Source organism: Streptomyces spiroverticillatus (genome assembly GCA_014650415.1).
Classification (GTDB): domain Bacteria; phylum Actinomycetota; class Actinomycetes; order Streptomycetales; family Streptomycetaceae; genus Streptomyces; species Streptomyces spiroverticillatus.
The window spans coordinates 444491-499641 of sequence record BMUX01000005.1; the positions used below are offsets into that span (position 1 = coordinate 444491).

Sequence of the window (55151 nt, forward strand, 5' to 3'; positions counted from 1 at the left end):
GTGGCGATCTTCGGCGGCCGCAACTGGACCGTCATCACCGCCCTCGCCCTCCTCCTCCCCACCCTCCTCACCGCGTACGTCCTGGAACCCGGCGTTTCCTATACGACCCTGCTGTGCGTGGCGGCCGTCGCGGGCATCGGCGGCGGCAACTTCGCCTCCTCGATGGCCAACATCAACGCCTTCTACCCCCAGCACCTCAAGGGCCGGGCGCTCGGCATCAACGCGGGCGGCGGAAACCTCGGCGTCCCCGCCGTGCAGCTCCTCGGCCTGCTGGTGCTCGCCACGGCGGGCGCCGCGCACCCCCGGCTCGTACCGCTCGTCTACGTACCGCTGATCGTGCTCGCGGCGGTGGCCGCCGCCCTGCGCATGGACAACCTGCCCGCGCTGCGCAACGACCGGGGCGCGCTGCGCGAGGCCGCCCGGCAGCCGCACACCTGGGTGATGTCGCTCCTCTACATCGGCACCTTCGGCTCCTTCATCGGCTTCGGCTTCGCCTTCGGGCAGGTGCTGCTCGTGCAGTTCAAGGCCGACTTCCCGACGGCGGTCAGCGCCGCCTGCCTGACCTTCCTCGGACCGCTGCTCGGCTCGCTGATCCGGCCGGTCGGCGGGGCGCTGGCCGACCGCTGGGGCGGGGCGCGGGTCACCTTCTGGAACTTCGTGGCGATGGCGGCGGGCGCGCTGCTGGTGTTCGTGGCCTCGCAGGCCGGCTCGCTGCCGCTGTTCCTCACCGGGTTCGTCGCGCTGTTCGTCTTCTCGGGGCTCGGCAACGGGTCGACGTACAAGATGATCCCCGGCATCTTCCACGACAAGGCGGAACGCGAAAAGGCGGCGGGAGCGGATCCGGCCGAGGCCGGGAACCGCTCCCGCCGCCGGGCGAGTGCCGTGATCGGCATCGCGGGCGCGGTGGGCGCGCTGGGCGGGGTGCTGGTGAACATCGCGTTCCGGCAGGCCTTCCTCACGGAAGGCACCGGGGACGCGGCGTACCTGGCGTTCCTCGCGTACTACGTGCTGTGCCTGGTGATCACCTGGGGGGTGTACCTGCGGCGTCGTTCCTGACCCGGGTCAGCCCTGGTGGCTGCGGCGGCGGCGGCGCAGGACGGCGAAGCCCAGGCCGGCCGCACCGGCTGCGGCCAGACCGCCGCCCGCCGCGAGGAGGGCGGTGTCGGTCGCGGCGGAGGTGCCCGCGACATTGTCGGCACCGGCCTTCACGCCGCCCTTGGGGTAGACCTGCGGGGCAGGCTTGGTGGTGGGCTTGGCGTGGGGCTTCTGGTGGCCGCTGTGGTTCTGGTGGCCGTGGTGGTTGTGCTTGGCCGGCTTCGGCTTGTCCAGCGGGTCGTACCAGGAGACGACGTTGCCGTCGGAGGCGGCGAGGCTGATGTACATGCCGTCCTTCAGCCGGATCTGCGCGTCCTTGGAGCCGTCCGTGGTGAGGACCCGGGTGCTGCCGTCGCGCAGGGTGACCACGGCCTTGAAGGACTTGTCGCCGGTCCTGTAGATCTTGGCGACCGAGCCGTCCTCCAGCTTCTCGGAGCGTATGAAGGACGGCTGCGCGGGCTTGACGTCGGGCTTCTTCGTCTCGTCCGGCTTCTTGGTCTCGTCCTTGCCGGTGTCGGGCGTGGTGACCTTGTCCTTGTCGCCCGCCTCTTCCTTGGCGCGCTCGTTGTCACCGGCCGTGTGGTCGGCGTCGGGGCCCTCGCCCTTCTGGTTCTGGCCCGGGGTGGTGACCGTGTCGGTCGCGGCGGGGGCCGGGTTCTCGTACGTGCCCGTGTCGTCGGCGAACGCGGCGGCGGTCGGAAGGGCCAGGGCCGCAGCCACACCGGTGGCGACGGCGGCGGTACGGAAGGTGCTGCGGCTGATCTTCATGGGATGCGTACTCCACGTTCTTCGTGAGCCTCGTCGAGCGGTTGTCGCTCCGACACCCATGAAGTTACGGACCTCACATGTGGGTCATACGTAGGAAACGTAACGAAAATTACCAAATCGCCCATCGTGCATGTAACCGGGCTCACAGCCGCAGCGTGGCCCGCGCTACAGCTCTGCCTGGGCGGCCTGCTTCCGCTTCCGGTTCCGGCGCAGCCGGGCAGGCCACTTGCGGGTGTCGCGCGGTTCGACGTACGGCTCCTCCTCGGCCGGGAGCCCGCCGCTGATGGCGCGCTGCCGGGCCAGTTCCGCGTCGAACTCCAGCCCCAGCAGTACCGCCAGGTTCGACAGCCACAGCCACATCAGGAAGACGATCACGCCCGCGAGGGTTCCGTACGTCTTGTTGTACGAGCCGAAGTTCGCGACGTACAGCGCGAAGCCCCCGGAGGCCGCCAGCCACAGCACCACGGCCAGCACGCTCCCCGGGCTGATCCAGCGGAACCCGCGCCCGCGCACGTTGGGCGCCGACCAGAACAGCAGGGCAATCATCAGCACCACGAGCACCAGCAGTACCGGCCACTTCGCGACCGACCAGACCGTGACCGCCTCGCTGCCCAGCCCGATCGCCTCCCCGGCCCACTTCGCCAGGGACCCGGTGAAGACCACGATCACCGCGCTGGCCGCCAGCAGCACCATGAGCACCACCGTCAGCCCCACCCGCAACGGGGTCACCTTCCACACCGGCCGCCCCTCCGGCATGTCGTAGATCGCGTTCGAGGTCCGTATGAACGCGCCGACGTACCCCGACGCCGACCACAGCGCGGCGAGCAGACCCACGATCGCGATGACCCCGCTGGTGCCGCCACTGCCCTGGAGCTGCTGCACCGCCTGCGTGAGGATGTCCTTCACGGCGCCGGGCGCGAGGCTGCGGACGTTGTCCAGCACGGTCTTCGTGGCGGACTCGCCGACCACCCCGAGCAGCGAGACCAGCACCAGCATGGCCGGGAAGACCGAGAGCACGCCGTAGTACGTCAGCGAGGCGGCCCGGTCCGGCAGCTCGTCCTCCAGGAACTCCTTGCCGGTGCGCTTGAGCACGGCCCACCAGGAACGGCGGGGCAGATCGGTGGGACCCTTCGGCTCCGCCACGGGCTCTTCATCTGCGCCGGCGGGATTCTCATGGCTGCCTGTCATGCCGTGCCGGGTACCCCTGAAGCGCCCCCTGACCCGCAGGATCAAGGCTCCGCCGGACCGGACCGGCCCGCCCACCCGCTCCACGCACGCCTACTTGCCCAGCCGCTCCGCATGCGCCGCCCGCCGTGCGAACGTCCGCTCCCGGGCCTCCTCCATCTCCCGGAGCGCGGACTTCCGATCCCGCTGCGCCAGCCGGTCCAGGCAGAGCCGCCCGTTCAGATGATCCGTCTCGTGCTGGAGGCACCGCGCGAAGTACCCCCGCCCCTCCACCACGAGCGGCTTCCCCTCCTGGTCCCGCCCCCGTACGACGGCCCGGTCCAGCCGCGGCACCGTCCGGTACGGCCCGGGCACCGACAGGCACCCCTCCGACTCCTCGATCAGCACCCGTTCCTCCGCCGGAACCTCGTCCAGCACGGGATTGACGATGTGCCCGACATGCCGCACACCCCAGTCGTCCGTGATGTCCCAGACAAAGACCCGCAGGTCAACCCCTACCTGATTGGCTGCGAGGCCCGCCCCCTCCGCCACCAGATTCGTCGCGAACATGTCGTCGACCAGTCGCGCCAGCTCCGGCGTCCCGAACTCCACGACCTCCCGGCACCGCTGCCGCAGGACCTCCTCCCCGACGACGGTGATCCGTCGCACCGCGCCCCGCTCGGCCTCGGGCCCGATCCGCGGATACGACGCGACGGGCTCGCCCTGCACCCGCACCCGATGGTCCTGCACGCTCTCCCCGAACCCCATGCCTGGCACCCCTCCTCCTGTGCGCCGACCCGCGCGGCCGGCTTGCCGAATGCTTTGCAAAGTAGCACCCTTTGCAAAGTGCCCGACGAAATCCAGCAATCCGACGAAAGCCCACGCTCCGGCGCGGGCCGACCTCCCACCGCCCACGACCGCCTCCGCCACGCGACCCCCCTCCCACGCGCCCCCAAGACCCTCCCCGACCACCCCCTGCGCATCGCACTCCTCGACCTGCTCGCCGAGGTCGGCACGCTCACCTCCACCCAGGCGGCCGTCCGCCTCGGCGAGAGCTCCGGCCTCTGCTCCTTCCACCTGCGCCAGCTCGCCCGCCACGGGCTGATCGAGGAGGCCCCGCACAAGGGCGGCCGCGCCAGGCCGTGGCGCCTGCGCTGGGAGTCCGACGAGGTCCCCGCGCTGGCCCAGGACACCCCTCTCCAGGCGGTGGTCCACCTGACCCCCCAGGAATCCGCCGAACTGACGGCCGCCGTACGAGCCCTCCTCACCCCCTTCCAGAACCGCACCCCGTCCCCGGCCACCACCCCGACGACGGTGAGCATCGACCCGCACGCCCTGCCCCAGGAAAGTCAGGTCCGCCCCGGCTGACCGAGATCCGCAAACAGGTCCGCACTCACGGACTCCTCCTCCACCCGGAGCCCGACCTCCTCAAGTGCCCGGCGCAGCTCCGGGTCCCACGGGGCGTCGGCCGACGTGCCCGTCAGTGCGGTGGAGCCCGGGTGACGGGCGGCGGCCGCGCGGTAGTCGGAGGCGGTGAACCGCCACGGCTGCCACGGGACGTGCCGCAGCAGGTGGGTGGCGATGCGCAGGCCGCCCCAGTCGAAGTCGCCGTGGTAGTGGAGCACTGCGCAAACGCCTGGGCGGCGGCCCGCAGGACCGCGCAAGGTGGACCGGATTCGTACTGGCCCACCCCGCATGCGAACCGGAGACGGTACGGGCACTGCCGGCTTGGACGGCACTGGGTACGAGCGCCCCCTATGCGGAGGGTGAGAGCCGGCCCAGACGGGTGCATCCGCTCGTGATGGCCGAGGTGCGTGCCTCGCTCCTCACGGACGAGGCATGGGAGCGGCTCACGCACGCGCCCATCGGGAACTCCGGACCCGCCGCATGGCAGAGGCTGGGTGACGTCCTCGACGCGGCAGCACAAGGAGCCGCCTGGCCCAAGCCACCTGCCGCGCGCTGACGGCATCACGGGTGGCCGATCACGCCACCCGCAGATCCTCGATCGCGTCCTCGTCCCACTCGATGCCCAGCCCCGGGGCCTCGGGCGGGACGACGCACCCGTCCTCGATCCGCAGCTCGCTCCGGGTGATCGCCCCCAGCTGGGGGATGTGCTCGACATACATCCCGGCGGGGACCGCGCAGGCGAGGCTCGCGTGCAGTTCCATCAGGAAGTGCGGGGCGACCTTGACGTTGAAGGCCTCCGCCGCGTGGGCGATCTTCAGCCAGGGGGTGATGCCGCCGACCCGCGCGACGTCGGCCTGTACGATCCCGGCCGCACCCGCCGACAGGTACGCGGCGAAGTGGCCCGCGCTGTACATGGACTCGCCGACCGCGACGGGGATCGTCGTGGACCGGGCGAGCCGCAGATGCCCGTCGACGTCCTCCGCAGGCAGGGGCTCCTCGAACCAGGCGAGGTCGTACGGCTCGAAGAGCCGGGCCCGGCGGATCGCCTCCGCCCCGGTCAGCGACTGATTCGCGTCCACCATCAGCTCGAACCCGGGCCCGACGGCCTCCCGTACGGCAGCCAGCCGCGCGGCGTCCTCGGCCCCCGACGGCTTGCCCACCTTCAGCTTCGCCCCCCGAAGTCCCTTGCGCTGAGCGGCGGTTACGTTCTCGACGAGCTCGGCCCCGCTGAGGTGCAGCCAGCCGCCCTCCGTGTCGTACACCGGGAGCCGCTCGTGCGCCCCGCCCGCCAGCCGCCACAACGGCTCGCCCGCGCGCAGACACCGCAGGTCCCACAGCGCGGTGTCGACGGCGGCCAGCGCGAGCGAGGTGAGCACCCCGAAGGCGGTGGCCCGGGTGGCGTACAGCATCCGCGTCCAGAGCGCCTCCACATTTCGCGCATCCTGCCCGACGACGACCTCGGCGAGGTGGTCCCGGAGCAGTGCGACAACGGAGGAGCCACCGGTGCCGATCGTGTAGGAATAGCCGACCCCGGTGAGCCCGTCATCCGTGGACACGGTCACCAGCACGGTCTCCTGCCGCACAAAGGTCTGCACGGCATCGGTCCGCAGGACCTCGGGCTCGATGTGCACCATCCGGACATCCACGCCGACGATCTTGGACACGCTGCCTCCCGGGCGAACTCGTTCAACTCACCTGCACATGAGGGGAATCAGCCAAGACTCTCTCCTCGTCACGGGATTTCCTATAGCTTTCGCGCAGGAGGTGATCCCATGCAGCGGATCGCGCAGGTCATCCGGGTCAGGCCCGAAAAGCTCGCGGAGTACGTGGAGTTGCACGCGGCCGTGCCCGAGCCCGTGCTCGCCCGGCTGCGCGCCAGCCACATCGCCAACTACTCGATCCATCTGCTGGGCGACCGGCTCTTCAGCTACTTCGAGTACCACGGCGACGACCTCGCCGCCGATCTCGCGGTGATGGCCGACGACCCGGCCACCCAGGAGTGGTGGAAGCTGACCGACCCCTGCCAGGAACGGGTGCCGGAAGCGCGTGACGGAGAGTGGTGGGCGGCCGCGGAGCAGGTATTTCTCATGGAATGAGCGGATTCGGGGCCGTCGACTGCCCCTAGAATCGCGCCCATGAGCGAGCGTCAAGTACTGGCCGACAGCGTCTACGAAGCCGCCAAGGCCATGGTCATGGACCACGAAATAGAGCCTGGCGCCCGCGTCGGCATCGACTCCCTCGCCCGCACGCTCCGGGTCTCGCCCACCCCGGTGCGCGAGGCCCTGGCCCGCCTGGAGTCGGACGGCCTGGTCACCAAACGCTCCCTGGCCGGCTACCGGGCCACCGAACTCCTCACCCCGCAGGGCCTGGAGGAGCTCTTCGAGATGCGCCTCCTGCTGGAGCCGCGGGCCGCCGCCCTCGCGGCCGAGAACGCCACGGACGCCCAGCTCGACACCATGGAGAGCCTGGCCGAGCAGATGCGGGGCGTGCCCGAGTCGGGTGAACGCTTCGCGGTCTTCCGCGAGTTCGTCGCCCTCGACCAGCGCTTCCACGACACGGTCGCGGCGGCGGCCCACCGCCCGCTGCTCGCGGACGCCGTCGAACGTCTCCACTCCCACCTGCACCTCTTCCGCCTCGCGAGCATCCCGGGCGCGGGCCCGCAGACCCTGGCGGAACACGACAGGATCCTGCGGGCCGTACTGCGCCGCAGCCCGGAGCGGGCGGCCGAAGCCATGACCGAGCACCTCACCAGAAGCCTGGAACGCCAGCGCGGGAGGCAACACCCTCGCGCCAGTTGAGCCCCCCTCGCTTCACGCCGGACGTGCGCCCACCCTCACGACCGCTTCCGCACCCGAGCGGCAGGCCGCCGCAGCCGCCTCCGTGTCGGACGCCCCGGCGAGGCGTGCGGCGAGGAATCCGCCGGTGAAGGCGTCGCCCGCGCCCGTCGAGTCGACCGGGGCGCGGACCGGGACGGCGGCAACCCGGGAGATCACTGTTCCGGAGGCGGCCAGGAGCGCGCCGCGCTCGCCGAGAGTGACCGCGACCGTGGGGATGCGACGGCTCAACTCGGCTGCCGCTTCGGCAGGTTCCGGAAGGCCGGTCAGCAGGCGGGCCTCGTCGGCGTTGGGCAGAAGGAGGTCCACGTTCTCGACGGCGGCCAGGAAGCGGTCGACGCCCAGTTCGGCGAGGAAGCCGGCGGAGGCGGGGTCCACGCTCGTCGGGATGCCCCGGCGGCGGGCCTCCCGCAGGGCGAGGAGGGCGGTGGCCCGGCTGGCGGGGGCGAAGAGGAGGTAGCCGGAGACGTGCAGGTGGCCGATGCCGTCGAGGAGGGAGGGCGTCCAGTCGGCGGGGGAGAGGCGCAGGGCCGCGCCGCTGTCGGTGAGGAAGGTGCGCTCGGCGTCGGCGTCGACGAGCGCGACCACGGTGGCGGTCGGCGCATCCTCGTCGACGGCGAGCTCCGCCCGTACCCCGGCGCGGTGCAGGACGTCCCGGTGCCAGGCGGCGGAGTCGGCGCCGACGCGGGCGAGCAGGCGCACGTCGCGGCAGCCCCGACGCGCCGCCCAGCAGGCGACGTTCGCCCCGGCCCCGCCGGGCAGCGTGCGGATGCGGGCCGCCGTGTCCGTACCCCGGGCGGGCGCCGTGGTGTGCCGTACGACCACGTCCGTGACGACGTCCCCGACGACGAGCAGGCCGCCACCACTCACCGCACCACCACTGCCACTCACCGCGCCGCCGCCACCGCTGTCGCGATCCGGGCGGCCAGTGCCACGTTTCCGCGCACCGCCGCCAGGTTGGCCTCCAGCGATGCCCCCGCCGTGTGCCGCATCAGGTGGTCGAGCAGGAACGGTGTGACGGCCTGGCCCGCGATGCCCTTCTCCCGGCACGCTTCGAGCGCTTCGGCCAGTACCCGGTCGTGGAGCTCCGGGTCCAACTGGGCCGCCTCCGGTACGGGGTTGGCGACGATCAGCGCCGACTCCGGGCCGCCGAGCGCCTCCCGGGCCCGCATCACCTCCGCGACGTCCTCGGGGGTGCGCACCGTCCAGTCGACGGGCTCGCCCGAGGACGTGAGGTAGAAGCCGGGGAAGTGCGCGGTGCCGTAGCCGAGCACGCCGACGCCGAGTGTCTCCAGGCGCTGGAGCGTGGCCGGAACGTCCAGGATCGACTTCACCCCGGCGCAGACCACGGTGATGCCGGTACGTGCGAGCAGCCGCAGGTCCGCCGACTCGTCCTGGGTCTCGGTCCACTCGCGGTGTACGCCGCCGAGGCCCCCGGTCGCGAACACCCGCAGCCCCGCCCGGGCGGCCAGGAACGCCGTGGCGGACACCGTCGTCGCGCCGCTCGCTCCCGCCGCCAGTGCGGGCGCGAGGTCCCGGTGGCCCAGCTTCCGTATCTCCGGGTCGTCGGCGACCCTCGTCAACTCCCCTTCGCGCAGGCCGACATGGGCGCGTCCGTCCAGTACGGCGATGGTGGCCGGGACGGCCCCCGCGGAACGTACGAGTTCCTCCAGCTCCAGGGCGACCCGGAGATTGCGGGGGCGCGGCAGACCGTGCGCGATGATCGTCGATTCGAGGGCGACGACGGGCCGGCGGGCGGCGAGAGCGTCCCGCACCTCGGCGGAGAGCGAAGCTTCGTACCGTCGGTTGCCGTCCGTGGGTGTGTTGGATGCCATGCCCCATCCCTGGCGCGCGTGGGGCGGGCGCAAACCACCGGTGCGCCCGCCGTCAGCCCCCGACCCCCTCCGGGCGGACGGTCTGGCGTTCCGGGGTGTCCTGTTGTTGGAGTTCGCGGGAGGCCTCCTTGTGGAGGTCGGCCATGCGGGAGAGGGTCGCGTCGCGGGTGGCCGTGTCGTTGGCCGCGGCGGCGTCCTTCAGTTGGGCGGCGAGGTCGAGGACGCGGCGGGCCAGGGCCGAGGAGAGGCGGCCCTGGGAGGCGGAGGCGATGGCGGAGAGGGCGCGGTAGAGGTCGTAGCCGAGGCGGTCCTTGAGGGCGATGACCTCTTCGGCCACGGCGTACGCGCCCGGGAGGTCGCCGTCCTTGCGGAGGGAGCGGATCTCGGCGTTGTTGCGGCGCATGGACTCGAGGTCGTCGGTGGACATCAGGTGGGGGACGTAGCGGGGGTAGAGCGCGGAGAGGGCGGAGGCCCAGCGGACCGTGTCCTGCTGCTCGCGGCGGCGGCGGGCGTCGTCCAGGAGGTGGTCGAGGGTGCCGCTGGTGCTGCCGCCGGCGAGGAGGGCGCGCAGGCGGTTCTCTGTTTCTTCGAGCTGGGCGACCTCGGCGGGTTCGAGTTCGTGCTGCCAGTTGGCGAGGTAGGTGACGTAGTCGCGGTGGACGTTCAGGACGCGGCCGCGGAACTTGCTGGTCAGGGGGTTGCGGTTGAGTTTGACCGCATGCCATTCGGCGTTGTCGATGCGGAATTCCAGGTCGATGATGCGGTCGCTGTTCAGACGGGCCCGGATGACGAGGGAGCGGGTGCCCGTGATGTCCTCTTCGATTTCGTAGGTGTGGCTGGCGCACAGGTCGTTGAGGTGGGCGGGCTGCTGGTCGCCCTCGCGGAGGAGGATTTCCAGCATGTCGCCCTTGCGGCCGGTCAGCTGGAAGTCCTTGACGTGCCAGTCGGTGGGGTAGGACTCGCCGGCCTCGACGAGGACGCGGAGGGTTCCGTCTTTTTGCTGGATCCCGAAGGGGAGGGCTGTCACTTCGAGCGGGGTGGAGACGGCGAATTCCTTGTCGCAGTGCGAGCAGGCGCTCAGACCTGCGGAGTTGACCATTCCGCAGCTCGGGCACTTGAGGCCCGCGAAACCGGGGAGCGGCTCTTCGCAGAGGGAGCAGAGCATCGCGGCGGCCGGGTTCTCCTCGCCGCACTGTGAGCATTCGACGACGGTGGCCTTGACGGGGGGCGGAGTGAGGGCGGACAGGTCCGTCGTGCAGACCGGGCAGGTGGTGCTTCCGGCGGGGGCCGGGACGTGGCAGACCGGGCAGTCGACGGTCGCCGCGCCGACGAGCGGGGCCGCGCAGCCGGTGCAGGTGTCGGCCTCGATCGGGTTGACCGCGTGGCAGCCCGGGCAGGTCAGCTCCTCCAGGATCGCCGACTGCACCGCCGCGCCCAGGGCCACGCAGTGCATGGGGTCGATGTCCGTACGCAGGCGCTCCTCGCCGAAGATCGCGGCCAGGTTCTCCCGTACGAGAGGAATCGAGCTGGAACCACCCACCAGCAGCACCTGCTCGACGTCCTCCGGGAGGTGGTCGATACGGGTGAGGGCCTGGGTGGTGTGGTCGACGGTCGCGGCGATCGGCGTCGCGATCAGGGCTTCCAGGACGGGACGGTCCACCCGCTGTTCGAGGGTCGCGCCCTGTGTGCCGAGGGGGGAGACGGTGACGTCCGTGGCGTCTGCCTGGGAGAGGCGGATCTTGGCCTGCTCGGCGGCCCGGCGCAGGCGGTGGCCGTCGGTGGGGGCGGGGACGTAGTTCTGCGGGTTCTTGTCCTTCTGCCAGCGTTCCTTGAGGCGGGCGGCGAGCAGGTCGTCGAAGTCCGTGCCGCCCAGCAGGTTGTCGCCGCCCAGCGACATGACGTCGAGATAGCCGGGCGCGGTGTTGAGGACGGAGACGTCGAAGGTGCCGCCGCCCAGGTCGTACACGACGAAGGTGGCGGGGGCCGCGTCCTGAGGGCGGGTCAGGCCGTGGGCCAGGGCCGCCGAGGTCGGCTCGACCAGGACGCGTACGACATGCAGGCCCGCCAGCTCGCCCGCCGCCCGGGTCGCCGCGAGCTGCCGTTCGCCGAAGTAGGCGGGCGCGGTGATCACAGCCCGGTCGAAGACGACCCCGAGCCGGGACTCCACGTCCGTCTTGAGGCGGCGCAGGATGATCGCGGAGATCTGTACGGGCGTGTACTGGTGCGGGCCGAGGCGGATCAGGATGCCGCCGTCGCCGCCCTCGCCGAAGTGCGCGGCCGCGTCGCCCATGCGGGCCAGCGCCTCCTGCACGGCGGGCTCGCCGAACTTCCGGCCCATGAAGCGCTTCACCGAGGTGACGACCCTGCCGGGGTCCCGGTCCAGCCAGCGCAGTGCCTCCTGGCCCACGAGCAGGCCGCCGTCCTCGGTGACGCCGACCGCGGACGCCATGCTGAGCCGGTCGTTCGCGACGGGGAGCACCTCGGGGGCGCCGTTCTTCATCCAGGCGACCACGGAGTTGGTGGTGCCGAGGTCGATGCCGAGGGTTCTGTGCACGGTACGTACCTTCGCTTCCGCGGAGCCGGAGGGACCAGGGGCCGTAGGTAGGGGAAGACGGCGATTCAGGCGCGACGGTTGCGGCGCCTGCTTCGGGTGAGGCGCCGGAGCTGACGCCGGGGCGGCACGGGAGCCTTCGTCGGCGGTTCGGGAGCGGGGTCGGGCTCCGGGTCGGGGCCCGGCACGGCGACCACGACCAGGGCCTCGCGCAGCACCTCGTGGTCCGCGTAGAAGCCGGTCACCCGCTCCTCCAGGACCGTGTCGGCCGGCACGGAGGAGCGGGGCTCCCTGGCCACCACGTGCGAAATGCTCGGCACCGCCTTGCCGCCGACCAGGTCCATCGGCTCGACCCCCGCGGCGAGCAGGTGCTGGCGCAGGACGCGGTGCGCGGCCCCGATCTGCTCCTCCAGGAGTTCCGGCACGGGCTGCGTGGGGTTCGGGCCGTCCGCCTCGGTGCGCCGTACGGCGTCGGCCAGGATGTCGTCCACCTCCAGGAGGCCTTCGAGGAGGCTGCGCAGGGTGCGTTCCGCCGCGAGTCTCTTCTTCTCGAGGGCCTGGGCGCGGAACGTCAACTGCTTGATGCGGCGGTCCTGTTCGGGAGACGACGCGGCGGGGGTTTCCTCCGGTTCCGGCGAGGAGTGTTCGGAGGAGTGGTCCGAGGGGGACACGGGCACGGTCACGAATCACTCCTGGGGAACGGGCCGAAACGGTCGGGTTCGAGCATGACGAGGGGCAGGTCGTTCACCAGGTGGTACGCCACCGAATCGACGTGGGCGGTCAGTTCCTCCTCCGACAGCGCACCCAGCAACGGGGTGAGGAGGGCGGCCTTCAGCCTGCCGCTGGGCCGGGCGAGCGCGTTCGCCGCCCGCGAGACGTCGGCGCGGCGCTCCGGGTCGGCCATCCCCTTCAGCCGCGCCGCCCTGACCGCCTTGGCGTCGGCCCCGGGGGCGAGGCCGAGGAGGTCGTACGCGGTGGGGCCGAAAGGGGAGGCGGGGGCGGCCGGCGGGTCCGGGGGATTCGGGGGTGTCGTCATCGCGGGATCACGTGCCTTCGGGAGGGTCGACTTCGGGGATCTCTTCCTGAGCGGGCTTCACCGGTGATTCCCGTTCCTTCTGGATGGCCTTCTTCAGCCTCCGGGCGGTCTGGAAGTCCTTGGCCGCCGCCCGCTGGTCCCCGGCCCGGTGGTGCCGCGCGCCGCGCAGGTTGTGGGCGACCGCCAGGAAGTCGTGGAACTCCGCGAGGTCTCCCCGTACGCCCGTGCAGCGCTCCCCGAGCGCGATGATCTCGTCCAGCGCCCGCCGTTGCAGCAGCTTGCCCGCCAACAGAACCAGAACGTCGGGGAGTTCGGAGTTCTCCTCGAGCGGGTGGTACGAGAGCGACAACAGCAGGGTGTCCACGTACGTGCCAAGGCTCGCCTCGTCCAGGGCCGAGTACCGGCCCCGCTGGTCCCACAGCCCGCGGGCCACGTCCACCTCCGCGGACTCCCCGGAGAAACGCCGGTCCGGGACCCCGTCCAGGTGGGCGGCGGCCACCCGCATCTCGGTGAGCGCCTTGGCGCGGTCGCCCGTACGGGCGTTGTGCAGGGAGGACTGGTACGCGATGTTGGCGAGCAGCCAGGCCGCGGGCCGGACGCCGGGCGGGACCCCGCGGAGCAGCGACGGGTCCGGCTTCGGCGGCAGGGGAGGGATCGACGGTGCCTGGCTGCTGGGTGCGGCCGGTCCCCGCACCCGGGCCAGACCGTCCTTCGCCTGCCGGTCCCCGGGGGACAGTTCGAGCGCACGCCGGAAGCGCCGTTCGGCCTCCTCCCGGCGGCCCTTCTTCTCGGCCTGCTCGGCGAGGCGCAGGGAGACCGCGGTCAGGTTGCGCACCAACTCCGTGTGGCCGGGTGCCAGTTGCAGACCCCGCTCCAGGAAGCCCGCCTGCGCGTACTCGCCCTTGATCTGTCCCCGTACGGTCGCCCCCGCCCCCACGGCTGCCCGGCAGACGTCAGCGGCGTACCGGGACGTGTCCTGCCCCGCCTGCCGGGCCTGCTCGAAGTCCAGCAGCGCCTCCGACCAGCGCTTTCCCTTGGCGTACTCCTGGGCGCGCCGGACGAAGGCGGTGGCGAGGATCTTCTTGGCGGCGTCTCCCGTGTCACCGGACTCCCCGACGGCGCCGATCACCTCCTGGAAGCGCCCCTCCCGCAGCAGGGTCGCCAACACCGCCTCCGGGCCGAAGAATTCGGCCAGCTCCGGCGCCCCCGGGCCGGCGGACGGTCCCGCGAGAGAGATGCTCTCCCGGACCGACCCCATGCGCTGTTCCCAACTGGTGCTGATGGCCCCGACCTCGTCCAGATAGAGGGGCCCGCAGAAGAAGTCCGGGGCGGCAGGCGCGGGCGGGCCCGCCGGGGGAAGCCCCGCCCAGCAGCGCGCGGCCTCGCACTCCATCCGCCACCTCAGCTCCAGGGACGTGGCGGGGGAGTTCCCCCGCTCCCGGTCCCAGCCCTGGTACAGCTGAGTGAGTTGCGTACGCAGAGAATCGACGGCACTCGCCCAGACGTCGTCCGTGAACTCCTCACCGCACGCCTCCTGCACGGCGCTCCGGTAGCGGGGCGAGTGCAGTACGGCGGCCCAGCAGGCCATGCTGTGGCGGGTGGCCTCGGCGTGGGCGTCCTCGGTGAGCAGGGCGTCCGAGGTCAGCAGGCGCAGGGTGGCGACGCCGAGCCCATGGGCTGATTCGAGGTGGAACGGCCTGGCCTGCCAGATGCGGAGCCACAGGCGCCAGGCGCTCCGGTGGTCTGCGGACGCGGCGAGATGGCGTGCTGTGCGCGCGGCGTTCTGGCCGTACAGCTCGGACGCGTGGCCGTCGATGTCCCGGGCGGTGGGCCTGCCGACGCGTTCCCACTCGGTGAATCCGCCGCGTTTGAGCGCGTGATGGAGCGCGAGGGTGCACACGTGCTGCCGCGAGACGCGGTGCGAGGGAGGCAGTGGTGCGGCGCGAGTGCCGTAGGCGGGGAAGGCGCCGACGATCTCCGCGGTCTCCGAGGGATCGCCGGGCGCGAGGCTCCGCAGCAGGTCGCGCGCCGCCGAAGGGTCGTCGTCGTGCGACCAGGACCGCAGTACCTGTACGGCTTCGTCGGTCCGGCCGGTGAGGACGGCGGCCTGGGCGAGGTGGGTCAGGGCGACGTTGAGGCAGGGGAGGCAGCGGTGCGCCCCGTCGTCGCTGCGTACGCCGTGGGCGGTGCAGCAGCCCTGGTCGCACTGGCCGCAGCGGGACGCGGCGTCGGCCTGGCAGTCCGCCACCGAGCACAACCCCGTGACGGGGTGCGGCGATCGCGGGCCGTGCGGGGCGAGGGAGCGGCGGTACCAGTCGGCGCAGCGCTCCCAGCTCCGTACGCGGGCGGCGAGCGTTCCGTGGAGGGCCGCGTGTGCTGCCGCGAGGTGGGCGGGCACCGGTCCGCCCCGGTCGAGCAGCCGTAAGTAGCCCACGGCTGCGGCGAAGTCCTCGCGCGCGTACGCCTGGACGGCCATCCCGAAGGTCCTGGCGAAGGCTGCCTCGCCCTGCCCGTCCGCGCCGTCGTCGTTGTGCCGTGACGTCACTGTGCTCCCCCAACACAGGCAACAGATCAGCGCAGTTCAAGCCCGGGAGGCCTTGCTGAAGCAGACGGCACCCAGGGCTCTGCTCACGCACCGGCAGCATACGTGCTGACGTCGCGCGGAGTAAGAGCGATCTTCCTTGTGTGCGGCATGTCGAACGACGGTCGGGATTCCGGCGAATCTCTGCGCAACTCATTGACGCCCTCGGGCCGGGAACCTACGGTCCCGTTCGACGTGACGATCGCCATTCGACATACCGAACATGCATACCGAACATGAGGAGTGGGGCATGGGACGACCCACGCGCAGGAAGGCGCTCGCCGGGATCGGCGGGATCGCCGCCTCCGGAGCGCTCGTCGGCGGCGCCGCCGGGTGCGCGGCACCGCAGGCCGTAGGTGCGGGAAAGACCAGGCTCCGTTTCTGGCACCTCTTCGGCGGCGGCGACGGCATCAACATGCAGGGCATGCTCGACGCCTTCCGCGCCGCGCACCCGGAGATCGGCCTCCAGGCCGACACCCTCCAGTGGGGAGCGCCGTACTACACCAAGCTGGGCCTGGCCGGAGCGGGCGGCCGGGCCCCCGAGGTGGCGGCACTGCACCTCGCCAGGCTGGCCGGGTTCGCCCCCGGACGGCTGCTGGACCCCTTCGACCTCGGGCTGCTGCGCGAGTTCGGGGTGCGCCGGGAGGACTTCCCGGAAGGGATCTTCCGGCGCGGGGCGGTGGACGGCAAGCAGTACGCCGTACCCCTGGACACCCACCCCATGGTCCTCTTCTACAACACCGAGGTGTGCAGGAAGGCCGGGCTGCTCGACAGCGCGGGCAAGCTCCGACCCGTCGAAGGGGCCGGAGAGTTCACGGCTGCACTGCATGCCGTCAAGAAGGTCACCGGCCGGCCGCCCCTGGTCACCGAGACGCTCGGGGCCGGGGTGATCGGACCCTGGCGGCTGTTCTCCACGCTGTACTCGCAGACCGGCGGCAGCGTCCTGTCCCCGGACGGCAGGACCCTCGCGCTCGACGACGCCAAGGCTCTCGTCGCCCTGGAGTACATGCACATGCTCGTCGCCGAGGGCCTGGCGGTCCGCCGGGTCGACTACCCGGGCGCCGTGGGGGTGTTCAACAACGGGAAGACCGGTTTCTTCCTCAACGGCGAGTGGGAGATCAGCTCCTTCCTGGCCACCGGGCTGCCGTTCTCGGTGACCCGCGTGCCCAACCTCTTCGGCCGCGCCACCGCCCAGGCCGACTGCCACGCGTTCGTCCTGCCGCACCAGGCGGACCGCGGCGGGGACAGCAACCGGGCCGCGCACGCCTTCGTCGCGTGGATGCTCAGGAACAGCGTCGAGTGGGCGAAGGGCGGCCACGTCCCGGCCTATCTGCCCACCCTGAAGGACCCGGCCTACCTCAAGCTCACCCCGCAGTCGGAGTACCGGACGGTGATCGACGACGTCGTCCTCGACGAGCCGGCCTGGTTCGCCGGTTCCGCCTCCCCGCTGTGGATCGAACTGGGCGCGGTCTTCTCCGGGGTGCTCACCGGCTCCCGCACGCCCCGCAACGCGCTCGCCGAGGCCAAGACCCGGCTGCGGACCCTGCTCGACACCCGCAACCCGTTCGGAGGGAAGGCCTGATGACGGTCACTCAGGAAGTCCCGGTCCTGGCCGCCGGCCCTGCCCCGCTTGCCGCCCCGGCCGTCCGCGTCCGGCGCCACTGGTCCGAACACGGCCTCGTCTTCGTCGCGCCCTTCCTCCTCGTGTACGCGCTCTTCCTCCTCTGGCCGCTTCTCTCCGGCCTCGGCATGAGCGTGCGCAGCGAGAACATCGCCGGTACGGGGGCCGAGTTCGTCGGCCTCGACAACTACGCGGAGGCCATGGCCGACCCCGACGTATGGGCGTCGCTGGGGAACACCGTCTGGTTCACCGTCCTGTCGACCCTGCCGCTCGTGCTGGTCGGCCTGGTGCTGGCGCTGCTCGCGCACCATCTGCGGTTCGTGCAGTGGCTGTGGCGGCTGAGCTGGTTCGCACCGTTCCTGCTGCCGTCCGGGGTGGTGGGGCTCCTCTTCCTCTGGGTGATCTTCCCCTCGGACTTCGGCTTCGCCGACCAGGCGCTGGCCGCCGTCGGCCTCCACCCGGGCATCGGCTGGCTGACCGACGAGCGGTACGCGATGCTCTCCATCGTCCTCACCACCGTCTGGTGGACGGTCGGCTTCAACTTCCTGCTCTACCTGGCCGCGTTGCAGGCCATCCCCCAGCACCTGTACGAAGCGGCCGAACTGGACGGCGCGGGCCCCTGGCAGCGGCTGCGGCACATCACGCTCCCGATGCTCTCCCGTACCACCGGAGTGGTCGTCGTCCTCCAGGTGCTCGCCTCGCTGAAGGTCTTCGACCAGATCTACATCATGACCGGCGGCGGCCCCGACGAGTCCACCCGGCCGATCCTCCAGTACGTGTACGACGCCGGATTCACCGGATACCGCATCGGCTACGCCTCCGCCGTCTCCTACCTCTTCTTCGCCCTGATCCTGATCGTCTCCCTGGTGCAGCTGCGGCTGTCCCGGCGCAACCGCGAGGAGAACGCCCGATGAGCGCCACCGCACTGGAGGCCACGGCCGGCCGCAGACCCCGCTGGACCCCCGGGCGGGCCGCCCTGCTGGTCGTGGCCCTGGGACTCGTCGTGGTCTGGGTGCTGCCGATCGCCTGGGCCGTCGCCACCTCCCTCAAGCCCGAGGGCGAGACGACGAAGACCCCGCTGGAATGGGTCGCGTCCAGGCTCACCTTCGACGCGTACCGCCAGGTCTTCCGGTCCGGCGACCTTGCCCAGTGGATGTTCAACTCCGCCTATATATCGGTCGTGACGACCCTGCTGACCGTCGTGCTGTGCGCGATGGCCGCCTACGGATTCGCCCGCACCGACTTCCAGGGCAGGAAGGTCCTGTACGGGCTCGTGCTCGCCGGGATCATGGTGCCGCCGCAGGTGCTGATCGCGCCGCTGTTCGCGGAGATGGTCTCGCTGGGTCTCGTCGACACGTACTGGGGGGTGATCCTGCCCCAAGTCGCCGTGCCCGCGATGGTGTTCATCCTGGTCAAGTTCTTTGAGGGCGTGCCGCGCGAGCTCGAAGAGGCCGCGTTCGTCGACGGCGCGGGACGCTGGCGGGTCTTCTGGACCGTCGTGATGCCGCTGTCGCGGCCCATCCTCGCCGCCGTCGCGATCTTCACCTTCATCTCGACGTGGAACAACTTCCTCTGGCCGTTCCTTGTGACCACCGACCCCGGCGGCATGATGCTGCCCGTCGGCCTGGTCAACGTCCAGTCCAGCTACGGCGTCCGGTACGCCCAGATGATGGCCTCCGTCGTCATCGCGGGTCTGCCCCTGCTGGTCGTGTTCGCCCTCTTCCAGCGGCAGATCGTGCGCGGAATCGCGCACACCGGTCTCGCCGGACAGTGACTGAACCACCGCTTCCACTGGCCGAGTTGTTGTCCGCGGACAACAGATCTGTTGTCCGCGGACAACAACTCCGTGGCCTCTGAACCTTGCCCATCAGCCCATCTCGTGCTCCTGAGTCACACCCGACTCACCCGTCACCCCGAAAGGCCCCTCCATGTCCCGCCCCGCCCGCTTCACCCTCGACCCTGCCTTCACTGTCGGCACCGTCGACCCCCGCCTCTTCGGCTCCTTCGTCGAACACCTCGGCCGCTGCGTCTACACCGGCATCTACGAGCCCGGCCACCCCACCGCCGACGCGGCCGGGCTGCGCGAGGACGTCCTCGACCTCGTCCGCGAACTCGGTGCGACCACCATCCGCTACCCCGGCGGCAACTTCGTCTCCGGCTGCAAGTGGGAGGACAGCGTCGGCCCCGTCGACGAACGGCCCCGCCGCCTCGACCTCGCCTGGCGCTCCACCGAGACCAACCGCTTCGGCCTCAGCGAGTACATCGCCTTCCTGCGCAGGCTGGGCCCCCAGGCAGAGCCCATGATGGCCGTCAACCTCGGCACCCGCGGCGTCGCAGAGGCCCTCGAACTCCAGGAGTACGCCAACCACCCCGCCGGCACCGAACTCTCCGACCGCCGCATCGCCCACGGCGACAAGGAGCCCTTCGGGATACGCCTGTGGTGCCTGGGCAACGAGATGGACGGCCCCTGGCAGACCGGCCACAAGACCGCCGAGGAGTACGGCCGCCTCGCCGCCGAGACCGCCCGCGCCATGCGGCAGATCGACCCGGACCTCGAACTCGTGGCCTGCGGCAGCTCCGGCCGCGCCATGGAGACCTTCGCCGCGTGGGAGGCCACCGTCCTCACCGAGACGTACGACCTGGTCGACCACATCTCCCTGCACGCCTACTACGAGGAGATCGACGGCGACCGGGACTCCTTCCTCGCCTCCGCCGTCGACATGGAGACCTTCATCGAGGCCGTCGTCGCCACCTGCGACCACATCGGCGCCCGCCTCAAGTCGCCGAAGAGGATCAACCTCTCCTTCGACGAGTGGAACGTCTGGTACCAGCGCCGGACCGCCGAGGAGGCGACCGCCGCCCCGCTCGACTGGCCCGAGGCCCCCCGCCTGCTGGAGGACAGCTACTCCGTCACCGACGCCGTCGTCTTCGGCTCCCTGATGATCGCCCTGCTGAGGCACGCCGACCGGGTCACCGTCGCCTGCCTCGCCCAACTGGTCAACGTCATCGCGCCGATCATGACCGAGCCCGGCGGCCCCGCCTGGCGGCAGACCACCTTCTTCCCGTTCGCGCAGGCGGCCCGGTACGGCAGGGGCCAGGTCCTGGACGTACGGGTCGACTCGCCGACGTACGGGACGAAGACGTACGGCGAAGTCCCCCTCCTGCACGCCACAGCAGTGCGCGGCGAGGACGGGACCGTCACCGTCTTCGCCGTCAACCGCAGCCAGACCGAGCCGCTGCCGCTCGATGTCGCCCTGCACGGGCTGGACCTCTCCGAGGTCGTCGAGCACAGCGCGCTCTCCGACGAGGACCCCGAGGCGCGCAACACCCTGACCGACCCGGAACGCGTCGCCCCGCACCCCGTGACGGCCACCCGCCTTGAGGACGGCGTCCTGAACACCGTCCTGGAGCCGCTCTCCTGGAACGTCATCCGCCTGGCCTGAGCCCGTCCGGCCTGTCCCCCGGGGCGTCGGGCGTCGCCCCGGGGGACGTTCAGCGTGCCGTCCAGGAAATTGCCCGAGTGGAACTGCACGCCCGGTTCCGTGGTGGCCAGTCGTATCGTGCGGCCGGACGGCCCGTCGCGGAGCACGGCGAATGGTTCGGGCCGGGAGGTGAGGCCCTTGTCCAGCACCCAGTTGTGGTCGAAGCCCTTCGCGGTGACGATCTGGGGGTGGGCGGCCCGGATGTGCCGAAGGGCTCGTGGGTGGGGTTCATGGTCCGTTCCCTGGAGGGCAGGTGACGTGAGGTCAGCGGCCGGCCTTGCGCTTGTTCCAGATGTCGAAGCCGACCGCCGCCAGGAGGACCAGCCCCTTGATGACCTGCTGGTAGTCGGTGCCGATGCCGACCAGGGACATGCCGTTGTTGAGGACGCCCAGGACCAGACCGCCGATGACGGCGCCCATGACCGTGCCGACGCCGCCGCTCATCGACGCGCCGCCGATGAAGGAGGCGGCGATCGCTTCGAGTTCGAAGTTGAGGCCCGCCTGCGGGGTGCCCGCGTTGAGCCGGGCCGCGTAGACGCAGCCCGCGAGGGCGGCCAGGACGCCCATGTTCACGAAGACCAGGAAGACGACCCGCTTGTCCTTGACGCCGGACAGCTTCGCCGCGGCCTTGTTCCCGCCGAGGGCGTAGACGTGGCGGCCGATCACCGCGTTGCGCATCACGTAACCCAGCCCGATCAGCAGCGCGCACATGATCAGCATGACGACGGGGACGCCGTGGAAGCTGGCGAGCGTGAGGGTGAAGGCGATCACCGCGGCGGCGATGGCGACGCACTTGGTGAGCCACAGGCTCCTCGGGACGACGTCCAGCTCGTACGCCGCCTGGCGCTTGCGGTCGCGCACCTCGCGCAGGAGCAGCACGGCGAGAGCCAGCGCGCCGAGGACCAGAGTCGGGTTGTGGTACTGGGTGTACGGGCCCATCTCCGGGATGAAGCCCTTGGCGATGTTCTGGAAGCCCTCGGGGAACGGGGCCAGGGACTGCCCCTCCAGGACGATCTGGGTCAGGCCCCGGAACAGCAGCATTCCGGCCAGCGTGACGATGAACGACGGGATCCCGACGTACGCGATGAAGAAGCCCTGCCAGGCGCCCGCGACCGCACCGATCAGGAGGGAGAGCGCCAGGGCGAGCACCCAGGGCATGTCCTGTTTGACCATCATCACGGCGGACATCGCGCCGACGAAGGCCACCAGCGAGCCGACCGAGAGGTCGATGTGCCCGGCGATGATGACGATCATCATGCCGATCGCCAGGATGAGGATGTAGCCGTTCTGCTGGATCAGGTTGGAGACGTTGTTGGGCAGGAGCAGCGTGCCGTCGGTCCAGATCTGGAAGAGGACGACGATGAAGAGCAGGGCGACGAGCATGCCGTACTGGCGCATGTTCGTGCGCATGCTGTCGAGGAGCGCGGTCAGAGCGGCCGGGCGTGCGGGCGGCGGCCCGGTGGGGGAGTCCTTGTGCAGGGGGGTTGCGGTGGTCATGGGGGCCTCAGCTTCGGTTCGTGGTCGTCGTCATGTGCGGCTCGCTGCCGTACGAGGCGGCCTGTGTCATGCCGTACGTGGCGGCCTGTGTCATGAGCGCGTCGCCGTCATGTGGCGCATCAGCGATTCCTGTGTGGCGTCCGCGCGGGCGACCTCGCCGGTCAGCCGGCCCTCGGCCATCGTGTAGATCCGGTCGCACATACCGAGGAGTTCGGGCAGTTCGGAGGAGATGAACAGGACCGCCTTGCCCGCGGCCGCGAGCCCGTCGATCACCGTGTAGATCTCGAACTTCGCGCCGACGTCGATCCCGCGCGTCGGCTCGTCCAGGATCAGGACCTCCGGGTCGGCGTGGATCCAGCGGCTCAGCACGACCTTCTGCTGGTTGCCGCCGGACAGCCGGCCGACCTGCTCGAAGACCGTGGGGGTCTTGATGTTCATCGAGGTGCGGTAGCCCTCGGCGACCTGGCGTTCGTGGTGCTCGTCGACGACGCCGCGCCGCCGCATCCCGGGCAGGGAGGCGAGGGAGATGTTGCGGTTGATGTTGTCGATGAGGTTGAGGCCGTACTGCTTGCGGTCCTCGGTGACGTACGCCAGACCCGCCTCGATCGCCGCCGGCACGGTGCGTACGTCGGCCTCGCGGCCCGCGACCTCGACGCGCCCGGCGACGTAACGGCCGTAGGAGCGCCCGAAGACGGACATGGCCAGCTCGGTGCGGCCCGCGCCCATCAGGCCCGCGATGCCGACGATCTCGCCCCGGCGCACGGTCAGGGAGACGTCGTCGACCACGAGGCGCTGGTGGTCCACGGGATGCCGGACGGTCCAGCCGGAGACGGTGAGCGCGGTACTGCCCGCGTCCTCGCCCGCATACGTGCTGCGCTCCGGGAAGCGGTGGTCCAGGTCGCGGCCGACCATGGAGCGGATGATCTGCTCCTCGGACAGCTCCGGCGCGGAGTCGGGGGAGTGCCGTACGGTCAGGGACTCGATGGTGCGTCCGTCGCGGAGCACCGTCACCGTGTCGGCGATCTGGCGGATCTCGCCCAGCTTGTGGGAAATGATGATGCAGGCGATGCCCTGCTCCCGCAGCTCCACGATCAGGTCCAGGAGCTTCGCGCTGTCCTCGTCGTTGAGGGCGGCCGTCGGCTCGTCGAGGATGAGCAGCTTCACCTCCTTGGCCAGCGCCTTCGCGATCTCCACCAGTTGCTGCTTGCCCACGCCGATGTCGGCGACCGGCGTCTGCGGCTTGTCGGGCAGGCCGACCCGCTTGAGCAGGGCGCTCGCCCGGCGCAGGGTGTCGTTCCAGTCGATGAACCCCTTGGTGGATCCGGTCTGTTCGTTGCCGAGGAAGATGTTCTCGGCGATGGAGAGGTAGGGGACGAGCGCCAGCTCCTGGTGGATGATCACGATGCCGTGCTGCTCGCTGGCGCGGATGTCCTTGAAGGCCACCGGCTCGCCCTCGAAGAGGATCTCGCCGTCGTAGGAGCCGTGCGGGTGCACCCCGCTCAGCACCTTCATCAGGGTCGACTTGCCGGCCCCGTTCTCGCCGCAGATCGCGTGGATCTCGGCGGGGCCGACGGTCAGGTTGACGTCGGAGAGGGCCTTGACGCCGGGGAAGGTCTTGGTGATGCCGCGCATCTCCAGCACGGGGCGCCCCGCGGGCCGGGCGCTCACTTCAGCTGTCCCGCAGTGAAGTACCCCTCGTCGACGAGGAGCTGGGTGTTCGACTTGTCGATGCTGACTGGCTTCAGCAGGTACGACGGCACGGTCTTCTTGCCGTTGTTGTAGTCGGTGGTGTTGTTGACCTGCGGCTTCTTGCCGTTCAGTACGGCGTCGCCCATGGCCACCGCCTGTGCGGCCAGCTTGCGGGTGTCCTTGAAGACGGTCTGCGTCTGCTCGCCGCCGATGACGGACTTCACGGAGGCCAGCTCCGCGTCCTGCCCGGTGATGACCGGCAGCGGCTGCGCCTTGGAACCGTAACCCGCGCTCTTCAGGGCGGAGATGATGCCGATCGAGATGCCGTCGTACGGGGAGAGGACCGCGTCCACCCGCTGCTCGCCGTAGTTCTTGCTGATCAGGTCGTCCATCCGCTTCTGCGCGGTGCCGCCGTCCCAGCCCAGGGTGGTGGCCTGGTTCATCTTGGTCTGTCCGCTGCGGACCACGAGCTGGCCGCTCGCCAGGTAGGGCTGGAGGGCCTTCATCGCGCCGCCCCAGAAGTACTTGGTGTTGTTGTCGTCGGGCGAGCCCGCGAACAGCTCGATGCTGTGCTTGGCGCCGTTCTTCGACGGCTCGCCCAGCTTCAGCTTCTCGACGAGGTACTTGCCCTGGAGCTCGCCGACCCGCGCGTTGTCGAAGGACGCGTAGTAGTCGACGTACGGAGAGCCCAGGATGAGCCGGTCGTAACTGATCACCGGGATGCCCGCGTCGTGTGCGCGCTGGAGGACCTCGGTGAGTGCGGAGCCGTCGACCGCGGCGATCACCAGGAGCTTGCGCCCCTTGGTGATCATGTTCTCGATCTGGGCGATCTGGTTCTCGGCCTTGTTGTCGCCGTACTGGAGGTCGGTCTGGTAGCCGGCCTTCTGGAACTGCTTCGCCATGTTCTGGCCGTCGGCGATCCAGCGCTCGGACGCCTTGGTGGGCATCGCGAGCCCGATCGTGCCGCCCTTGCCGGTCTCCGGCTTGTAGCGGCTGCCGCCCCGGGCCTCCTGACCGCAGGCGGTGAGGGAGGCGACGAGGAGGGCGGTGAGGGCGAGAGAGGTGGTCAGGGTGCGGGTACGCATGGGTCAGTGCCCTTCCGGGGTGGGGAAGCGGTTCAGCGGTCCCGGCAGCCGTGCGCCCAGCGGCGACATCCCGCCGTCGGCGCCGTGCCGGGCCAGCAGGTCGAGCACCAGCCGCCCGCGCCGGACGCGTTCGCGCGCCGAGGCGAGCGCGGTGTCCCGCAGCTGCGCGCCGTACGGGTAGATGCCGGGGGAGCGGCTGAGCCCGAACTTCAGGTAGAGCGGGGCCCCGCGCCGGATCAGCTCGGCCACCTCGTACATCCGGATGTAGCCGCCGAGGTCGTCCGGCGCCTCCACGTACATGTCCATCGGCGCGCCGCTGACCCGGCGGATCTCGGTGAGGTGGTCGAGGGTGAGGTCGGAGGGGACGTTGAGGGAGTCCGCACCGAGCTGTTCGTAGACCGCGTACGAAGCCGGATTGACCGGGCCGGTCAGCGCGGACAGCTTGAAGGTGACGTCGGCCGGGAGGATCCCCGCCGCGCGCATCCGGTGCAGGCTCCACAGCACGCCCTCGTCGGCGACGAGCAGACAGCGCACCCCCAGCTCCGTTGCCCGTACGGCGTCCTCGACGCACCCGGCGAGCGCGTCGTGACCCCGGGCGCGCAGCCCGCCGCCGCCGGAGTCGGTGCGGGTGGAGCCGCCGATGTCCCAGGTGCCGCGCGGCCCGGTGAACAGGCAGAGCTCGATGCCGCGTGCCGCGCACGCCTCGACCATCTCGGTGATCTCGGCATCGGTGAGCATCCAGATGCCGGAGCCCTGGCTGATCCGGTGTACCGGAACGCCGAGTTCGGCGCTCTCCTTCAGTACGACGGCGAGCGCTTCGGGACCCTCGACCGAGGGGATCTCGGTGCGCCAGGTGCCGCCGTCGGGGAAGGTGTGGGCGGAGGTGTCGGTGGGGTCGGTGTCGGGGAAGGGGTGGCCGATCCGGGTGAGGGCGTCGATGCCGGGGCGGCGGGGGGAGGTGGTGGGTGCAGGGGGCATGATTCTCCGTAAAGAGCGTTCGGCATGTCGAACATTGGTCGGTTGTGTGGTCATGCGGTGCTGAGGATGTGAATGAGGTGTCGCTCGGGAGCGGAGCGTGTGCGATACGGACCTGCCAGGCACCCCGTACCGCCGCGCGCTAAGGCCGCAGCAGCACCTTCCCGGTCGCGGGGTCGCCCCCGCCCACCAGCGCGATCGCCTCCGCGAACCGCTCCAGCGGGAACTCGTGCGTGATCAGCGGCGCCGGGTCGATCAGCCCGAGCCGGAACGCCCGCACCGCGTCCGACCATGCCGAGGACGGCGCCCCGAAGACACTGCGCACCTCCAGCTGGCTGAGCGAGAGGTGCACCGGGTCGATCCCCGCCGCACCCGGCGCGAACATCCCGGTCAGCACCACCCGCCCGCCCCGACGCGCCAGCAGGCAGGACTCGGCGGCGGTGGTCGGTGCGCCGGCGGTCTCGACCACCAGGTCGAAGTGCCCGTACGCCGAACGCGCCTCGTCCGGCGTCAGTGCCTCCACCGCGCCGAACCGCCGGGCCTGCTCCCCGCGCGACGCCCGGGGGTCGATCACCACCAGCTCGGCGGGCGTGGACGCCGCGAGCAGTTGTACGGCGAGCAGCCCGAGGGTGCCCGCGCCCACCACCGCGATCCGCTCGCCGGGGCTCGGCCGTCCGGCCCGTACCGCCGCCGCGACGACGGCGGCGGGCTCCAGCAGGGCCGCCGCGCGCAGATCGGCGTCGTCCTCCAGCAGGTGCAACAGCCGTGCGGGCACCGTCACGCAGTCCGCGAAGGCCCCCGGCTCGGTGAAGCCGGTCTCCGCGTACCCGCCGGTGCACAGGCTTGTCTCGCCGCACCGGCAGCGCTCGCACGTACCGCAGGCCCGGAACCCCTCGGCCACCGTCCTGCGCCCGACCAGCGCCGGGTCCACACCCGGTCCTACCGCCGCCACCGTGCCGGACCACTCGTGGCCCGGGACCAGCGGATACCGCACGTAGCCGGGGTCGCGGTGGCCGTCGTACACCTCGCGGTCACTCATGCAGATCCCGGCGGCGGCCACCTCGACGAGCACCTCACCGGGGCCCGGGACGGTCACCTCGCCCTCGATCAGGCGATGCTCACCGGGGCGGTCGATGACGATCGAGCGGCTCACTTCGGGGCCCTCTTCTCCCAGCCCTCGGCCCACAGGTCGAACCGCGCCTGCTGCTGCGGGAATTCGGCGGCAGCCTCGATGTCCAGCTCCACGCCGAGCCCCGGAGCATAGGAGATCTCGAAGCAGCCCGTCTCCGGGTCCACCTGCGGGGCGCCCTTGACGACCTTCTTGATCTCCGCGTCAGCGAAGTCGTTGAAGTGCTCCAGGATCTTGAAGTTCGGGGTGGAGAAGCCGACTTGGAGGGAGGCGGCGGTGAGGACCGGGCCGCCGACGTTGTGCGGGGCGATCAGTGTGTAGTGCGTCTCGGCGGTCGCGGCGAGCTTGCGGGTCTCCGCGATGCCGCCGATGTGGCCCAGGTCCGGCTGGATGATGTCGGCGGCCTGCGACTCGAACAGCTCGCGGAACTCGATCCGGTCGTGGATGCGCTCGCCCGTCGCGATCGGCATGTCGACCTTCGCGGCGACCTTCTCCAGCGCCTTGAGGTTCTCCGGCGGCACCGGCTCCTCCAGCCACGCGGGACGGAAGGGGGCCATCTCCTTGGCGAGGCGCACCGCAGTGGAGGGGCTGAAGCGGCCGTGCATCTCCAGCATGAGTTCGGCGTCCGGGCCGATCGCGTCCCGCACCGCCTCGATCAGCGAGACCGCGTACCGGCTCTGCTCGGCGTCGAGTTCGAAGTGCCCGGTCCCGAACGGGTCGATCTTCAGGGCGCGGTAGCCGCGCTCCATCACCCCGCGGGCCGCCTTGTGGTACGCCTCCGGGGTGCGCTCGGTGGTGTACCAGCCGTTGGCGTACGCCTTGACGCGGTCGGTGACCTTTCCGCCGAGCAACTGCCAGACCGGGACGCCGAGGGCCTTGCCCTTGATGTCCCAGCAGGCCATCTCGACGCACGCGATGCCGGACATGACGATCTCGCCGGCCCGCCCGTAGTCGCCGTACTTCATCCGGCGCACCAGGGCCTCGGTGTCGAAGGGGTCGGTGCCTACGATGTGGTGGGCGGCGGCCTCGTTCAGATAGCCGATCAGCGCGTCGGTGTGCCCGAGCATCCGGGTCTCGCCGACGCCGGTCAGTCCCTCGTCTGTGTGCACGCCGACGTAGGTGAGGTTGCGCCAGGGGGTCCCGACGACATGGGTGGTAATGCCCGTGATGCGCACGGAAGTTGCTCCTTCTGAGCGGGGGTGGGGCTTGGTGGGTGTTCGATATTTCGACACACGTTCGAAATCGTGGCGTGACCGTAGTCAGGGGCCCGGAGAAGTGTCAATGGCTGTCACACGGATCCCCGAGACCTCCGGAGGTTCCTCGCCCATTGCCCACCGCAGCCGCTCAGGGCTAATCTGCGTTCGTCATACCGGTCGACGACCGGAATCTCGAACAATCCACAACGACGGACATCAAGAGGGTGGGTGGACGGCCATGGGACGCCATGTCCCCGCAGTGACCAGGGCGCTGGACATACTCGAACTGTTCCTGGAGGGCGACGGCTCGCTCTCCGCCCCCGACATCACCCGCAAGCTGGGCCTGCCCCGCACCACCGTGCACGAACTCGTCACCACGCTCGCCGCCCGCAACTACCTGGTCACCGTCCCCGAGCAGCCGGGCCGCTACCGACTGGGCGTGCGAACCTACCAGTTGGGCAGCCGGTACGCCGAGCAGCTCGACCTCGCGGCCGAGGGGCAGCAGGTCGCCCGCGAGGTGGCCGAGACCTGCGACGAGACCGTCCACGTCGCCGTGCTGGAGGACGCCGACGTCATCTACATCGCCAAGGTCGACTCCACCCACGCGGTACGCATGGTCTCCGCCGCAGGACGCAAACTCCCCGCCCACTGCACCTCCGTGGGCAAGATGCTGCTCGCCTCCCTCCCCGAGGCGGAGCTTCGGTCCCGCATCGAGAACCGCGAACTCGTCGCGATGACGCCCCACAGCATCACCGACCCCGAGGCACTCCAGCAGGCCCTCGCCGCCGCCCGTGCCCGGGGCCTGGCCACCGAGCACCGCGAGTCCAACCCCGACGTCAGCTGCGTCGCCGCCCCCGTCCGCGACAGCGCGGGCCGGGTGGTCGCCGCACTGTCGGTGTCCGTCCCGATGATCCGCTGGAGCGAGGAACGCGAGGCGGAGCTGGCCGAGTTGGCCGTCAAGGGCGCCGCCGAGCTCTCCCTGCGGCTCGGCCACCGGGGGCGCCGCGCATGAGGACACGTACACGGGTGGAGACGGCGGTACGGGAACACGCGGCACTCGGCGAGGGCCCCACCTGGGACCCGGCCGCCGGCCGGCTGATCTGGGTCGACATCCTCGGCTCCCGCGTCCACACCTACGCCCCCGGCACGGGCCGGCGCACCGTCATGGCCACTGAGCAGCACGTGGGTGCCGCGAAGCCGACCGCCGACGGTGGACTGATCGTCAATCTGCGTGACGGCGTGGGCAGTTACGGTCCCGACGGCAGATTTCGCTGGCTGCTGCACGATCCCGTGCCCGGCCGGCGCGGCAACGACGCGGCGGTCGCCCCGGACGGCTCCCTCTGGGCGGGCACCATGCGGTACGACGAGGCCCCCGGCGGCGGCCACCTGGTCCGCATCGACCCCGTCACCGCCGCCGCCACGGTCCTCTTCCCCTCGGTGGCGGTCAGCAACGGCATCGGCTGGTGCCCGCTGAGCCCCCGCGTCTACTACGTCGACAGCCCCACCCGCCGCATCGACGTGTGCGACACGGAAGGTGAACTCCCCTCCGACCGACGGCTGTTCGTCGAGATCGAGCCCGGCGCCGGATTCCCCGACGGTCTCACCGTCGACGCCGAGGGCTGCGTCTGGGTCGCGCTGTGGGACGGCGGCCAGATCCGCCGCTACACCCCCGAAGGCCGCCTCGACCGCACGGTCCACCTCCCGGTGCCCCGCCCCACGGCCTGCGCCTTCGGCGGTCCGGACCTGCGCGACCTGTACATCACCACCGCCCGCACCGGCCAGGACCGACCGCATCCGCAGGCGGGCTCCCTGCTCGTGCTCCCGGACGCGGGCCAGGGGCTGCCGTCCCCGTCCTACGGCGCGTAGAACCTGACCGTCCCCGGCCTACGTCGAGTAGACCGGGGACGGCAGGCGTGCTCAGACTCCCTGCTCAGCCGCGCTCAGCCCTCCCTGCGACCGTCCACCACGCGCGGCAGCCCCAGCGGGTTGGACTCGCGCAGCTCCGGAGGCAGGAGTGCGTCGGGCGTGTTCTGGTACGCGACCGGGCGCAGCCAGCGTTCGGCGGCGGTGGTCCCCACCGAGGTGGACGTCGAGGTGGTGGCCGGGTAGGGGCCGCCGTGGTGCTGGGCGGGGGCCACGGCGACACCCGTGGGCCAGGCGTTGACCAGGACCCGTCCGGCCAGCGGGGTCAGCCGGGCCAGGAGTCCGGTGTCGCCCTCGGTGCCCTCGGCCTCCGGGCCCGAGACGTGGACGGTGGCCGTGAGGTTGCCGGGCAGACGGGCGAGCAGGGCCTCCGCCTCCGCCGGGTCCGCGTACCGGGCGACGACGGTCACCGGGCCGAAGCACTCCTCAAGCAGCAGGGCGTGCGCGCCGTCCTCCCGGGCGAGCGCGGCGGCGGGCACGGTGAGGAAGCCGGGGCCGACGGTGTGGGCGTCCGGGCCGGGCCCGGGACGTACCGGAGCCTCCACGTCGGGCAGTTGCGCCCGCTCGGCGACACCCGCCACGAAGTTCTCACGCATCCGGTGGTCCAGCATCACGCCCGCGCCCACCTCGCCGAGGGCCTGCCCGAGCGCCTTGACCAGCCGGTCGCCGGCCGCGCCCGCCGGGGCCAGGACGAGTCCCGGCTTCACGCAGAACTGGCCCACGCCCATCGTCATCGACCCGGCCAGCCCGGCGCCGATCTCCTCCGGCCGCTCGGCCGCGGCCGCCTCGGTCACCCACACCGGGTTGAGCGAGCCGAGTTCGCCGTGGAAGGGGATGGGTACGGGGCGGGCCGCCGCCGCGTCGAAGAGGGCGCGCCCGCCCCGTACCGAACCGGTGAAACCGGCGGCGGCGACCAGCGGGTGCCGTACCAGCTCGACGCCCGCGTCGAAGCCGTGGACGAGACCGAGAACACCCGCCGGAATCCCGTGCGTCGCCGCGGCCCGGCGCACGGCGGCTGCGGTCAGTTCGGAAGTCGAAGGGTGGTCGGGGTGGGCCTTGACCACGACCGGGCAGCCCGCGGCGAAGGCGCTCGCGGTGTCGCCGCCCGCCACCGAGAAGGCGAAGGGGAAGTTGGAGGCGGAGTAGACGGCGACGACACCGAGCGGAATCTTGTAGCGGCGCAGGTCGGGGACGGGCGGGGTGGCGTCGGCGTCCGGGTGGCTGATGATGACGTCGAGGAAGGAGCCCTCGTCGACGGTGTCCGCGAAGGACCTCAACTGGTAGCAGGTGCGGGTGAGTTCACCGTTGAGCCGGGTGCCGCCGAGAGCCGTCTCGGCGTCGGCCGCGGCCACCAGCTCTGCCCGGTCCTGCTCCAGTTCGTCGGCGACGGTGCGCAGGAAGGCGGAGCGCACGGCCCGGTCCGCGAGGGCCTCGCGGGCGTCGTGCGCGGCGCGGACCGTCGCGTCGACGGTCTCGGGAGTGGCCTCCGTCCCGACCTGCTCGCGCTGCTCGCCGGTCCGGGGGTCGACGCTCCAGACCGCGCCCGGCTCCCGGCCGGACGCGGGCACTGCGGGTATTGCTGACACCGTGGCCTCTTCTCGCACCGCATGTTCGACATGTCGAACTGGGTTCAATATTTCGGATGTTGGGGTGATGTCGGCAGGTTAGGCACGGGGGAGAAGGCCGGTCAAGGGACGCGGGTGTCGCAGGCGGGCGGCGATGCCGAGGATGCCCGGCGGCAGGGCGTAGACACTGTCTACCGACAGGTGGTAGACACTGTCTATGGAACCGACCGCGTCCCCGGACGCCCCGCGCCAAATCCCCCTCCGGGAACGCCTCGTCGACGCCGGGGTCGAGCTCGTCGAGAGCGGTGGCCCCGGCTCCCTCGGGCTTCGCGAGATCGCCCGTCGTGCGGGGGTCTCGCACGGGGCGCCGCGGCGGTACTTCCCCACCCACCACTCCCTCCTCAGCGCCATCGCCCGGCGAGGGTTCGACGACCTCAAGGTGCGGTTCGAGCGAGTGGGAGGGGAGGCGGGGAGCGCGCCGGAGGAACAACTCCGGGCGCTGGCGCGCTCGTACGTCGACTTCGCCCTGGAGCGGCGCGGCATGTTCGAGCTGATGTTCCGTCATGACCTACTGGCCAGTGAGGTGCACGCGGCGGGGGCGGAGGGGCCGAGGCTGCGGGAGGAGACGCTGCCGCTGCTGACCGCCGTGGCCGCGCTCATCGGCCGGTGCCGGAACTCCCACGCCGCCTCCGCCCCCGAGGCCGCCGCCGCCCTCTGGGCCAACCTGCACGGCATCGCCCAGCTCTGGACCTGGGGCAGCCTCCCGCTCGCCCTCGACGTTCCGCCCGGTGGCGGACCCGCCTCCCGAGAGGCCCTCGACCGGCTCGTGAAGGCGGCAGTGGACGCCCATCTCGGCGGGCCGCGCCAGGTGACCGTATGAGCGCCGCACCTGAAATCCGTACGGGTGCCTCCGTCGTCACCCCCGCCCCTGCCGTCCCACCTCTCACCCGCACCCTCGCCCTCCTCGTCAGCATCACCGGCGCCATGCTGGTCGCCCTCGACGGCACCGTCCTCCTGGTCGCCCAGCCCGCCCTGCAACGCGACCTGCACGCCGCACCCGCGCAGGTCCAGTGGACCAGTACCGCCTACCTCCTCGCGGTGGCCGCCCTGCTCGTCGTCGCCGGACGGCTCGGTGACCGGTACGGGCACACCCGGCTCCTGATCACCGGGCTCGTCGGCTTCGCGGTCACCTCCGCCGCCATCGCCCTCGCCCCCGGCATCGGCTGGGCCGTCGCCCTGCGCGCCGCCCAGGGCGTCTGCGCCGCGCTCCTCCAGCCCGCCACCCTCGCGCTCCTCCGCCTCACCCACCCCGCCGACCGGCTCGGCGGGCCGATCGCGCTCCGCACCAGCGCGATCGGGGTGGCCGCCGCTGCCGGGCCGCTGCTGGGCGGTGTGCTGGTCGCGGAGTTCGGCTGGCGGGCGGTGTTCTGGCTGAACGTGCCGGTCGCGCTCGCGGTGGCTGTCCTGGCGACTGCGGTACGAGTCCCCCTTCCGCCGCGCGCGGGTGTGCCCCGGCTCGGCGTGCCCGGGGCGGTGCTCCTCGCGGCCGCACTGGCCTGCCTGGTGCACGTGCTCGCCGGAGTGCCGGAACACGGCTGGACCGGCGGCCCCACCTGGGCCGGACTCGCCGTGACCGGGGTGCTCGCGGCCGGTTTCGTCGTCCACGAGCGGCGCACCGCGCACCCGATCGTGCCGCCCGCCGTCGCCAGGGCGGTGCCGGTGACGGCCTCGATGGCGTTGCTGCTGCTCACGGCGGCGGGGATGTTCGGTGCGCTGTTCGTACTGACCTTCTTCCTCCAGGACGTACGGGGCCTGGACCCGCTCGCCTGCGGGCTGCGGGTGCTGCCGCTGACCGTGCTCATGGTGCTGGGCGCGCCCGTCGCCGCACGTGCGCTGCGCCGGTACGGGGCGCGGCGGGCCGCCCTCACCGGGCTCGGCCTCGTCGTCTGCGGGGTGGCGGGACTGGCCGGAGCGGCACGGGTCGGCGCGGCCGACGCGTGGCTGGCTGAGGGCGTTGCCTGCGGGGTGCTGGGGGGCGGGTTCGCGGCCGTGATGGTGGCCGCCACCGGGACGGTCGTCGGCGACGCGCCGCCCGGGTATGCCGGAGTGGTCGGCGGGCTCAAGCAGACCGCCATGAACATCGGCCCGACCCTGGGCATCGCCGTCGCGGCGGGCATGATGGGCCCGCAGGTCCCCGACACCCCGGTCACGACCGTGCTGGTCGTCCTCGCCGGGCTCGGCGCCCTCGGCCTGGTCCCGGCGGCCCTTCTCCCGGGGCGTTGTCAGACCCCCGTGCCACAGTGATCCCCATGAACACGATGCCCGACGGCCGCCCCATCCCGCCCCCGCACGGGGACGAACGCACCATGCTGGAATCGTGGTTGGACTTCCACCGCGCGACGCTCGCCCTGAAGTGCCGGGGCCTGGACGACGCGCAGATACGGACGGCCTCCGTGCCGCCGTCGCCGATGACGCTGCTGGGCCTGGTCCGGCACTTGGAGGGGGTCGAACGGCACTGGTTCCAGGAGGTGCTGGCGGGCGAGGACGTCGACCTCCGGGACCTGATGCGCCGCGACGGCGGCTTCGGCCTCGACGGCGGCGGGGCCGAGGGCGGCCGGGCCGTGGGCAGCGGGGCCGAGGGCGGGATGGCTCAGGCGCTCGACACGTGGCGCGCGACCGTCGACCGCAACCGCGCGCTCGCCGCCGCGGCCTCCCTCGACGCCCCCGGCCGGCTCCCCGACGCGGAGGCGGCGATGGCCGGGACCGACACGGTGTCGCTGCGCTGGATCCTGGTCCACATGATCGAGGAGTACGCCCGCCACAACGGGCACGCCGACCTGATCAGGGAGCGGATCGACGGGGTGACGGGCCCCTGACGTCCCCGCCGGGCCGCGGCGCGAACGGGCCCTCCAGGGCCGCCCACTGCAACAGCATGATCGTCTTGGCGTCGGCGATCTCGCCGGTGCGGATCATCGACAGGGCCTTGGCGAAGGGGAGTTCGAGGACCTCGATGTCCTCGCCCTCGTCGGCGACCCCGCCGCCCGACGACGTCGCGGACGAGGCCGCGTACGGGGCGGCGAAGAAGTGGACGCGTTCGGTGACCGAGCCCGGGCTCATGTAGACCACGAAGACCGGTTCCGCCTCCCCGACCTCGTGGCCGGTCTCCTCGGCGGCCTCGCGCCGGATCGCCTCCTCGGGGCTGTTGCCGTCGAGCAGGCCGCCGGCCGTCTCCAGGAGCATGCCGGTGGGGTGCTCGTTGACGTACGCGGGCAGCCGGAACTGGCGGGTCAGGAGCACGGTCGCGCGCTGCGCGTCGTACAGCAGGATCGTCGCGCCGTCGCCCCGGTCGTACGTCTCGCGCTGCTGACGGCTCCAACTGCCGTCCCTGCGGCGGTGGTCGAAGGTCGTCTTGCGCAGGACGTACCAGTCGCAGGCGAGCACCTCCACGTCCGTGATCCGCACATCGGGGTTGCCGGTGAGGCCACGGCCGTGGGTGTCGAGGCCGGTGCGACCGCGCCGGTCGGGGACGTCGATGCCGGGGGTGCCAGGGGCGGCGTGCCCGGTGTGTGCGGGGTTTGCGGTGTTTCCAACGGGATGCGTGCTCATGCGGCGACCGCCTGGGGGATCTCGGCGAGCGAGGCGTAGACCGCCGCACCCTGCGCGCGGGCCTGCGCGACCATCCGGTCGGCGCCCTCGGAGGGGCCGCCGATCCGCAGCACCGCGTCGCAGCGGGCCAGCAGGCGTTCCGCGACCGGGTGGAAGATCTCCTCGTACAGCGCGTCGCCCGGTCCCGAGCTGCCCGCCGTCTCCAGCAGCGGCAGCGCCAACGCCTCGCCGGTGACCGGCAGATGGCCCGCCCGGAAGAGGGTGAGCGCGGTCTCGTTCATGGCGGTGACGTTCGCGTGCAGCTTGGCGGGGTCGTCCCCGGTGCCGGACCGGTAGGGCCCGGCGACCAGGATCATCAGAGGGCGGGGGGTACTGCTCATGGTCCAACTCCCATACGTACCGGTGGGGTTCAGGCGAGAATCGTGTGCACGCCCGCGTCGCGCAGTGCGGCCAGCGTCTGCGGGCCGTGCGGGTGGGTGGTGGCGTCATCGGCGGCGGTGTCGGTCACGAAGGTGCCGACCGCGCCGGGCTCCGCGACCCGGCTGAAGGACCGCACCCCGAGCTTCGTCGCGTCCGCGACCGCGACGGTACGGGTCGACTGGGCGAGCCCGGCCTGCTTGACGGCCGCGTCGTCCAGCGAGAACTCCGACCAGCCGTGCTCGCCGTGCACGCCGCCGATGGACATCACGAAGCAGTCGAAGGCGAGCGCTTCGAGCGTACGGAGCGCGAGCGGCCCGACCAGGGACCGCTCCCCGGGGCGCGACCGGCCCCCGACGACCAGCAGCTCGATGCCGGGAACGTCGGCGAGCCGCACCGCCGCCTGGATGCTGAGCACCGCCACGGTCAGCGGGGCGCGCGCCGCCAGGTGCTCGGCGACGTGCACGGTGGTCGTACCGGCGTCCAGCAGCACCCGCGAGCCGGGCTCGACCAGTTCGGCGACCGCACGGCCGAGCCGGTCCTTCGTCGCCGCCTGCCAGGGCTCGCGCGCCGCGAACCCGGCGCCGTCCTCCCGCTTGCGGGTGGCGACCGCGCCGCCGTGCACGCGCTTGACCAGGCCTTGGCGCTCCAGTTCGGCCAGGTCGCGGCGCACGGTCATGTCGGAGACCCCGAGCCGGTGGGCGAGCTCGGACACGGAAACCCGGTCGGAGCCCTGGACGAGGCGCAGGGTGAGGTCGAGGCGGTTGGCTACTCCCATGCCGAGATATTCACACATGAATGTTCAAATGAACAATTCGATGTGAGAAACGAACGAGACCGTGCGAGACGGTGCGCGGTGGGCATGGTCCGGCTCAGGTCAGGACGGAGACCGCGTACGACGTCGCCTCGGCCAGCAGTGCTTCCTTCGGCTCGGCCTCCTGGCCCGGGCGGTCCGTCATGATCGCCAGTACGATCGGTGCGCTCTTTCCCGGGGGCGGCCAGGCGACGGCGACGTCGTTCGCCCGCCCGAAGTCGCCCGTGCCCGTCTTGTGCGCACAGGTCCAGCCCCGGGGGAGCCCCGCCCGGATGCACTGGGCGCCGGTGACGGTGGTCAGCAGCCAGTCCTTCAGCAGGGCGCGCTTGTCGGCGGGGAGGGCGGTGCCGAGGAGGAGGGCCCGGTGGGTGCCCGCGAGGGCGCGCGGGGCGGTGGTGTCGCGGGGGTCGCCGGGGCGGTTGTCGTTCAGGCCGGGTTCGTACTGGTCGAGACGACTGACGGGGTCACCCAACTCCCTTAGGAAGGCGTTGAAATGACCCGGTCCTCCCAGGTCGCGCACCAGGAGGTTGCCCGCCGTGCCGTCGCTGTGCCGGACGGCGGCGTCGCACAGCTCGCGGATCGTCATGCCGGACCCGATGTGCTTCTCGGCGATCGGCGAGATGGAATTGACGTCGGCCCGGGTGACGGGGACGTGCCGGTCGAGATGGGAGAGCGGATTGCGGTGCAGGACCGCCGCTGCGGCAAGGGACTTGAAGGTGGAGCAGAACGCGAACCTCTCCTCGGCGCGGTGCGCGAGGACGGCACCGGTGCCGGTGGCCAGGGCGTAGAGGCCGAGGCGGGCACCGTGGGTCCGCTCCAGGGAGGCGAAGCGGGCGCGGTGGCGGGGGTCGTCGGAGAGGGTGGTCCTCGGCGAGCCCGAGCGCGAGCCCGAGGCCGGGACCGAGGGCGGGCCCGAACTCCGTACCGGATCAGGCTCCTTGGACGTACAGGCCGCCGACGCGGCGACGACCGCCGCCCCCAGCAGAGCCCGCCGCGAGATGCCGCTCGCCTCCCTGAATGCCTCCGCACGCATACCGGTCCCTGCTCCCGTTCGTCGACGATCAAGCTCGTATCGTGACCCCATGCGTACCCACGAGGTCCAGAACGCCACCCTCCACTACGACGACCACGGGCCCGTCGACGGCCTCCCGGTCCTGCTGGCCCACGGCCACCCCTTCAACCGGACGCTCTGGGCCCCACAGGTGCGGGAGTTGGCGGCGCACGGCTACCGCGTCCTCACCCCCGATCTGCGCGGCTACGGCGACAGCCGCCTCCCCGCCGGTACGCACGCCACGCCCCTCTCCGTCTTCGCCGACGACCTCGCCGCGCTCCTCGATCACCTGGGACTGCCCGGTGCGATAGTCGGCGGTGTGTCCATGGGTGGCCAGATCGCCATGGAATTCCACCGCAGGCATCCGCAGCGGGTGCGGGGGCTGGTCCTGTCCGACACCTCGGCGCCCGCCGAGACCGAGGAGGGCAAGGCGTTCCGCAACGCTCTGGCCGACCGGCTTCTGTCCGAGGGGATGGCGGGGTACGCCGACGAGGTCATCGACAAGATGCTCGCCCCGTACAACGTCACGGGCCAACCGGCCGTTGCCGACGCGGTGTTGACCATGATGCGCACGACCGACCCGCGCGGGGCGGCGGCCGCGCTGCGCGGCCGCGCCGAGCGGCCCGACTACCGGGAGAGCCTTCCCCGGGTCGCCGCCCCGACCCTTGTCCTGGTCGGGGCGGACGACGTCTACACCCCGGTCCCCGTGGCCGAGGAGATCCGGGACCTGATCCCCGGGGCCACCCTCACGGTCGTCGACGACGCGGGCCACCTCCCGGGCGCGGAGCAGCCCTCCCGGTTCAACGCGGCGCTCCTGAACTTCCTGCGCATGGTACGGGCGTGACGCGTCGCCCTTACGGGCCGAGCTCGTAGTCGAACCAGATCCGGTGCGTGCCGTCCGCGTCGACCGCCATGCCGCCGGCCCCGGTGATCCCGGTCAGCGCAGCCGTTCCACTGCCACGGACGACGGCAAAGAACTCGTCCTCTCTCCCTTCGCCCCGGGTGGTCGCCGAGTGCACGAAATTGAAGGTGCCCGCCTGCCCGTGGAGCGTTCCCTCGAAGGACTCCATGGCGACATACGTCCCCGCTCCGCCGGACTGGTCGAACGCGGCGGTGAACAGGGTCGCCGAGCGACCGGTGATCTCGCCTTCGTACTGCTTCTCCATGGTGGAGACGTTGACGGGCAGCGCCGTCTCGATCGCGGGGCTCGGCAACGGAGTTGGGGTGAAGTCGGTGACCTTGAACGTTCCTGAAGCTCGCATCCCCGGATCGTAGGCCCCACCACTGACATCGGCACCGGGCATCCGCCCGGGATTCGCCGGACGGGCCCCTAGAACCCGCCGTACGGGACGGTGATGATCTCCAGCCCGTGCCCCGAGGGATCGGGGAAGTAGACGCCCCGCCCGCCGTCGTTGGTGTTGATCTCGCCGGGCTTCTTGCCGTGCGGATCGGCGGTGTGGGCAAGGCCCTCGGCCTTGATGCGGTCCAGGATCGCGTCGAACTCCGCCTCGGACACGAGAAAGGCGTAGTGCTGCGGGAAGACGTCCTGCGAGGGCGGCAGGGTGGCGAAGTCGAGATCGACGCCATTCGCGAGGGTCACCTGGATGAAGGGGCCCCACTCGAGGCCTACTTCAAGGCCCATGATGCGGGCGAAGAATTCTGCGGATTCCCGGTTGTCACGGGAGAAGACGATCGTGTGGTTGAGCTGGACTGACACGGTGGAATGCCTCCGAGGGCAAACTCACGGGCTACCTCCACGCCCCACCCAGCCGGTGGCCGACGCGCGATGCCGTCCGAGGAAGCTAGCCCCTCCCTCCCGCCCCGTCAACACCCTTACCCCTGCCTCCCTCCAGCCCCAGGGGCCTAGTGCGGAGGCCCGCCGGGTGTCACCTTCACCAGTTCTCCCGCGAGCAGGATCACCAGGCACCCGCACCTGCCGTAGCAATACTCCACCTCCCCCTCCGACGTGCGGTGGCTGGAGCGCAGGACCCACCAGGTGGCCCCTGCCTCCCCCCGCCGGTAGCAGAGAGGGCAGCACTCGTCGGACGCGGTGAGCGTGGTCGAAGTCATGGATCGACCATGGGGTAAGCATCTTGGGCAGTTCAACCATTACAGCCCGGCTCCTCCCCGGGGCAGCCCGCTACTTGCCGATGCCCGCCGTCATCCCCTCCACGATCCGCCGCCCCAGCCACAGGTACAGCACGATCATCGGGTACACGAGGATGGTGATCCCGGCGAACAGCGCACCCCAGTCCGAGCTGTACTGCATGCTCCCGTACAGGCTCAACAGGGCGGCGGGCAGAGTCCGTTCCTCGGGGAGCGGGGTGATGAGGAGGGCCAGGAGGGTTTCGTTCCAGAGGCCGATGACGTTGAGGACGAGGACGGTCGTCATGGCGGGCTTGGCCAGCGGGAGGACGACCTGGAGGAAGGTGCGGAGGGGGCCCGCGCCGTCCAGTTCCGCCGCCTCCTCGATCTCCGTGGGGAGCGAGCGGAGGTAGCCGGTCAGGACGAAGACGGTGAAGGGCAGGGAGAGGACGACCTGGAAGACCAGGAGCGTGATGCGGTTGTCCCACCAGCCCGTCACCCAGTCGATCATGAAGCTGCTGACCGAGAGCTTGATGACGACGATCGGGATGACGACCGTCTGGAGCGGGATGCTCATGCCCATCGCGAAGTAGCCGGTCAGAGGGCCGGCGACACGGCGCGTCGAGCGGGCGAGGACATAGGCGGCGGGGGCCGCCAGCGCCACGATCAGGAACGAGCCGAGCAGGGTGAGGACCGTGCTGTTGAGGGCCGCCGAGGAGAAACCGGCCGCCTTCCAGGCCGTCGCGTAGTTGCTCCACTGCGGGCTGTCCGGGAAGCCGAAGGGGGAGATCCATACCTCGCCCGACTCCTTCAGCGACTGGAGTCCCACCCACCCCACCAGCGCCAGGTTGAAGACCACCCAGGCCCAGAGCGCGAGCGTGGTCGCCCGGGGGAGGAGGACGTCGCCGAACAGCCGGCGCGGGGACCACACGCCCCGGTCCACCACAGTCGTACTCATGACAACTCCACTCGTTCACGCCGGGTGATCCGACGGGTCAGCCACACCAGCACCGTCGTCACGATCAGTACGAAGACGCCCATCGCCGCCGCCGAACCCAGGTCCGGCGCCCCGCCGTTGTTGGTGACGGACAGGAACTGCTGCACCGCCACCGTCCGCGCCTGGAGCGGCGGACTGCCGGGCGTGCCCGCCGTCGTGAAGGCGATCACGATCTCGAACACCTTCAGGCTGTTCACCACCCACAGCACCGCGCACACCGCGAAGACGTCCCAGGTCAGCGGGAGGGTGATGTAGCGGAACTGTTCCCAGCGGGTGGCACCGATCAGCTTCGCGTCCTCGTAGAGGTAGGGCGGGATCGAGTCGGCGGCCGACATCATCAGGGCCACGTAGAAGCCCGTGCTCGACCAGACCAGACCGCCGATCACGCACCGGAACACCATGTCCGGGCCCAGCCACGGCTGCGGATCGAGCCCCAGCCAGCCGAAGACCGTGTTGACCGCACCGTTCGGGTTGAGCAGGAAGCCGATGGCCGCACCCACCGCGATCAGCGAAATGATCATCGGCAGGAAGACCACGGACCGGATGAAGCCGCGCCCCTTGGCCTGCCGCAGCACCACCATCGACAGGAAGGTGAAGCCGAAGACCGCCACCCCGCCGCCCAGCGCCAGCACGAAGGTGTTGACGAAGGACGTGCGGAAGGCGTCGTTCTCCAGCAGCGCTGTGTAGTTCGCCAGCCCCTTCCACTCCATGTCGGAGCCCGGCCCCGCCCACTTGTTCAGGCTGACCCAGAACCCGTACAGCGCCGGCAGCACGAACAGCACGGTGTAACCGAGGAGCGCGGGCAACAGGAAGGGCCAGAACGCGCGCTCCCGGGCGGGTCGGAGCTTCCCGCGTTTCGTCTCGTACGGTCCGGGCGCGGCCGGAGCCGGACGTTCCGCCTCGCCGACCGGGCCGGGGGCCAAGGTGCTCGTCCCCATCGCGTCAGCTCTTGTTCTTCAGGTAGGCGGCCGTCGCGGCCTTGCCCTCCTTGACGAACGCCGCCGCGTCCGACTTCCCCGACACCAGCTTGTCGTCGATCGGCAGGAACACGTCGTTCCACCACTTCTGGTCGGCCGCCGCGGCGTCGTACGTCCGGTGCGTGGCCTTCGCCTGCGAGACGTCCTTCTGGATGCCGACCAGGTGCGCGGGCGCCGGTACGTCGTCGCGCGCCGGGATGCTCAGCGCGCTCTCCGACATGGCCTGCGCGTACTTCTTCTTCAGCGTGAAGGCCAGGAACTCCTTCGCCGTCTCCGGGTTGTGGCCCTTGGCGTTGACGCCCCAGCCGAGCGTGCCGACCTCGACCGAGTCCTTGCCGCCGACCGGCAGCTGGAAGGACGTCACCTTGGCGTCGGCGCCCAGCTTGGGCCTCGTCTCGCCCGCGAGCCACGTGCCGTTGAGGTTCAGGTCGTACGTCCCCTGCGCCCAACCGTCCTGCGCGGCGGGGAACTTGGTGGCCATGAAGTCCTTCTGGAAGTAGCCGCCCTTCGCGAGCTGCTCCACCCTCTTCGCCGCCGCCAGCACCTCGGGCCTGTCCCAGGCGGCCGGGTCGGTGGCGAGCGCCTTCATGCTGCCCTCGCCGTTCGCCCGCACCAACGCGCTGTAGAACCAGTACACGTTGTAGAAGTTGATCGTGCCGTCCTGGCCTATCGGCGTACGTCCCGCCTTCTTCGCCCCGTCCAGGTACGCGACGAACTCCTCCCAGCTCTTCGGCGTCTTCACCGGATGCTTGCTCGCGTCGAACCATACGGCCGTCGAAATGACGGTGTGCGGGACGAAGGCGAGGCCCTTGTCCGTGCTGGACGCGCCCTGCACCGCCTTCGAGAGGATCTCCGACACCGGCTTCGCCTCGCCCGGCACCTGCTTCTTCAGTACGTCGTCGAGCGGTGCGGCCAGATTCTGCGCGGCGAACCGGTCGATGGTGTCCGTGGAGGTGTCGAACAGGTCCGGGCCCTGCCCGGCGGCCATCTCCGTCGCGAGGTTGTCATTGCCCTTGCGGCCCACGAACTTCACGTCGACCTTGGTGCCGGTCTCCTTTGCGAAGTCGTCGAAGAGCGCCTTGATGGCCTTGCCCTGCGGCTCGTCCGCACCCCAGGAGGAGCGGTACACCAGTTCCTTGCTCGCGGAAGCGCTGTCGCCGCCGCCGTTCTTCTTGCCGCACGCGCCCACGCTCAGGGCGAGTGCGCCCACGGTCAGGACGGCCGTCAACTTGCGCATGGTGATAGTGCCTTTCATCGCGTCTTCGGGACTGCAAGGACTTAAGGACTTAAGGACTTAAGGACTTACGGAGAGGGGGAGTTCAGGGAGAGCCGGGAGCGGTCGGCGCGTCCAGCGCCACCACCGTCCCCGTGCGCCGTGCACGTTCCGCCGCCCACACCACCCGGTGCGTGGCGAGGCTCTCGTAACCGCTGGTCAGGACCAGCCTCGGGTCCTGCTTGTCGACCGCGTCCACGAACGCGTCGAACATCGTGGCGTCGCCGCCGCCGTGCCCGGCCGCCGCCGACGCGTTCACGGCGGAGCCGGTCTCGACGACCGTCACCGTGTCCGTGAGGAAGTCGTGCACGCGCAGCGTCACCCCGTCGCCCTCGATCGAGCCGAGCGTGCCGAAGACCCGGGTCTTGCGGTGCTCCAGCGCGGCGAACGCCGTCACCGTGCACGTCGCGTTCGTCCCGTCGGCGAACTCCAGGCTCACCACCTGGTTGTCCAGCACGTCGTTCCCGCCGGCGAACGCGCACCTGCCGTACGGACTGTCCGCCAGCGCGGCGAGCACACCCGCCTCGGTACGCGCTCCGGTCACCGCCGACAGCGGCCAGAACTCCTTGTCCGCGTCGCCCAGGCACCCCAGGTACAGGCGTTTGGCCGAGTACGCGCAGCTCCGCTCGACCGGGCAGGTCACGCAGGTGTCCGCGGCGCCCTCGGGCCGGTGCTCGGGCCGGAAGTGCGTGAGCGCGCCGAACGAGCTGATACGGGTGGGGAGTTCACCCTTGACGTACGTGATCCAGTCCAGGTCGTGGCAGGCCTTGGCCAGCAGCATCGGGGCCGACTCGTCCTCACGGCTCCAGTTGCCCCGTACGAACGAGTGCGCCTGGTGCCACCAGCCGATCTGCTCCAGATGCTGGATGTTGACGACCTGCCCGATCCGGCCCGAGTCGACGATCTCCTTGAGGGCGGCGGTGTACGGGGTGTAGCGCATGACGTGGCAGACCGCGAGCAGCACCCCGGCCCGCGCGGCGGCCTCGGCGATGGCGTGCGCCTCCTCCTCGCTGTGCGCCATCGGCTTCTCCAGCAGGATGTCGTACCCCAACTCGGCTGCCCGCACGGCGGGTTCGCGGTGCATACGGTCCTGGGTGGAGACGATCGCCGCGTCCGCGAGACGCTCCTCGGCGAGCAGCTGGTGCCAGTGCGCGAAGGTCCGCTCCGGCGGTACGCCGTGCTCCTCGGCCATCGCCCGACGGCGTACGGGATCGGGCTCGGCCACCGCCACCACCGTGGCCCGCCCGGTCTCCAGGGCGCGCCGGGCATAGCTCTGCCCGCGCAGACCGGCGCCGATGACGGCGAGTGTGACCATGGGTGTCCTTCCGGAACCGAACTCTCTTCACTGGCCGGAGAGTTGCTTGCCAGTTACTAATGAAGACTGTTTTTATTTGTCCGTACAGACTCTGTCAAGGGAACGACGGTGACGTTTTGACACAGCACGGAGGCGACACCTCCCGACTGCGCCGGATCAATCTGGTCACGACGCTGCGTACGGTCCGGGACGGCGGACCGACCAGCCTCACCGAGCTGGCCCGGCGGGTCGGGCTGTCCCGGCCCACCGTGGAGAGCCTGGTGGAGGAGCTGCTGGTGGCGGGCTGGCTGAAGGAACTCCCGCCCGAAACGGGGCAGATGGGGCGGCCGGCCAGGCTGGTGGCCTTCCATGCCGCGGGCAGCCATGTGCTCGGCGTGGACATCGGGTCGTACAGCGTGCGGGCCGCCATCGCCGATCTGTCGGGGGCGGTGGTGGCCTCGTGCACCCGGCCGGTGGCGGCCGACTGCGGGCGCGTGGAGCGGCTGGACGCGACCCGGGCCGTGATGGAAGAGGCGCTGAAGGAAGCCGGGTTGGCGGCGGGCGGGATCGCCGCGGTCTGCGTCGGCACCACGGGGGTGGTGACGGCTGAGGGCGTGGTGCGGCTGTGCGTGGGGCTGCCGGACTGGGTGGGCGTCGACCTCGCGGGCGAACTCGGGGGCGACTTCGACTGCCCGGTCCTGGTCGAGAACGACTGCAACCTCGCAGCTCTGGCGGAGAGTTGGACCGGGCTGGCTCAGGACGTCTCCGACCTGGTCTTCGTCCTGTCCGGGGTGCGGACCGGGGCCGGGATGCTCATCGGCGGGCGCATCCACCGGGGGCGCCGGGGAGCGGCGGGCGAGATCGGGGCGCTGCCGCTGGTGGGCTGGCACCGGGCCCCGTCGCACCTGGCGGGCTGCCAGGGGCTGCCGCCGGGGACCCGGCCCGAGGAGATCGCCGGGCACGTCTTCGGGCGGGCCAGGGAAGGGGATCCGGCGGCGCGCTGGGCGGTGGAGCAGTACGCGCACGACCTGGCGGAGGGGATCGCGGCGCTGGTCCTGACCATGGATCCGGACCTGGTGGTGGTGGGCGGGGGGCTCTCGCGCTCGGGCGACGTCCTACTGGAGCCGCTGCGGAGGCACTTGGACCCCCTGTGCCTGGAGCCTCCTCGGCTGGAGATCTCCGCCCTGGCCGAACGGGCGGTCACGCTGGGGGCGATGCGGCATGCGCTGGACCAAGTCGACCTGCTCCTCTACGACTTCGACACGCCGCTTCCCCGTCCGACCTCTTGACGTGCACCCCTCACGGGGGGCATATATGCAAACACCTTTGCAATCACCGCCCCCTTCTCCCTAGCCCCCTTGGGCCCCGCTTCCCCAGCCCCCTTGGGCGGCGGGGCCGCCCCCCGGGGGCGGAGCGGGCGGGCAAGGGGGCGGTACGCCCGATCCGGGCCCGCCCCGGCACCGCCCCCTGCCCGCACCCCCGGTTCCGGCCAGCCCCGCCCCGTACCCCCCAAGGAGCCCCATGCCCACCCCCGCCCCCACCCGCCGCACCTTCCTCGGCCTCACCTTCGGTGCCACCCTCGCCCTCGCCGCCCCCGGCACCGCCTCCGCCGCGATACCCGAGCAGCCCGCAGCGGCGGCGGGCGGCACGACGTACTACATCGACTCCCAGTCCGGCTCCGACACCGCGACCGGCACCACCCCCACCACCCCCTGGCGCACCCTCACCCGCGCCAACCAGCACACCTTCCTCCCCGGCGACACCCTCCGCTTCGCCGCCAACCGCACCTGGACCGGCCAGTTCGCCCCCAAGGGCTCGGGCACCGCCGCCGCCCCCGTGACCGCCACCTCCTACGGCACCGGCAGCAAGCCCGTCATCGCCGGAAACGCGACCGTCCCCTCCGCCGTACTCCTGGAGAACCTCTCCCACTGGACCCTCGACGGCCTCGAAGTCACCAACGGCACCGGCGGCACCACCTGGCGCACCGGCGTCGAGGTCCGCGCCAAGGACATCGGCCCCGTCCCCGGCATCACCCTCCGCAACCTGCACATCCACGGCATGGACGGCATCGCGCAGGTCGGCAAGGGCAACATCGGCTCCGCCGGAATCCTCGTCAACGTACGCGGCAACACCACCCCCACCTACTTCACCGACATGCTCATCGAGAACAACGAGATCGCCGACACCAAGGCGTACGGCATCACCACCTGGTCGACGTGGATGCGCCGCGAGGGCTGGAACGAGCTCTGGGGTGAGCTGGGCATCCCCACCTCCGAGTACGGCCCCTTCACCCCCAGCACCAACCTCACCATCCGCAACAACTACGTCCACGACGTCGGCTCCGGCGGTATCAACCCCAACCAGGTCGCCGACACCCTCATCGAGTACAACACCGTCGCCCGCGCCACCTCGACGACCACCAACGTCGGCATCTGGTGGTCCGGCGCGGACCGCACCACGGTCCAGTTCAACGAGGTGTACGGAGCGAGATACGGCGGGCGGGGGCTCGACTGCACCGCCTTCGACGCGGACGCCTCCAGCCACGACAGCCTGATCCAGTACAACTACAGCCACGACAACGGCGGCGGCTTCTTCATCTCCGTCTCGCTGGGCACCGCCCCCGCCAGCGCCGTCATCCGCTACAACATCAGCCAGTTCGACGGCAACGAGATCTTCACCTTCTCGACCAACACCGACGGGGTCGACATCTACAACAACACCGTCTTCGTCGCCCCGGCCTCGACCTCCGCCAAGCCGCTGTACAAGATCGCGCAGGTCTACCACAACCCGAAGAACGTCACTTTCCGCAACAACCTCATCGTCAACCAGGCCAAGCTGCCCTACGACACGGCGGGCATCACCTACCGCAACAACCTCTACGCGGGCGGGCCCGTCCCGCCGGATGCGGCCGCGCTCACGGGTGCCCCGAAGCTGACGGCCCCCGGCACCGCCACCTCCCGTACCGATCTCGCCGGGTACGTTCCGCTGTCCGGCTCCGCCGCGATCGGCGCAGCCCTCGCCGTGCCGGGCAACGGGGGCCGGGACGTCCTGGGCGCGGTCCTCCGTACACCTGGAGACGTCGGCGCGGTGCAGAGCGCGGCCGGCAGTCTGCCCGCGCCCCTCGCCACCACCACCCTCGGTACCGGACAGGGCTCGATCGCCGCGATCGTGGACGGCAGCGAGGCCACCAGCTGGGGCAGTAGCGACCCGGCCGTGCTTCCCGGGACCGTCACCGTCGACCAGCGCACCGCCCGCACGGTCAACTCCGTCACCCTCGCCACCCACTTCGGCAAGGGGCAGGGCTTCACCAAGGTCGACGTACAGACCTGGGACGGCAGCACCTGGACGACCCGTCTCGCGGACGCCGCGATCACGTGGAGCAGCAACACCTCCACCGTCGAGCGCCGCACGCTCACGCTGCCGGCGCCCGTCACGACCTCGCAGGTGCGTCTGGTGGTCAAGGCCGCGAACCAGCAGTGGGGCAATGTCGCCCTGAACGAGCTGACACTGGGCTGAGCTTGAGCCGTGAGGGAGGAGGGTCCCGGACCGCCGGGACCCCCGTCCCCACGGTGTCCAGCGTTCTCCGAGAGGCTTTGGTGAAAATCTTTCGAAGAAAGTTGGCCTCTGCCGAGAGTGAACACGCGTTCGTGGGCAAGGCTCGGGTGGGAGACGACCGTGACCCGAGGAGGAACTGTGATGCTGTCAGCCCCCACCACCCTTGCCGTCGTGGCCCCGGCCGACACCGGTTCGCAGTCCCCGGAGTCGGCCCTGCCCCAGGCCCGCCCCGCCGAGCTCCCGCACATCGCGCACCCCACCGCCGTCGCGCCCAAGGACGCCCGCCAGCTCTCCAAGCTGTTCCTCGACCGGCTCCAGGAGCTGGAGGAGGGCACGCACGAGTACCAGTACGCGCGCAACACCCTCATCGAGATGAACCTCTCGCTGGTGAAGTTCGCCGCGCGCCGCTTCCGCAACCGGGGCAGCGGCGACCTGGAGGACATCATCCAGGTCGGGACGATCGGGCTGATCAAGGCGATAGACCGCTTCGACCTCACCCGCGAGGTCGAGTTCACCTCCTTCGCGATCCCCTACATCACCGGTGAGATCAAGCGCTTCTTCCGCGACACCACCTGGGCCGTGCACGTCCCGCGCCGCCTCCAGGAACTCCGTACCGAACTGGCCAAGGCCAAGGAGCAGCTCGCGACCGTCCTCGACCGCGACCCCACCGTCGCCGAGCTCGCCGAACTCCTGGAGCTGACCGAGGCCGAGGTCACCGACGGACTCGTCGCCGCCAACGGGTACACGGCCGGCTCCCTCGACCTCCCCGCCGAGACCGGCAACGACAACAACGCCAAGTCCTCCGTCTCGTACGCGGACTTCTTCGGCGCGGTCGACCCGGGCATGGAGCTCTTCGAGGACCTGCACACCCTGGCCCCGCTGCTCTCCGAGCTCTCCGACCGCGACCGCCACATCCTCTCCATGCGCTTCGGCCAGGAGCTGACGCAGGCCGAGATCGGCGAGGTGCTCGGCATCTCCCAGATGCAGGTCTCCCGCCTCCTGACCCGCATCCTCGGCCAGCTCCGCACGGGCATGCTGACGACTTCCTGACGGCTTCCCGACAAAGGGCCAAAGGTTAACTCACGGGTACTTAACGGGCCTTACGCGTAATCTCTGTTCACCGTGCGTGCTGCGGGCGACACACTCTGGCGCAAACCTGCCGGTGTGGCGCGCGTGAAAGAGGGGAAGTCGCACCAAGAGCATGCGTACCAGGCGTAGGCGTGCCACCACATGACGCACGCGACGCAAGCGACGCATGCCGCGACCCGCATCAAGCAAGCCGAGATGTCGTACTCGACGACACAGAAGACACACGACGACACAGAAGACAAACGAAGACACAGAAGACAAACGAAGACACAGGCGACATACGCGACACAGGAACACAAAACTCAACAAGACGAGAAGAAGGGGAACCCCTACATGCTGCTGCCCGACCCGAAGGTGCTGCGCACACTCCTCACGCGCTACGCGGAGAACCGGCTCGCCCACGCCCAGAACCCGACGCCGGAGTCCAAGCAGGCACTGGACGACGTCACGTACACGCTGTGCGTGACGACCTCGACGAAGACGATCGAGGCAGCACTCGCGTCGGCCGACGCCCTGCTGGCCCGCACGTGCTGCGCCCGGGCCACGGAGTCCGCGGACCCCGTCACGGTCCCCGCGCAGAAGCTCTCCCGCGCGGACCTGGTTGCCTGACGCACTGACACGGGGGGCCCGGGCCCGGACCTGCGACCACCGCGGGACCCCGCACCCGGGCCCCCTTCACGCCACCTGCCGGACCACGTCCACCCCCAGCGGCGGCACCCGAGCAGCTCGACGTCCGGCCGCCCGGGGTCCGTCCGCACCTGGATCATCGCCTCGATGCCGTACGGGCCCTGCACCGCCCCCGAGTGCCAGACGAGACAGCCGTCCGCGTCGTACAGGATCTCCGGGTCCGCCACCGCGCACGGCACCGAATCGTCGGGCGGGGGCGGGGGTGCGTCGGGGGACAGGTAGACGGTGGTGCGCAGGCCAAGGGGCTGGACGAAGAAGGTGAGGAAGGAGTCCCGGGCGTCCACGCGACCGAACTCGCAGGTCGCTCTCAGGTACTCGAACGATCCGTACGAGTCCGGAAGGCCGAGCAGGCCGGCCGGTGATCCCGGCAGGCGCAGCATGGCGCCCACGGGCGGGATGCCGTCGTCCATGGGCAGGTGCCAGGGCTCTCCGGTCAGGTCGAGCCGCGAGCCCTCCGCCCGGTCCACGACCACCGACACCGTCGGTCCGTACGGGCCGTCGACCAGGCCCGTGTGCCAGACGGTCAACTCCTTTGTCCGGTGCAGGACTTCCGGCGGGAGGAGGTAGGCCGGGGCGGGTGTGGGCATGAGGGCGTCCGATCGTCCGGGGCCCCGATTGTCGCGAGGGCGGCGGCGGAGAACGCCTCGACACGCCCCGGGCGGCTACTCCTCCGGGGTGATCAGGCCCCGGCCCACCGCCGTCATCACCGCGGCCGTGCGGTCGGTGACCTCCAGCTTGCCGAAGATGCGCAGCAGGTGGGTCTTGACCGTGGCCTCGCTGATGAAGAGGGCCGAGCCGATCGCCGCGTTCGTCAGGCCCCGGGCGACCAGGCGAAGGACCTCCGTCTCGCGGAAGGAGAGGGCAGTGCGTTTCGGGGTGCGCAGGTGGCGGGTGAGACGGGCGGCGACGGAGGGGGCGAGGATCGTTTCGCCGGAGGCGGCGCCCCGTATCGCCTGGAGGAGTTCGGAGAGGTCGGCGTGTTTGAGGAGGTAGCCGGTCGCGCCCGCCTCCACCGCGGCCAGGATCTGGTCGTCGGTGCCGTAGGTGGTGAGGACCAGGACCCGGCTGGTGGGCTTCTCGGCGGTGATCCGGGCGGTGGCGGTCACTCCGCTGCCGGGCATCCGCAGGTCCATCAGGACCACGGCGGGGCTCAGGGCGTGGGTGAGTGCGAGGGCCTCGTCGGCGTTCGCGGCCTCGCCGACGACCTCGATGTCGGGCTCCCCGGCGAGCATTCCGCGCAGGCCGGCCCGTACGACCGGGTGGTCGTCGGCGATGAGGACGGTGACGGGGTTCTCGGGGCTCTCGGGGTTCGCCGGGTTCAACGGGGGACCTCCACGTGAAGGGTCGTGCCTCGGCCGGGTGCGCTCGTCAACTTCCTTGTGCCACCGACCTGTTCCGCGCGGCGGAGCATGCCGGAGAGGCCGTAGCCGGGGGAGTCGTCGGGGGGTGCGGACAGGCCGGTGCCGTCGTCGCGGATCTCCACGGACGCGTGCGTGTGCGTGTACGTCAGGGACACGTCGGCCCGGGTCGCCCGCGCGTGCTGGCGTACGTTGGACAGGGCCTCCTGGGTGGTGCGCAGGAGGACGACTTCGAGGGCGACCGGGAGTGGTTCGGCGCAGCCGTTCAGGGTGAAGGTCGTGGTCAGAGGGGTTCCCTCGGCGGCATGGGCGGTCAGCCTGCGCAGGGCCTCCGGGAGCGAGGCGGCGGTGTCCAGGGCCGTGGGGCGCAGCGCCTCCACGAGCGCGCCCGCTTCCGCGAGGGACTCCCGGGCGGTGCGGGCGACGAGGTCGAGCTGCTCGCGGGCCTGGGTCGTCAACCGGGCGTTCGTGGGCGGGAGTTCGCCCATGCGGGACAGGGTGGAGGCGGTGGCCTGGGTCAGCATCACGATGCTGCTCAGGCCCTGCGCGATCGCGTCGTGGATCTCCCCGGCGAGCCGCTCGCGCTCCGCCGCGATCCCGGCCCGCTCGGCGGCCGCGGCGAGTTCGCTGCGGGTGGCCGTCAACTCCTCGATGAGCGCGGCCCGTTCGGCGCTCTGGTCGATGATCCGGTGCACCCACGTCCCGCACAGCACCGAGAAGGCGATCACCAGCAGCGCCGTCGGCCCCTGGGCGGCCACCCCTGCCGACAGCGAGCCCGTCCGTACGGCCTCCACCACCAGCGGCACCAGCGCGAATCCCACGACCGCCGCCGTCGCGGGCACCGGCCGCAGCGTCCAGTACACCTGCGGGACGACGATCACGAGGGCGAGGGAGGCGGCGGGAGCCAGCACCACCGCCGCCGTGAAGAGGGCGAGGAGGGCCGCGAGGTAGACCCCGCCGGGGCGGCCGGTGCCCGTACCGGCCGCCGCCTGTGCCGTACGCATCAGACGCCTGCCGTACGTCACGTACCAGCCGGCCCCGCCGAGCAGGGCGCACACGGCGAGGGCCGGGCTGTGCGCGGTGGGGTCGTCCAGGGTGAGGACGAAGACCAGGCAGGCGAGGAGGGCGACGGCGTAGAAGGCGTCCCAGGTGAGGTAGCCGCGCAACCAGGCGTGCGGCTCGCCGGGCCTCTTCGGGGCGTGCCTCACCCCTTGCGGGTCCTGCGCCGGAACGTCAGCAGGCACAGCACCAGGCCGCCCGCGCACCACGCCCCCAGCACCAGCGCCGTCCGCCCCGGCTCCCACGAACCCGCCACCTCCTGGAACGTCATCGAGTCCGGCAGGAACACCGAACGGAAGCCCTGCGCCATCCACTTGAGCGGAAACACCGAGCCCAACTCCACCAGCGGAGAAGGCAGGTTGGTGATCGGATTGACCAGCACCCCGGAAATGAACTGTAGTCCGATGAAGGGCAGCATGATGATCGCGGAGGCGCTCTTCGCGGACCGCGCCAGGCTCTTGATCGCGATGCCGAGCAGCGCGCACGCGACCACCCCGAGCAGGAACACCCAGCCGAACGTCAGCCGGCGGGCCGGATCCGTGGGCAGCACCAGCCCGAAGAAGCCCCGCCCCACGGCCAGCAGCAGCACCACCTCCGCCAGGGCGACCAGCAGGACCAGCAGCACCTTCCCCAGGAAGTACGAGGTCAGAGGGGTCGGCGTGCCGCGCAGGCGGGTGAGGGTGCCGTCGTCGCGGTCCTGCGCGATGCCGTTGCCGAGGCCGACGAACGTGGCGGACATGACCCCGGCGGCGATCATGCTCGCGGCGAAGATCTGTCCTGCGGTGACGCCCGTGCCCGGGACGGTGTCCCGGTAGATGCTCGCCAGCAGGACGAGCATCACCACCGGCAACGAGAAGGTGAAGACGACGGCGTCCTTCTCCCGGAAGAACTGGCGGAGTTCGAGTCCGCCGCGGGAGAGGCCGACGCGGGCGGCGGAGGGGAGTGCGGTGCTCATGCGGAGGCCTTTCGGGTGTGCAGGGATTCGTCCCGCTCGGGGGCGGCTTCGTCGATCATGCGGAGGTAGACGTCCTCCAGGCTCGGGCGGTGTACCGAAAGGCCCTCCACCCGGGCGGAGTTGTGGGCGTTGCGCGCCATGAGTTCGGCGACCAGGCGGTCGGGTTCCGGGGTTTCCTGCCGCACCTCCCGCCCGTTCTCGCGCCGGCTGACGACAGCCGCCGCCTCCGCACGGCCGCCGAGCGTGCCGGGTTCGCCGAGTGCCTTGATGCGGCCCCGGTCGACCACGGCGACCCGGTCGGCCAGCGCCTCGACCTCGTCGAGGTAGTGGGTGGTGAGCAGGATCGTCGTCCCGTCGACGGCGAGCCAGGGTCAAGTCCCTTACTCGTAGGGTCTTTTCGGCCCGTGGTGAAGTCATGGGTGAATCGTCTCGGGACCGCGTCGCGGGCAGTAGCGACCCGAGGACCGAACCGGCTGTCGGCCGATCGGTGGACACGGGGCGGGCAGGGTAGCGTGCCTTCTCGCAGCAGAGGCGATCAAGGATTGGAGCCCCTATGGGACGGACGGACCGCGGAATCTGGGAGATCGCGGCGGTCATGGACGCGGGGGCGCCGATGCCGTACACCGAAGCGGCCCACGCCCACCCGGTCGTGCGGACCCTGCACACGCTGATCTGCGCGGACGAATCCCACCCGGGTCCCTGCCCGTACGCCTGGTCCTCCGGGTACGGGCATGCGCAGGAGGCGGCGGACCGCGCGGAGGCGGAGTTCGGCGAGGACTACGACCCGTCGGGCCTCCCGACCGAGGCGACGCTCACCTTCTACGCCACCGGGGAGCAGGCGGCGGACCTGCTGGAACGCGCTCGCACGGCCCTCCGCCTCACCCCGTCCGGCGTCAGCGGCCTCACCGGCAACCCGGTCGCCCTCGAACTCCGCGACCTCAGCGCCGCCGACCCGTCCTGGGAGTCCATGTACGACTACCTCGTCGACCAGCACCGCATCGAACACGGCACCGCCGACCAGCACCGCATCGAACACGGCACCGCCGACCACTGACCCCCGGGAGTCGTCATGCAGCACCACATAGCCCGCCCCGCAGGATCGCCCCCGGTCCGGGGCTACAGCCACGCGGTCGTCTTCAGCGGCCGGACGGTCGCGATCTCGGGCCAGGTGCCCCTGGACGCGGAGGGCCGGCTCGTCGGGAAGGGGAACGCCGAGCTCCAGACCCGGCAGGTCTTCGAGAACATCCGGACCGCGCTCGAAGCGGCGGGCGGCCGCATGCCTCAGATCGTCAAGCTGACGGTCTTCCTCACCGACCTCGCGGACCTGGACGCCTTCCGGCGCGTGCGGGACGAGTTCCTGGGCCACGAGCAGCTGCCGGCCTGTTCTCTGGTGCAGGTCAGCGGGCTGGTGGACCCGGAGTTCCGGGTCGAGATCGAGGCGCTGGCAGCCGTCTGAGGACGTCCGGGCCGAGGGACTGAAGGACCCGAAAGGGACTGAAGGACCGAGGAACCGAATTGAGTTCCGCACGCGGCGCATCCGGGTCCATGATGACCCGATGACACTCTTGAAGATCATCGCGGGCGACGCCACCGACCCCCAGGCCAAGGGCCCGAAGATCATCACCCACGTCTGCAACGACCTCGGCGGCTGGGGCAAGGGCTTCGTCCTCGCGATATCCCGCCGCTGGCCCGAACCGGAACAGCAGTACCGCCGCTGGCACCGCGAGCGGGCCGGAAACGACTTCGCCCTCGGGGCGGTGCAGTTGGTGCAGGTCAGACCGGACATCTGGGTCGCCAACCTGATCGGCCAGCACGGCATCCGCACCGGCAGCGGCGGTCCGCCGATCCGCTACGAGGCGGTGTCCCAGGGCCTCGAAACAGTCGCCGCCCACGCCCTCACTCACCGGGCCACCGTCCACATGCCCCGCATCGGCTGCGGCCTCGCGGGCGGCAAGTGGGACCGCATCGAGCCACTGATCACCGAGAAGCTGAGCGAGCGGGGGATCGCGGTGACGGTGTACGACAAGACGTGAGGGGCCAGAATGGCGGCTCCGGAACCACGGGAGGGCGGTGGCATGGACGTACGGGACTTGCGGAACGTGCAGGTGGTGGGGGAAGAGGCGGAGTTTGTGGGGACGCCGCTCAGTGCCGAGGAGGAGCGGCGTGCGCACGCCGCGCTCTTCAGTGAGCTGGGCAATGCCCTCGCCGACCGGGGGTCGACGACCTTCCCCGCGTACAGCCCGGCGGAGCGGCTGAGGCTGGTTCGGGTCGGCGAGGCGCTCAGTGCGCACTGGGGGATTCCGGTGCGGGTCGAGGCCGTTGACCAGTGCCGGATGCGGCTGTCGGTCTAGCGGAGGAGGCCGGCCGCCGCCTCGGCGAAGGACTGGGGGTCGTCCACCCACGGGAAGTGGCCCGCGCCCGGCTGGAGTGTGTAGGTCGTCTCGGCGTTCGGGAGGAGGGAGGCGAATTCCTCGACCGAGGGGGGCGGGCTGTTCAGGTCG

57 protein-coding genes and 1 pseudogene (2 of these 58 running past the window's edge) are annotated in these 55151 nt (G+C 71.1%); 23 read left to right on the forward strand and 35 right to left on the reverse strand.

What is annotated here, in order from left to right; genetic code table 11:
* A protein-coding gene (locus IE269_RS16660; protein WP_189823727.1) for a nitrate/nitrite transporter crosses the window boundary here: on the forward strand, nucleotides 1-1056 show its 3' portion. 288 nt of this gene lie to the left of the window's left edge; the window shows 1056 of its 1344 coding nt (coding positions 289-1344); its start codon lies off the left edge, out of view; it ends in the stop codon at nucleotides 1054-1056.
* A 6-nt stretch (nucleotides 1057-1062) separates the two neighbouring features.
* Here IE269_RS16660 and IE269_RS16665 read toward each other — a convergent pair whose 3' ends face one another.
* The 3 genes from IE269_RS16665 to def all read right to left on the reverse strand — a co-directional run bounded on the left by IE269_RS16665 (nucleotide 1063) and on the right by def (nucleotide 3795).
* Nucleotides 1063-1863, reverse strand: a complete 801-nt coding sequence (locus IE269_RS16665; RefSeq protein ID WP_189823728.1) for a hypothetical protein — start codon at nucleotides 1861-1863, stop codon at nucleotides 1063-1065.
* A gap of 165 nt (nucleotides 1864-2028) precedes the next feature.
* Entirely contained in the window at nucleotides 2029-3051 is a 1023-nt protein-coding gene (locus IE269_RS16670) for a YihY/virulence factor BrkB family protein (protein WP_189823729.1), read from the reverse strand.
* A 90-nt stretch (nucleotides 3052-3141) separates the two neighbouring features.
* The gene (gene def, locus IE269_RS16675; RefSeq protein ID WP_189823730.1) at nucleotides 3142-3795 is read right to left on the reverse strand and encodes a peptide deformylase; all 654 of its coding nucleotides are present in this window, start codon (nucleotides 3793-3795) and stop codon (nucleotides 3142-3144) included.
* A 78-nt stretch (nucleotides 3796-3873) separates the two neighbouring features.
* Between def and IE269_RS16680 the strand changes: the two genes are divergently transcribed.
* The gene (locus tag IE269_RS16680) at nucleotides 3874-4395 is read left to right on the forward strand and encodes a winged helix-turn-helix domain-containing protein (RefSeq protein WP_438817562.1); all 522 of its coding nucleotides are present in this window, start codon (nucleotides 3874-3876) and stop codon (nucleotides 4393-4395) included.
* Here IE269_RS16680 and IE269_RS16685 read toward each other — a convergent pair.
* Nucleotides 4377-4652, reverse strand: coding sequence for a DUF2399 domain-containing protein (locus IE269_RS16685; protein WP_229897767.1), 276 nt, complete (start codon nucleotides 4650-4652; stop codon nucleotides 4377-4379). The two genes, IE269_RS16680 and IE269_RS16685, sit on opposite strands and share 19 nt — an antisense overlap.
* A 176-nt stretch (nucleotides 4653-4828) precedes the next feature.
* Here IE269_RS16685 and IE269_RS16690 point away from each other — a divergent pair, with 176 nt between their 5' ends.
* Complete coding sequence (locus tag IE269_RS16690; RefSeq protein WP_189823732.1) at nucleotides 4829-4990, forward strand: hypothetical protein; 162 nt, start codon at nucleotides 4829-4831, stop codon at nucleotides 4988-4990.
* Between the two features lie 19 nt (nucleotides 4991-5009).
* Here IE269_RS16690 and IE269_RS16695 read toward each other — a convergent pair whose 3' ends face one another.
* Nucleotides 5010-6098 (reverse strand): mandelate racemase/muconate lactonizing enzyme family protein, encoded by a 1089-nt coding sequence (locus IE269_RS16695; protein ID WP_438817563.1) that lies wholly within the window; start codon nucleotides 6096-6098, stop codon nucleotides 5010-5012.
* 108 nt (nucleotides 6099-6206) lie between these two features.
* Between IE269_RS16695 and IE269_RS16700 the strand changes: the two genes are divergently transcribed.
* Both IE269_RS16700 and IE269_RS16705 read left to right on the forward strand, forming a co-directional pair.
* Complete coding sequence (locus tag IE269_RS16700; RefSeq protein ID WP_189823733.1) at nucleotides 6207-6530, forward strand: L-rhamnose mutarotase; 324 nt, start codon at nucleotides 6207-6209, stop codon at nucleotides 6528-6530.
* A 39-nt stretch (nucleotides 6531-6569) separates the two neighbouring features.
* Nucleotides 6570-7232: a GntR family transcriptional regulator gene (locus IE269_RS16705; protein WP_189823734.1), complete on the forward strand. Its 663-nt coding sequence runs from the start codon at nucleotides 6570-6572 to the stop codon at nucleotides 7230-7232.
* A gap of 12 nt (nucleotides 7233-7244) precedes the next feature.
* Here the strand turns inward: IE269_RS16705 and IE269_RS16710 are convergent, their stop codons facing one another.
* From IE269_RS16710 to IE269_RS16735, 6 genes are all read right to left on the reverse strand, one after another.
* Nucleotides 7245-8159 (reverse strand): carbohydrate kinase family protein, encoded by a 915-nt coding sequence (locus IE269_RS16710; RefSeq protein WP_189823735.1) that lies wholly within the window; start codon nucleotides 8157-8159, stop codon nucleotides 7245-7247.
* Nucleotides 8156-9103, reverse strand: coding sequence for a pseudouridine-5'-phosphate glycosidase (locus IE269_RS16715; RefSeq protein ID WP_189823736.1), 948 nt, complete (start codon nucleotides 9101-9103; stop codon nucleotides 8156-8158). Before IE269_RS16715 ends, IE269_RS16710 begins: the two co-directional genes overlap by 4 nt.
* 52 nt (nucleotides 9104-9155) lie before the next feature.
* Nucleotides 9156-11657: an Hsp70 family protein gene (locus IE269_RS16720; protein ID WP_189823737.1), complete on the reverse strand. Its 2502-nt coding sequence runs from the start codon at nucleotides 11655-11657 to the stop codon at nucleotides 9156-9158.
* Between the two features lie 65 nt (nucleotides 11658-11722).
* A complete protein-coding gene (gene grpE / locus IE269_RS16725; RefSeq protein ID WP_189823738.1) occupies nucleotides 11723-12337 on the reverse strand; it encodes a nucleotide exchange factor GrpE in 615 nt (204 codons plus the stop codon).
* Nucleotides 12334-12690 carry a hypothetical protein gene (locus IE269_RS16730; protein WP_189823739.1) on the reverse strand — a complete coding sequence of 119 codons (357 nt, stop codon included), beginning with the start codon at nucleotides 12688-12690 and terminating at the stop codon, nucleotides 12334-12336. Before IE269_RS16730 ends, grpE begins: the two co-directional genes overlap by 4 nt.
* A gap of 7 nt (nucleotides 12691-12697) precedes the next feature.
* A complete protein-coding gene (locus IE269_RS16735) occupies nucleotides 12698-15235 on the reverse strand; it encodes a hypothetical protein (RefSeq protein ID WP_189823740.1) in 2538 nt (845 codons plus the stop codon).
* A gap of 286 nt (nucleotides 15236-15521) precedes the next feature.
* On the opposite strand from IE269_RS16735, the gene IE269_RS16740 reads away from it, so the two are divergent.
* The 4 genes from IE269_RS16740 (at nucleotide 15522) to arfA (ending at nucleotide 20335) form a co-directional block, all read left to right on the forward strand.
* Nucleotides 15522-16853 carry an extracellular solute-binding protein gene (locus IE269_RS16740; RefSeq protein WP_189823741.1) on the forward strand — a complete coding sequence of 444 codons (1332 nt, stop codon included), beginning with the start codon at nucleotides 15522-15524 and terminating at the stop codon, nucleotides 16851-16853.
* Nucleotides 16853-17806 carry a carbohydrate ABC transporter permease gene (locus tag IE269_RS16745; RefSeq protein WP_189823742.1) on the forward strand — a complete coding sequence of 318 codons (954 nt, stop codon included), beginning with the start codon at nucleotides 16853-16855 and terminating at the stop codon, nucleotides 17804-17806. The genes IE269_RS16740 and IE269_RS16745 overlap by 1 nt, the downstream gene beginning before the upstream one ends.
* Nucleotides 17803-18666, forward strand: coding sequence for a carbohydrate ABC transporter permease (locus IE269_RS16750; RefSeq protein WP_189823743.1), 864 nt, complete (start codon nucleotides 17803-17805; stop codon nucleotides 18664-18666). The genes IE269_RS16745 and IE269_RS16750 overlap by 4 nt, the downstream gene beginning before the upstream one ends.
* 154 nt (nucleotides 18667-18820) lie before the next feature.
* Nucleotides 18821-20335 (forward strand): arabinosylfuranosidase ArfA, encoded by a 1515-nt coding sequence (arfA, locus tag IE269_RS16755; RefSeq protein WP_189823744.1) that lies wholly within the window; start codon nucleotides 18821-18823, stop codon nucleotides 20333-20335.
* A gap of 17 nt (nucleotides 20336-20352) precedes the next feature.
* Here the strand turns inward: arfA and IE269_RS43185 are convergent.
* The 7 genes and pseudogenes from IE269_RS43185 to IE269_RS16785 all read right to left on the reverse strand — a co-directional run.
* Nucleotides 20353-20583 (reverse strand): annotated as a pseudogene (locus IE269_RS43185) (galactose-1-epimerase); the annotation flags it as partial.
* Nucleotides 20584-20638: 55 nt separating this feature from the next.
* On the reverse strand, nucleotides 20639-21871 hold the full coding sequence (mmsB, locus tag IE269_RS16760; RefSeq protein ID WP_189823745.1) for a multiple monosaccharide ABC transporter permease: 1233 nt from the start codon (nucleotides 21869-21871) through the stop codon (nucleotides 20639-20641).
* Between the two features lie 90 nt (nucleotides 21872-21961).
* Entirely contained in the window at nucleotides 21962-23503 is a 1542-nt protein-coding gene (gene mmsA, locus IE269_RS16765; RefSeq protein WP_189823893.1) for a multiple monosaccharide ABC transporter ATP-binding protein, read from the reverse strand.
* Between the two features lie 32 nt (nucleotides 23504-23535).
* Nucleotides 23536-24645, reverse strand: coding sequence for a multiple monosaccharide ABC transporter substrate-binding protein (gene chvE, locus IE269_RS16770; RefSeq protein WP_189823746.1), 1110 nt, complete (start codon nucleotides 24643-24645; stop codon nucleotides 23536-23538).
* Nucleotides 24646-24648: 3 nt separating this feature from the next.
* Entirely contained in the window at nucleotides 24649-25623 is a 975-nt protein-coding gene (locus IE269_RS16775) for a hypothetical protein (protein ID WP_189823747.1), read from the reverse strand.
* A gap of 139 nt (nucleotides 25624-25762) precedes the next feature.
* A complete protein-coding gene (locus tag IE269_RS16780; protein WP_189823748.1) occupies nucleotides 25763-26773 on the reverse strand; it encodes a zinc-dependent alcohol dehydrogenase in 1011 nt (336 codons plus the stop codon).
* Nucleotides 26770-27924, reverse strand: coding sequence for a mandelate racemase/muconate lactonizing enzyme family protein (locus IE269_RS16785; protein ID WP_189823749.1), 1155 nt, complete (start codon nucleotides 27922-27924; stop codon nucleotides 26770-26772). Before IE269_RS16785 ends, IE269_RS16780 begins: the two co-directional genes overlap by 4 nt.
* Before the next feature lie 259 nt (nucleotides 27925-28183).
* On the opposite strand from IE269_RS16785, the gene IE269_RS16790 reads away from it, so the two are divergent.
* Both IE269_RS16790 and IE269_RS16795 read left to right on the forward strand, forming a co-directional pair.
* Nucleotides 28184-28957 carry an IclR family transcriptional regulator gene (locus tag IE269_RS16790; RefSeq protein WP_189823750.1) on the forward strand — a complete coding sequence of 258 codons (774 nt, stop codon included), beginning with the start codon at nucleotides 28184-28186 and terminating at the stop codon, nucleotides 28955-28957.
* On the forward strand, nucleotides 28954-29811 hold the full coding sequence (locus tag IE269_RS16795) for an SMP-30/gluconolactonase/LRE family protein (protein WP_189823751.1): 858 nt from the start codon (nucleotides 28954-28956) through the stop codon (nucleotides 29809-29811). Before IE269_RS16790 ends, IE269_RS16795 begins: the two co-directional genes overlap by 4 nt.
* 74 nt (nucleotides 29812-29885) lie before the next feature.
* On the opposite strand, the gene IE269_RS16800 is transcribed toward IE269_RS16795, so the two are convergent.
* On the reverse strand, nucleotides 29886-31454 hold the full coding sequence (locus IE269_RS16800) for an aldehyde dehydrogenase (NADP(+)) (RefSeq protein ID WP_229897769.1): 1569 nt from the start codon (nucleotides 31452-31454) through the stop codon (nucleotides 29886-29888).
* 196 nt (nucleotides 31455-31650) lie between these two features.
* Between IE269_RS16800 and IE269_RS16805 the strand changes: the two genes are divergently transcribed.
* The 3 genes from IE269_RS16805 (at nucleotide 31651) to IE269_RS16815 (ending at nucleotide 34309) form a co-directional block, all read left to right on the forward strand.
* On the forward strand, nucleotides 31651-32313 hold the full coding sequence (locus IE269_RS16805; protein WP_189823752.1) for a TetR/AcrR family transcriptional regulator: 663 nt from the start codon (nucleotides 31651-31653) through the stop codon (nucleotides 32311-32313).
* Nucleotides 32314-32417: 104 nt separating this feature from the next.
* Nucleotides 32418-33737, forward strand: a complete 1320-nt coding sequence (locus IE269_RS16810; protein ID WP_229897802.1) for an MFS transporter — start codon at nucleotides 32418-32420, stop codon at nucleotides 33735-33737.
* Between the two features lie 5 nt (nucleotides 33738-33742).
* Complete coding sequence (locus IE269_RS16815) at nucleotides 33743-34309, forward strand: DinB family protein (RefSeq protein ID WP_189823754.1); 567 nt, start codon at nucleotides 33743-33745, stop codon at nucleotides 34307-34309.
* Here IE269_RS16815 and IE269_RS16820 read toward each other — a convergent pair.
* The 4 genes from IE269_RS16820 to bla all read right to left on the reverse strand — a co-directional run bounded on the left by IE269_RS16820 (nucleotide 34275) and on the right by bla (nucleotide 37303).
* A complete protein-coding gene (locus IE269_RS16820; protein ID WP_189823755.1) occupies nucleotides 34275-35039 on the reverse strand; it encodes an NUDIX domain-containing protein in 765 nt (254 codons plus the stop codon). The two genes, IE269_RS16815 and IE269_RS16820, sit on opposite strands and share 35 nt — an antisense overlap.
* A complete protein-coding gene (locus IE269_RS16825; RefSeq protein ID WP_189823756.1) occupies nucleotides 35036-35419 on the reverse strand; it encodes a DUF4406 domain-containing protein in 384 nt (127 codons plus the stop codon). The genes IE269_RS16820 and IE269_RS16825 overlap by 4 nt, the downstream gene beginning before the upstream one ends.
* A gap of 29 nt (nucleotides 35420-35448) precedes the next feature.
* Nucleotides 35449-36234 carry a DeoR/GlpR family DNA-binding transcription regulator gene (locus tag IE269_RS16830; RefSeq protein ID WP_189823757.1) on the reverse strand — a complete coding sequence of 262 codons (786 nt, stop codon included), beginning with the start codon at nucleotides 36232-36234 and terminating at the stop codon, nucleotides 35449-35451.
* A 94-nt stretch (nucleotides 36235-36328) separates the two neighbouring features.
* Entirely contained in the window at nucleotides 36329-37303 is a 975-nt protein-coding gene (bla, locus tag IE269_RS16835) for a class A beta-lactamase (RefSeq protein WP_189823758.1), read from the reverse strand.
* A gap of 49 nt (nucleotides 37304-37352) precedes the next feature.
* On the opposite strand from bla, the gene IE269_RS16840 reads away from it, so the two are divergent.
* Nucleotides 37353-38165 carry an alpha/beta fold hydrolase gene (locus tag IE269_RS16840; protein ID WP_189823759.1) on the forward strand — a complete coding sequence of 271 codons (813 nt, stop codon included), beginning with the start codon at nucleotides 37353-37355 and terminating at the stop codon, nucleotides 38163-38165.
* 10 nt (nucleotides 38166-38175) lie between these two features.
* Here IE269_RS16840 and IE269_RS16845 read toward each other — a convergent pair whose 3' ends face one another.
* The 7 genes from IE269_RS16845 to IE269_RS16875 form a co-directional block, all read right to left on the reverse strand.
* Complete coding sequence (locus tag IE269_RS16845; RefSeq protein WP_189823760.1) at nucleotides 38176-38583, reverse strand: DUF3224 domain-containing protein; 408 nt, start codon at nucleotides 38581-38583, stop codon at nucleotides 38176-38178.
* A gap of 68 nt (nucleotides 38584-38651) precedes the next feature.
* Nucleotides 38652-39038 carry a VOC family protein gene (locus IE269_RS16850; RefSeq protein ID WP_189823761.1) on the reverse strand — a complete coding sequence of 129 codons (387 nt, stop codon included), beginning with the start codon at nucleotides 39036-39038 and terminating at the stop codon, nucleotides 38652-38654.
* A 146-nt stretch (nucleotides 39039-39184) separates the two neighbouring features.
* Entirely contained in the window at nucleotides 39185-39391 is a 207-nt protein-coding gene (locus tag IE269_RS16855; protein WP_189823762.1) for a hypothetical protein, read from the reverse strand.
* A gap of 70 nt (nucleotides 39392-39461) precedes the next feature.
* Nucleotides 39462-40364: a carbohydrate ABC transporter permease gene (locus tag IE269_RS16860; protein WP_189823763.1), complete on the reverse strand. Its 903-nt coding sequence runs from the start codon at nucleotides 40362-40364 to the stop codon at nucleotides 39462-39464.
* Nucleotides 40361-41341, reverse strand: a complete 981-nt coding sequence (locus IE269_RS16865) for a carbohydrate ABC transporter permease (protein WP_189823764.1) — start codon at nucleotides 41339-41341, stop codon at nucleotides 40361-40363. Before IE269_RS16865 ends, IE269_RS16860 begins: the two co-directional genes overlap by 4 nt.
* Nucleotides 41342-41345: 4 nt before the next feature.
* Nucleotides 41346-42617 (reverse strand): ABC transporter substrate-binding protein, encoded by a 1272-nt coding sequence (locus tag IE269_RS16870; protein ID WP_189823765.1) that lies wholly within the window; start codon nucleotides 42615-42617, stop codon nucleotides 41346-41348.
* An 82-nt stretch (nucleotides 42618-42699) separates the two neighbouring features.
* The gene (locus IE269_RS16875; protein WP_189823766.1) at nucleotides 42700-43968 is read right to left on the reverse strand and encodes a Gfo/Idh/MocA family protein; all 1269 of its coding nucleotides are present in this window, start codon (nucleotides 43966-43968) and stop codon (nucleotides 42700-42702) included.
* 116 nt (nucleotides 43969-44084) lie between these two features.
* Here IE269_RS16875 and IE269_RS16880 point away from each other — a divergent pair, with 116 nt between their 5' ends.
* From IE269_RS16880 to IE269_RS16895, 4 genes are all read left to right on the forward strand, one after another.
* Nucleotides 44085-45236, forward strand: a complete 1152-nt coding sequence (locus IE269_RS16880; RefSeq protein ID WP_189823767.1) for an ROK family transcriptional regulator — start codon at nucleotides 44085-44087, stop codon at nucleotides 45234-45236.
* A gap of 232 nt (nucleotides 45237-45468) precedes the next feature.
* Nucleotides 45469-47463 (forward strand): discoidin domain-containing protein, encoded by a 1995-nt coding sequence (locus tag IE269_RS16885; RefSeq protein ID WP_189823768.1) that lies wholly within the window; start codon nucleotides 45469-45471, stop codon nucleotides 47461-47463.
* Between the two features lie 180 nt (nucleotides 47464-47643).
* Nucleotides 47644-48552 (forward strand): SigB/SigF/SigG family RNA polymerase sigma factor, encoded by a 909-nt coding sequence (locus IE269_RS16890; protein ID WP_189823769.1) that lies wholly within the window; start codon nucleotides 47644-47646, stop codon nucleotides 48550-48552.
* Nucleotides 48553-48924: 372 nt separating this feature from the next.
* Nucleotides 48925-49200, forward strand: a complete 276-nt coding sequence (locus IE269_RS16895; protein WP_189823770.1) for a DUF5133 domain-containing protein — start codon at nucleotides 48925-48927, stop codon at nucleotides 49198-49200.
* Between the two features lie 740 nt (nucleotides 49201-49940).
* On the opposite strand, the gene IE269_RS16900 is transcribed toward IE269_RS16895, so the two are convergent.
* Genes IE269_RS16900 through IE269_RS16915 form a run of 4 tightly spaced genes read right to left on the reverse strand, consistent with a single transcriptional unit; the run spans nucleotide 49941 to nucleotide 52937 of the window.
* Nucleotides 49941-50600 (reverse strand): response regulator, encoded by a 660-nt coding sequence (locus IE269_RS16900; protein WP_268253599.1) that lies wholly within the window; start codon nucleotides 50598-50600, stop codon nucleotides 49941-49943.
* Complete coding sequence (locus IE269_RS16905; RefSeq protein ID WP_189823771.1) at nucleotides 50597-51844, reverse strand: sensor histidine kinase; 1248 nt, start codon at nucleotides 51842-51844, stop codon at nucleotides 50597-50599. Before IE269_RS16905 ends, IE269_RS16900 begins: the two co-directional genes overlap by 4 nt.
* On the reverse strand, nucleotides 51841-52650 hold the full coding sequence (locus IE269_RS16910; RefSeq protein ID WP_189823772.1) for an ABC transporter permease: 810 nt from the start codon (nucleotides 52648-52650) through the stop codon (nucleotides 51841-51843). The genes IE269_RS16905 and IE269_RS16910 overlap by 4 nt, the downstream gene beginning before the upstream one ends.
* Complete coding sequence (locus tag IE269_RS16915; RefSeq protein ID WP_189823773.1) at nucleotides 52647-52937, reverse strand: hypothetical protein; 291 nt, start codon at nucleotides 52935-52937, stop codon at nucleotides 52647-52649. Before IE269_RS16915 ends, IE269_RS16910 begins: the two co-directional genes overlap by 4 nt.
* Before the next feature lie 266 nt (nucleotides 52938-53203).
* Here IE269_RS16915 and IE269_RS16920 point away from each other — a divergent pair, with 266 nt between their 5' ends.
* From IE269_RS16920 to IE269_RS16935, 4 genes are all read left to right on the forward strand, one after another.
* On the forward strand, nucleotides 53204-53704 hold the full coding sequence (locus tag IE269_RS16920) for a hypothetical protein (protein ID WP_189823774.1): 501 nt from the start codon (nucleotides 53204-53206) through the stop codon (nucleotides 53702-53704).
* A gap of 15 nt (nucleotides 53705-53719) precedes the next feature.
* A complete protein-coding gene (locus IE269_RS16925; RefSeq protein WP_189823775.1) occupies nucleotides 53720-54106 on the forward strand; it encodes a RidA family protein in 387 nt (128 codons plus the stop codon).
* Nucleotides 54107-54206: 100 nt separating this feature from the next.
* Entirely contained in the window at nucleotides 54207-54683 is a 477-nt protein-coding gene (locus tag IE269_RS16930; RefSeq protein ID WP_189823776.1) for a macro domain-containing protein, read from the forward strand.
* Between the two features lie 42 nt (nucleotides 54684-54725).
* Nucleotides 54726-55001 (forward strand): hypothetical protein, encoded by a 276-nt coding sequence (locus IE269_RS16935; protein ID WP_189823777.1) that lies wholly within the window; start codon nucleotides 54726-54728, stop codon nucleotides 54999-55001.
* Here IE269_RS16935 and IE269_RS16940 read toward each other — a convergent pair.
* A protein-coding gene (locus IE269_RS16940; protein ID WP_189823778.1) for an alpha/beta fold hydrolase crosses the window boundary here: on the reverse strand, nucleotides 54998-55151 show its 3' end. The gene runs 755 nt beyond the window's last position; the window shows 154 of its 909 coding nt (coding positions 756-909); its start codon lies beyond the right edge, outside the window; it ends in the stop codon at nucleotides 54998-55000. The genes IE269_RS16935 and IE269_RS16940 overlap by 4 nt on opposite strands.

Bases quoted from the DNA above. Each gene is read 5' to 3' on its own strand.
- IE269_RS16665 (WP_189823728.1), bottom strand. From the start codon at position 1,863: ATGAAGATCAGCCGCAGCACCTTCCGTACCGCCGCCGTCGCCACCGGT.
- IE269_RS16670 (WP_189823729.1), bottom strand. From the start codon at position 3,051: ATGACAGGCAGCCATGAGAATCCCGCCGGCGCAGATGAAGAGCCCGTG.
- def (WP_189823730.1), bottom strand. From the start codon at position 3,795: ATGGGGTTCGGGGAGAGCGTGCAGGACCATCGGGTGCGGGTGCAGGGC.
- IE269_RS16690 (WP_189823732.1), top strand. From the start codon at position 4,829: ATGGCCGAGGTGCGTGCCTCGCTCCTCACGGACGAGGCATGGGAGCGG.
- IE269_RS16700 (WP_189823733.1), top strand. From the start codon at position 6,207: ATGCAGCGGATCGCGCAGGTCATCCGGGTCAGGCCCGAAAAGCTCGCG.
- IE269_RS16705 (WP_189823734.1), top strand. From the start codon at position 6,570: ATGAGCGAGCGTCAAGTACTGGCCGACAGCGTCTACGAAGCCGCCAAG.
- IE269_RS16715 (WP_189823736.1), bottom strand. From the start codon at position 9,103: ATGGCATCCAACACACCCACGGACGGCAACCGACGGTACGAAGCTTCG.
- IE269_RS16730 (WP_189823739.1), bottom strand. From the start codon at position 12,690: ATGACGACACCCCCGAATCCCCCGGACCCGCCGGCCGCCCCCGCCTCC.
- IE269_RS16740 (WP_189823741.1), top strand. From the start codon at position 15,522: ATGGGACGACCCACGCGCAGGAAGGCGCTCGCCGGGATCGGCGGGATC.
- IE269_RS16745 (WP_189823742.1), top strand. From the start codon at position 16,853: ATGACGGTCACTCAGGAAGTCCCGGTCCTGGCCGCCGGCCCTGCCCCG.
- IE269_RS16750 (WP_189823743.1), top strand. From the start codon at position 17,803: ATGAGCGCCACCGCACTGGAGGCCACGGCCGGCCGCAGACCCCGCTGG.
- arfA (WP_189823744.1), top strand. From the start codon at position 18,821: ATGTCCCGCCCCGCCCGCTTCACCCTCGACCCTGCCTTCACTGTCGGC.
- mmsB (WP_189823745.1), bottom strand. From the start codon at position 21,871: ATGACCACCGCAACCCCCCTGCACAAGGACTCCCCCACCGGGCCGCCG.
- mmsA (WP_189823893.1), bottom strand. From the start codon at position 23,503: ATGCGCGGCATCACCAAGACCTTCCCCGGCGTCAAGGCCCTCTCCGAC.
- chvE (WP_189823746.1), bottom strand. From the start codon at position 24,645: ATGCGTACCCGCACCCTGACCACCTCTCTCGCCCTCACCGCCCTCCTC.
- IE269_RS16775 (WP_189823747.1), bottom strand. From the start codon at position 25,623: ATGCCCCCTGCACCCACCACCTCCCCCCGCCGCCCCGGCATCGACGCC.
- IE269_RS16790 (WP_189823750.1), top strand. From the start codon at position 28,184: ATGGGACGCCATGTCCCCGCAGTGACCAGGGCGCTGGACATACTCGAA.
- IE269_RS16795 (WP_189823751.1), top strand. From the start codon at position 28,954: ATGAGGACACGTACACGGGTGGAGACGGCGGTACGGGAACACGCGGCA.
- IE269_RS16805 (WP_189823752.1), top strand. From the start codon at position 31,651: ATGGAACCGACCGCGTCCCCGGACGCCCCGCGCCAAATCCCCCTCCGG.
- IE269_RS16810 (WP_229897802.1), top strand. From the start codon at position 32,418: ATGCTGGTCGCCCTCGACGGCACCGTCCTCCTGGTCGCCCAGCCCGCC.
- IE269_RS16815 (WP_189823754.1), top strand. From the start codon at position 33,743: ATGAACACGATGCCCGACGGCCGCCCCATCCCGCCCCCGCACGGGGAC.
- IE269_RS16820 (WP_189823755.1), bottom strand. From the start codon at position 35,039: ATGAGCACGCATCCCGTTGGAAACACCGCAAACCCCGCACACACCGGG.
- IE269_RS16825 (WP_189823756.1), bottom strand. From the start codon at position 35,419: ATGAGCAGTACCCCCCGCCCTCTGATGATCCTGGTCGCCGGGCCCTAC.
- IE269_RS16830 (WP_189823757.1), bottom strand. From the start codon at position 36,234: ATGGGAGTAGCCAACCGCCTCGACCTCACCCTGCGCCTCGTCCAGGGC.
- bla (WP_189823758.1), bottom strand. From the start codon at position 37,303: ATGCGTGCGGAGGCATTCAGGGAGGCGAGCGGCATCTCGCGGCGGGCT.
- IE269_RS16840 (WP_189823759.1), top strand. From the start codon at position 37,353: ATGCGTACCCACGAGGTCCAGAACGCCACCCTCCACTACGACGACCAC.
- IE269_RS16845 (WP_189823760.1), bottom strand. From the start codon at position 38,583: ATGCGAGCTTCAGGAACGTTCAAGGTCACCGACTTCACCCCAACTCCG.
- IE269_RS16855 (WP_189823762.1), bottom strand. From the start codon at position 39,391: ATGACTTCGACCACGCTCACCGCGTCCGACGAGTGCTGCCCTCTCTGC.
- IE269_RS16860 (WP_189823763.1), bottom strand. From the start codon at position 40,364: ATGAGTACGACTGTGGTGGACCGGGGCGTGTGGTCCCCGCGCCGGCTG.
- IE269_RS16865 (WP_189823764.1), bottom strand. From the start codon at position 41,341: ATGGGGACGAGCACCTTGGCCCCCGGCCCGGTCGGCGAGGCGGAACGT.
- IE269_RS16870 (WP_189823765.1), bottom strand. From the start codon at position 42,617: ATGCGCAAGTTGACGGCCGTCCTGACCGTGGGCGCACTCGCCCTGAGC.
- IE269_RS16875 (WP_189823766.1), bottom strand. From the start codon at position 43,968: ATGGTCACACTCGCCGTCATCGGCGCCGGTCTGCGCGGGCAGAGCTAT.
- IE269_RS16885 (WP_189823768.1), top strand. From the start codon at position 45,469: ATGCCCACCCCCGCCCCCACCCGCCGCACCTTCCTCGGCCTCACCTTC.
- IE269_RS16890 (WP_189823769.1), top strand. From the start codon at position 47,644: ATGCTGTCAGCCCCCACCACCCTTGCCGTCGTGGCCCCGGCCGACACC.
- IE269_RS16895 (WP_189823770.1), top strand. From the start codon at position 48,925: ATGCTGCTGCCCGACCCGAAGGTGCTGCGCACACTCCTCACGCGCTAC.
- IE269_RS16910 (WP_189823772.1), bottom strand. From the start codon at position 52,650: ATGAGCACCGCACTCCCCTCCGCCGCCCGCGTCGGCCTCTCCCGCGGC.
- IE269_RS16920 (WP_189823774.1), top strand. From the start codon at position 53,204: ATGGGACGGACGGACCGCGGAATCTGGGAGATCGCGGCGGTCATGGAC.
- IE269_RS16925 (WP_189823775.1), top strand. From the start codon at position 53,720: ATGCAGCACCACATAGCCCGCCCCGCAGGATCGCCCCCGGTCCGGGGC.
- IE269_RS16930 (WP_189823776.1), top strand. From the start codon at position 54,207: ATGACACTCTTGAAGATCATCGCGGGCGACGCCACCGACCCCCAGGCC.
- IE269_RS16935 (WP_189823777.1), top strand. From the start codon at position 54,726: ATGGACGTACGGGACTTGCGGAACGTGCAGGTGGTGGGGGAAGAGGCG.